Source organism: Streptococcus halichoeri (assembly GCF_019774635.1).
Classification (GTDB): Bacteria; Bacillota; Bacilli; order Lactobacillales; family Streptococcaceae; genus Streptococcus; species Streptococcus halichoeri.
This window is the reverse complement of record NZ_CP081502.1, coordinates 1,441,262-1,498,932: the sequence shown is the minus strand read 5'-3', so window position 1 is coordinate 1,498,932 and position 57,671 is coordinate 1,441,262. Positions and strand designations below refer to the sequence as shown.

Genomic DNA, 57,671 nt, shown 5'->3' with positions numbered 1-57,671 from the left:
CTGAATGGGCAGATAAGAAAGCATTATTAAAGAGATGGGAAGGACTAAATCAATACACACTGAATCGATGGTTAAGTGAAATGCGAGATCAGAAACAGTTTAGAGAATATGTGATTAACCCTACGCATAAATTAGTTTTTTATCAATTTGGAAGGATTTAAAGAGTTTGTAAGATGGAAGCAAGGGGCGGTCAGATGAAGAAAATCGTGGTATAATAGGTATTGTCAATTATTTTATTAAACATAATATAGTTTCGATTTTCTTTTAAGTTATTACAAAGAAGTTTTGATTAGAGTGGAAGAGGAATTGATTGAAACGTGTGAGGAAAAATTTGGTTTTAAATGGACGAAGCATGTAACACCGCACTCTTTTAGACACATGCACATTACTTATCTTCAAAGTGCTGGTATGGAATTGGCTATGAGGGACATTATGGAGCGTGTAGGTCATGCTAATTATGAAACTACATTCGGTTATACTCATAGACAAACTAACTCTCAAGAAAAAGCAGTGAATGCATTAAATAATTTTATTGAAAAAAATCAAATTTCTTTTTCCGCTTTAAAGTCTTGGTCTTGTAAGTATTCTCAATCACTAAATGATTGGATTGAAAATCACTATGAAAGCAAAAAAACGAATTTAAGTTTAGCAGAATTCCGAGATATAATTGGAATAAAAGAAAGCTATCTTCCAAGATATATCAATGTCAATATCCTACCCAAAATATTAAAAGATATTAAGAAATATCATTCAAATTTTGAGATTAAATGTATTCGTGAAGGAAAGCAAAAAATTATTGGGTATGAAATGGTTTGGTGAAATTAGTCTAAATTTGGTGACTTTTTGGTGACCTGATAGAATTTAGACAGTTTCACCTCCGTCAAAACCTTGCTATGAAAGGAATTTTAACTCTATGGCTACTATTCAGTGGTTGAATGACCTGAATATTAACTCCTAAAAAAACATGAAGTTGAAAATCGATGAAAACTGAATTATGATTAGCGAAAAGTCCTTATAAATTAAGGGTTTTTCTTTTTTTGAAGTGGAGTAAATATATCTGGAAAAAATTAATGAAATTTATACTTATTTTTATGTATTGAGCAATAATAAGCAATGAGCTTCGAAATTTGCCCCCAAATTTGCCCAATCAAAATTTAATGAATTGTTGAATAGTACCCAAGTAAAAAATTATTAAATAGTTATATACCAACATATTTGGTATAATGGTACTATCTAAAAAAAGATTAATAAGAGGTTAAACATAAAATGTTTCAATTTCAATTTAAAATAATAGTTAAAACTTATTTTTTTTCAGCATTCTTAAAAAGTAACTCCAATTAAGTTGGAGGTTGTTTAAATGTCTGAAAATATTTTTAATGATCGTCCTCACAAAAACGAGAAAGCTGATTCGATTGCTTACGTTAAAACTCTAATTGAGAAGGCACGAGATGAAGAGCGTACAGATGATATTCCAAAGCTCGAAAAGCTGATTCAAATGCTCAACACAACAAAGTATGGTCTAGTTTGGGAAGAACATGCTGAAAAAGTTGAAGAAGAAATGAAAACTAAAATCCCTGTTTTTGTAGAAGATGAAAACAAGAAAATCAATGGTAATCCTGGGTCAGAAGATTATAATTTTTTATTAGAAGGTGATAACTTACACAGCTTACATCTGCTGGAGAAAACACATCTCGGCAAGATTGATGTGATTTATATTGACCCACCTTATAATACTGGGACAAAAGAGGGTGCATTTAGATACAATGATAAACTAGTATTAAATGATGATACGTATATTCACTCAAAATGGCTAAGTTTTATGCATAGTAGACTTAAAATTGCTGAAAGGTTACTGTCAAATAATGGTGTTTTATTTTTGCATATTGATGAGAATGAGTTTGCTCAAATAAAGTTATTACTTGATGAAATTTTTGGAGAAGGTGCTTTTGTAGAAAACTTGATTTGGAATAAACGAGTTCCAAAAAATGATAAAGGTATTGGAGCAATTCATGAATATGTCCTGATATATACGAAAAATTCTAAAAATGAATTTATGGTAGAGAAAGAAGGATTGGAAAATATTTTTTCATTAGTTGATGAAGCTAAAAAAGCTGGTAAAACGCCGTTGGAAGCACAAAATCTTCTTAAGGGATTTTACCGAGAAAATGAGTTACCAAGAGCTATCACTTTATACAATAATATAGATAATAATTTCAGGATTTATGGAAAAATAAATATGTCATGGCCTAACGCAAATACTTTTGGGCCTAGATATGATGTTTTACATCCTAAAACTGCAAAGCCTGTAAAAGTTCCAGCTAGAGGGTGGCGCTGGCGTTATGAAACATTAGAGGATGCTTTGAAAGGCGAATTTCAAGAATTAGAAGATGGAAGCTATTTGCAGGGTAGAATTTGGTATGCCAAAGATGAAAACACTCAAATTTCTAGTGTGAATTATCTTGAAGAAACTAATAGGATGCTTTTGAGATCAATAGTTTCATTAAAATCAGATGGATCACTCGAACTAGAAAAACTGGGATTTAAGAAAAATGATTTTACATATGCTAAACCTGTAACTTTAGCAAAAGAGTTACTTCAATCAATTACGTTTAATAATTTGGATGCCACTATTCTTGATTTCTTTGCAGGTTCTGGAACAACAGGGCAGGCAGTTACAGAGCTCAATGCAGAAGATGGCGGTACTCGTAAATTTATTCTTGCTACTAACAATGAAAATAACATAGCCGAAGAAGTAACCTACGAGCGTATGAAACGTATTTCTACCGGTACTGAAAAGTATGAAGCGCATTCTCTCAATCTAAAATACTTTAAAACTGACTTTGTTATTAAAAAAGAATTTCCGGATGTTTATCTTGAATATGAATTGTTGAAATATGTGACACCACTTGTAGAATTGGAATTTGCAGTTGATATTACGAATCCTAAAGTTCAAATTGTTTTAAACGAAGAACAACTTGAATCATTGATTAATAATAAACAACTTATTAGTAACTCAACGATTTTTATGCATCCTGATGTTTTTAGAGATGATAAGCAAAATCAAATCTTACAAGATCTACAAATTAGAGTAAAAGAAATCCCAAATTATTTCTTTGGAATGGAGTTATGGACAAAATGATAGAATTGAAAGACTTTCAACAAGATGTAGTCGATAAACTATTGACTTTTATTGCACCAGAATATGATGTTAATAACATTACTATTAAAGCGCCAACTGGAGCGGGTAAAACAATTATACTTCTATCATGGATTGATGAATATATTCGTTCAACTGGGGATAATGTCGCATTTGTTTGGTTTACACCAGGTGCTGGGGATCTCGAAGAACAATCACAAGATAAAGCAAATAGCTTTTCAAGTATTAAGCCTCAATCTGTAGATGATGCTTTACTTAATGGTTTTGAAAGAGGTTCAGCAACTTTTATTAATTATGAACGTGTAGTCGGTAAAAAATCAAAAGCAATGCTTACTGATAGTGAACGAGCTAATCTAGTTGATAAAATTGAAAAAGCTTTTCAAGAGGACTGTCACTTTATCTTGATTATTGATGAAGCACATCGCAATGATACTAAAAAAGCACGTGATATTATCTCACAATTTAAGGCATCTAAAACAGTTCGTGTGTCAGCAACGATTGATGATCCAAATACACCCGATATAATTGAGTTCTATGAAGTATTAGAAGAATCAGTAATCGCATCTGGTTTGATTACAAAAGCGGTAGTGGTCAACGAAGAAATTGATATAAGTTTTGATGGAACAGATGAGTTTGCAATTTTATTTAATTCAGCCGAAAAGAAACGCCAACAAATTGTTGATAGCTATATTGAAAATGGAATAACGGGTATTAATCCACTCGTATTGATCCAACTTCCTGATGAATCAACACCCGATTTATCTTTACGTATTGAAAAGCATCTTCAAGAAACGATGCATAAAACGTATGAAGATGGTAAACTTGGTATTTGGCTTTCTGAACAAAAACGTAATGTCATTGATGTGAACAAACTTGATAATAAAGTAGAATACCTTATTATCAAGCAAGCTATTGCAACAGGATGGGATGCTCCACGTGCTAAAATCTTAGTCAAAATTCGTGAAAATATGGGAGAACAGTTCACAGTTCAAACACTTGGACGAATCCGCCGAATGCCACAACCTTGGATAGGTCACTATAACGTTGATGTTCTTGATAATGCATACCTTTATACTTTTGATACAGATTTCTTAAATGGGGTATTTGCACAAGGTGCAGCAGTTGCACCAACTCCATTATTAAACCTCAAAGATAGAGCTAAAATTTTAAAGCTAACTTCTGAACGAGTAATTAACTATGATGAAGTTCTAAACGAAAAAATGATTCTAAATAATATATATGAGGGCTTAAAGAAACGTTTCAATTTTACGGATGATTTAGAAGAAAATTACTTAATTTTAAAAAATCAAGGATACATTTTAGGGAACGAAATTAAAACTATTTTCAAACAAGGTAGATTTGATGTTTTAGCAAACGCAGATAGATTACAAGACCGTGAACGTTATGTTAAAGCAGACTATCAAGATAACCGTATTGATTTGCTTCATGCTTTTCACGAACTTGATCGTGTTATTCATTTACCAGTGTCTAAAGTTGAAGCAATGCTTAAGCGATTCTTCTTATGGCGTGGTTATTCTCTTGTAACTTCCATTCTAAAATTAGATGCGAACGAATGGACAGCATTTATTTTGAATAACTGGCGTGCTTTACGTGAAGAATTCAGAAAAATAGATGTAGAACAAGCTGTTCAAGGAAGTCTTGATTTAGATAATATTCAGCAAAATGATTTTACAATTCCATTAACTGAGCGTTATACCTATAACCCTAAACTTGCAGATGCAAAAATCGTTGAAACAAGTGCTTATGAAAAATATACAACTGCATCTATTGCCGTTCGTCCAAGTATTGTTGAACGCTTGATAGAACGATGGTTAGAATCACATTCTGATATTGTTGATTTTGTATATAAAAATGGAGATAATGGCTCACAATATTTCTCATTAGTTTACACAACAAATGGTGGAGTATCACATTTTTATCCTGACTTTATTGTTCAAATGAAAAATGGCGATGTTGTTATTATCGAAACAAAAGGTGGAGAAAATAATCAAGGACAAGATAAGAATATTGACCCTTATGCCCCTGCAAAATATGAAGCGTTGAAAAAATATGCTTCAAAACACAATGTAAAATGGGCATTTGTTCGTGATATGAATGAGGAACTTTACTATTTGAATAGTGGCGAATGGATTGATGATATGGCTTCTGATGAATGGCAAGCTATTTCAAGATTGTTTGGTATGATAAATGACTAAAATAATACGTTCTCTTACAAATTTATGGAGAAAGATTACCAAATTGCTTCACGATGAACATCATGGTTATCTCAAAATTAGACCATCAAATAAAAAAGAACACTTTCCTAAAATTCAATATGAGGCTTCTGAAACTGATTTATTTGATGATTCAAGTGAAACTCTTAAAAAACAAACCGATGAGATAACTAGAATTGCGATGGAAACGCAGATTCTTATTTCTGAAATGCCTAATGAGTTTGGTAAAGCACTCAAATTTTTAAGAAAGAAAGGCAAACTAACCCAAAAACAGTTATCTGAAAAATCAGAGGTATCCGAAGCTACTATCAGAAGAATAGAAAACAATTTTGATTATCAGCCCAGTAAGATTTATATTGCTAAACTTTGCATAGGTCTAGAATTGAATCCTATTATATGTCAGTCGATGTTTGATTTAACTGAACATAAACTAAATAATTCTGTTGAAAATATAAAGATAAAAATTGTTTTGTACGACTCTTACTTGAAAAATATTTATGATGCTAAACTTTTGCTAAATAAAATGAATATAAAAACAGAAAAAACAGAAGAATAAAATTTCGACCGCTCATGATATGGGCGGTTTTTATGATGCTTATAGTACAAGGGTATTCCAAAAATTTATGAATAAATTACCCTAATTTCTATGTTTTTTTAAAAGAATATCATTCAAAACCGCTCATGTCATGGACTGTGGCAATCATTCATTTTTTGAGAAAATAGATTCATCAAAGAGGTCATGAACTTTGATTGAATAATCTCAATACTAGTTAGAGATACCTCATAAGAATACGGTCTTTAATAATGCTGATATGACTAACCGTAGATAGTTGTATTTGAGGAAATCAAAATGGAAAATTTCTTACCAATCAATAACCCAAAATTGTCAGAAGCTACTATCTCGAATGTTACATTTCCAAAAAATGTAAAAATTCAACTTGCCAGTGCATCTCAGAAATTTACAAAAAATGGAGAAACTATCCAAGGTTCTATAGGAAAAATCTCCTGCAATGTTGTGGATGCCGTATTAGCTAAAGTTGTTGAAAAATCTGGTTCAGACATCTCATCGTTAAAACCATTTATCCTTGAACTTGTGGGAAATGAAGAAGATTTACGTGAAATAGCAATCAGTGAACTTGTAGGCTCTGAAATCAATATTGAAAAAGGTAAAGTCATGTTGAAATGGGTCAGCAATCGTAATAGCTCAGGTTGGAGAGATTTGAAAGTTGTTTTAGATATTTCTGAAACAGAAGGTACAGAGGAATAATATGATGAATAGAAAAGAATTAAATATTTGGGCATATTTCAATGAAATTGAATATTGCCTACAAGACGAGAACTATAACAAGGAACGTGCTTTATATTTAATCTCAATCGCGCGACATTCTAACTGGAAAGATGAAAGGAGACTTTGAAGACATTGAAGATTAATAAAATTATCGAATGGATTGCTCGATTGCCCCCAATGTGGGGAGGAGGTTCGAGCAAATTAACTGTTGACATGAATCAAGCTCAAATTTTATATCAAAAGCATCGAATTTATCTGATTACTTTAACAATTTGGTTTGCTCTTACTATACTGCTAGTGATTTGGTGCAATATAAAAAATGTTATACTTAGTATCTCAAAAGGAAGAATAATTTTTAATGTGCTTCCTTTTATGATTATGATGATACTTCTTATTTTAGGAATATTTGTGATTGCATTATGGAATTTATTGCATTCTCGATATTCTCCTATTCAAAAATGGAAATTAGAAACGCTTTTGAGAAATTTTACAGAGGAAGCTAATTTATTAGCACAACATGATGATTCATTTAATTTTACTAAATCAGTTAAATGGAGTTATTCAGCGTCAGAACAAAAAATTATAATAAATCTAAAAACAGGTGGACATATTAATTTTGAGATGGAAAAAGATATTGGACGTAGATTACTAGGATTTTTAATAAAAGAGACCAATTATGTATGGATTCTTGAAGACAGCAGTGTAACAACCGGCTCAATAAAAATTATATTTTCACATGATGCTGATGAAAGACTAGTGATTGATGATTTGAGCAAGCTTAAAAAATCGAATATGGTTAATATTCCGCTAACAAAACAACTTTCATGGGATATTAGAAAGCAACCGCAAATAGGTATCTTCGGTAAAACTGCGAGTGGAAAAACGAGTCTCATAAAATCAATTATTATTTCTTTTTTGGCGAATAATAAAAATAACAAACTTATGCTCATAGATGGAAAAGCTGGATTTCTTTCACAATCAGGAATATTTACAAAAATACCCACTGCTATCAAAGCTGAGGAAACTTTGACATTACTAGATGATGCTATTGCAATCATGAATCAACGATATGCTGAAATGAATTGTGATTTGGCAGATGAGAGTGATGTAACCTATATTGAGAAATTTCCAGATAAAGGAACAATTCTAATAGCTTGCGATGAACTCCTTGCTCTTGCATCTGCAACACAGGCATCTGATAAATTGAAAAAGCCTGCTGATAGATTGATGCCCCAAATTTCAGATAGGATTCTAACACTTATTGTCAAATCAAGACAAGCGTCTATGACAATTTTACTATCAGGGCAAGCATTTCCTGCAAGCCTTTTAGGAGATTCAACAGTTCGTAGTAATTTAGGTATGATTGTAAATCTCGGACGTACTTCACAAATTCAAGCACAGGAACTGTTTTCTATGAATTTAAAAGATTTACCTCAAGCAGATTCATCGAATTATGAGGGTATTATTTGGCTCGATGCTCTTAATTGGGAAACACCAAGAGTGTTTCACTCTCCCTATTATAACGATGAGAAATTACCTTTTAAAGCAACATTACTAAAATTAACTAAGACGCAGGGCGGTGGCTCGCCACAAGCCCTGTGACTCAGTTACTCTTGCGTGTACTACTTGACATACACGACATACACGCAAGATAGGCTGATGAAATACGAGTGAATAAGATGAATGAATATAATGCAAAAATAATAATGTTTGAAGACCACGCTGAAATTATCAGATATGGCACAAATATAACAAGAGCACCATCTGAGCAAATTAATAGAAATACAAGAACTCATAATGATGTAGATGATGAAGAGTTGCAAAAGCAACGTGTTTTGGAGCAAGCTTTTCGGACAAAGCGAAAAGTAAAATATTATTGTCAGACCAATGATTTCAACTTATTTTGGACTTTAACACTAGATGATGCCAAAGTAAACGCTAGGAATTACACCTACTCAAGACAAAGGCTTCAAGCATGGTTAAAATATCAAAGAGAAAAATATGGAAAATTTGATTATCTTTTTGTTCCTGAGCTTCATAAATCAGGACGAATACATTTTCGTGGTGTAACAGGTAACTTATCTCCACCACTTGTAGAAGCTCGTTATCCCAAAAGCAATCGACTTATCAAGAAAAAAGGGATACAGATATACAATGCTGAAAACTGGAATAACGGTTTTAGCACCGTTTCTAAAATTCAGAACAGAGAAAAATCCGCAAGCTATATCACAAAATATATAACGAAAGAGTTAATCGAAATGCCTAGTGCGTTTCATCAACCGAGATATTTTGTAAGTCGTGGACTGAAGCAGCCTGAAATCTATTATAAGGAGCTTTCAGATGAAGACTTATCAAACTTTATTCCATCTTTTGTTGTAGGTGGTAAAAATAGCTTGAACAATCAATTTGAAGCAGATGTTTCCATTTATCAAGTGGATATTACAGCAGATGGAAAAATGATTCAAAATAGCCCACCTGAAACAGCATGGAAATTAAGAAACACAAAAAGCCCTGACGGCAATCAGGACTTCCAAAAATAATTTGTAAAGCCATTATACCATATTTGGTTGATGGCAGATTGAGGTACGATATGAAAATAAAAAGTGTGCCTATTGAAAGTGATGCTGTATGGACGAATAAAAAAGGTATCTTGATGCGTTATGAGAACCTTAATATTTACACCTTGAATCGTTGGCTATCTGAAATGCGAGATAATAGACATTTTAGACAAGGTGTAATCAATCCAACGCACAAGTTGGTTTTTATTAATTTAGAAATTTTTGAGGACTTTCTTTATTGGAAACAGCATGGTTATTCAAGATTTAAGGCAAAATAACACAAAAAATGGTAAAATGGAAGATGCTAATCAAATTCTATTTTATCATTTTTCATATCGTCACTTTGAGAGGATAAAATATGTATTTTGAAGAAAGAAAAAATAAAGATGGGAAGTTATTTTATGTAGCTGCTGAACGATATGTTGACCCACTAACTGGCAAGAAAAAGCGTGCATCAGTGGTATATCACAAGAATACAGCACGAGCAAGACGACAAGCTGAACATGAGTTAATTGATAGAATTGATGATATTATTTCAAAAAAACAAGGATTTTTCAAAGGTTCGTCAATGACTACCTTTAGTGAGTTAAAGACAAGCTGGTTTGAAGTTTGGCAAACCACCGTTAAAATTCAAACTGTAAAACGTGAAAAACTTGTTATCAGTAGACTTTCAGAACTGATATCTGATGATATTTTACTCGAGAATATTACACCTTTACTCATTCAAAACTGTTTAAATGAGTACAGAGAGAAATATCAATCTACACACTCAACGATGCAACATATCAAATGTACGTTAAATAAAATATTTGACTATGGTGTCTTGCATAATGCGATTCCGTTTTCTCCATCAAAGGTTGTTAAATTAAATGCTACTGTTGAAGAAAAGCGTGCGAAAAAACAGCGACTTGAAAAGAAATTTTTAGATGAGCATGAAGTGAGAGCTTTCTTGTCAGAGTTAAAAATGAGACGAAATCAAAACTACTACGACCTTGCCTTATTCCTTATTGGCACTGGCTGTCGTATTGGAGAAGCATCTGCTTTGACTGCATCTGATGTTGACTTTAAAAATCATTTGGTTACCATTGATAAGTCGTTGCAAGCACATGATTTAAAAGTTGACGAGTTTTATCTTGATACAACTAAGACAGAAACAAGCGAACGTGTAGAACAGCTTCCTGAATTTGTGATGCAAGCTCTAAAACGAGTGATTGAACGCAATAAACAGCTTGATGAACACATGGATAATTTCCCATCACAAGCATTTAGAAAATTTGATTTTCTCTTTAGAACTGAATATGGCACACCGATTACCTCACACAGCTTTAGAGAAGTTCTGGGACGAGTAAATAAAGTTTTGCAAAAAGACTGTAAAGAAAAATATGGTTTTGAGTGGACAAAAAACGCTATTCCACATAGCTTTAGGCATATCCATATCTCTGTTTTACGCAATGACCCAACAGTTCCATTAAAAGAGGTTCAAGCTCGTGTAGGACACGTTCAAGAAGCAACAACAAATGGCTATACTCACTTGATGAGTGCATCGCAACAGAAATCAGTTGAAGCAATTAGTCGCTTTATTGATAAAATGGCAGTAAATGAAAGTGAAATGTGTTGATTCAACAAATTTGCCCAAAAACTGCCCAAAAATAAAAAAATTAGATTATCAAAGCTCACAAAGCCTTGATACACAAGGAGTTATAAATATGAGTACAATACAATGGTACCCAGGCCACATGTCCAAGGCTAGAAGGCAGGTCCAGGAAAATTTAAAATATGTTGATTTTGTGACTATCGTGGTGGATGCTCGTTTACCCTGGTCTAGCCAAAATCCTATGTTGACTAAAATTGTGGGTGACAAGCCCAAGCTCTTGATTTTAAATAAGGCTGATTTGGCTGATTCTGTGCGAACCAAAGAATGGTGTCACTATTTTGCAGAACAAGGCTTTATGACCTTAGCCATTAATTCTAAAGAGCAATCCACCGTCAAGAAGGTTACTGATGCTGCTAAGCTGCTTATGACAGACAAGCTTGTTAAATTGCGCGAGCGGGGTATTCAAAAAGAAACCTTACGAACCATGATTATCGGCATTCCAAACGCTGGTAAATCAACGCTCATGAATCGCCTAGCTGGCAAGAAAATTGCTGTAACGGGTAATAAACCGGGCGTTACCAAAGGTCAACAATGGCTTAAGTCAAATAAGGAATTAGAAATTTTGGATACGCCTGGTATTCTTTGGCCTAAATTCGAAGAAGAGAGTGTGGGCCTAAAGCTGGCTTTGACTGGTGCGATTAAGGATCAATTGTTGCCGATGGACGAGGTGACTATCTTTGGGCTTGAGTATTTTCAGCAGCATTATCCAGAGCGTTTATCGAGACGCTTTAAAGGAATCAATCTGGCCTTAGAAGCGCCAGAAATGATTATGACAATGACTGAAAAATTAGGTTTTCGTGATGATTATGATCGCTTCTACCAGTTATTTGTCAAGGAAGTGCGTGATGGTAAGTTAGGAACTTATACGCTGGATGTCTTAGGAGATGTTGATGGCAACGATTAAGGAAATTGAGCAAAGGCTAGCGACCATTGAGACTTTAGATGATTCGCACTGGGCTGATTTTCTGCAGGATAAGCGTGTCGGCGTGAAAAGGGCTATTCGAAAACGGCAAAAAGCCATTGCTGCTAAGCAGGCTGAGGCTGCTCGCTTGGAGTTGATGCTGCGCCATGAGCGTGCACTCTACCAGCAAGGTGTTGAGTGGATTGCAGGTATTGATGAAGTCGGACGGGGCCCCTTGGCTGGTCCGGTTGTGGCAGCGGCAGTTATCTTGCCCAAAGACTGTTCTATTCAAGGACTCAATGATTCTAAGCAAATTCCAAAGCATAAGCATCGTGCTTTTTATCAAGCTATCATGGACCAGGCTTTAGCTGTCGGTTTAGGTCTAAAAGACAATCAGACGATCGATCGGGTCAATATTTATGAAGCAACAAAATTAGCCATGCTAGATGCTGTTGCTCACTTATCCATCCAACCGCAGCATCTTTTGATTGATGCTATGACTTTAGATCTTCCCATACCACAAACTAAACTTATCAAGGGTGATGCTAATTCCTTATCTATAGCGGCAGCTTCAATAGTTGCCAAGGTCGTCAGGGACGAAATAATGGTAAACTACAATGCTATCTACCCGGGCTATGCCTTTGATCAAAATGCCGGTTATGGCACCAGGGCTCACTTGGAGGGGCTTGCGCAACTTGGCCTTACTCCGATTCACCGCCAGAGCTTTGAACCAATTAAGTCGCTGCTTAAGCATGCTACAAAAGGAGAAAGCGATGACTGAAAAAGAGAAGATGTTAGCTGGAGATTTATACGATGCTAGCGATCCCCAATTGCAGGCTGAGCGCCAACAGGCACGCCAGCTGATGCAGCAATTTAATCAGGAACAAGAGGGAGCTAAGCGCAGCGCATTGTTAAAATCATGGTTTGGGGCAACGGGTCAAGTAGTAGATATAGAACCTCCTTTGGCTTGTGATTATGGTAGTAATATTTATATTGGCAACCATTTCTATGCTAATGTCAACCAAACGTTTTTAGATGTTTGTGAGATTCGTATTGGTGATCATTGTCTGTTTGGCCCTAACTGTCAGCTCTTAACCCCACTTCATCCCCTTGATCCGATTGAGCGGCGGTCTGGTGTAGAGTATGGGACTCCTATCTCAATTGGCAATAATGTCTGGTTAGGTGGTGGGGTGACAATCTTACCAGGAGTTACTTTAGGCGATAATGTTGTCGTTGGAGCTGGCAGTGTGGTGACCAAATCCTTTTCAGAAAATCTAGTGATTGCTGGTAATCCAGCACGAGTCATTAAAAGTATCGGGAATAAGAAATCTCAGTAATAGAGAGACTTAGGACAAGCACCCTGAGTTTCTTTTGGTCTAACCTATTGAAAGTTTCGCTTAAAATATTGTCGCGCAAGCGGACTTTAAATAGAGGTTACTTAGTCAACCTTTATGGTTTTATTAAATAATGTAGTGACAACACTATTGTTTTTGGGGAAGAAGTGACCATATTCAAATTGAAAAAATGTTTTATTTGTTTTGACTGATTTGCTTCAGTCTTTTTTGCTTTTTTTGAAAACAAACATGCTTATAAAAATTGCTGGAGTACATTGATAGATTCTCTATTGCTTAAAGCTGCAAAGTTGCTTTTATGAGTGGAACAGCTTTGTTACCTTTTGTTTTTTTCTTTTTTGCCTTAGTGACTAGCCATCGCTATGAACTCTTATTTCTTGCGGTGCCCTGCTTAATCGCTATTTATATTTTTTCCTATCATTTCACAATTGTGGGGTTAGGGGAGACTTTTGCTCATAATTTAGGGATAGCTTATCAACGAGTGATTCTTTTTGGGCTTATTTTAGTAGCTATTGTGACGGCCACAATTGTGATTATTGTAGGTAGCATTCCTTTTTTGGGATTAATTGTTCCCAATGTTATTCGTTTAAGTAAAGGAGATTATTTGGCTAGTCATTTAGGCTTAACTGCCTTGTTAGGAGCTGTTACACTGATGTTTTGTGATTTTGTTGGTCGCTTGATTATTTTCCCCTATGACATTCCTATTGGTTTGACCTTGGGAGTTTTAGGCAGTCTCTTTTTCTTGCGCCTGATGACTCAAAGCGAGGTTAGTAGGGGATGAAATTGCAGCTTGAAAAGCAAAAAATACTTGGTCTTGGCATAATCTTACTTACGCTAACCTTAGTTTTCTTTTTGTATGGTCTTCCGCTAGGAGCCAATCGTTTTTTACTGCTTTATTACTTAAAAACACGCTATCTTAAATTTGTAGCACTCCTTTTAATTGGCATTTGTATCGGCACGTCCTCTTTGATTTTTCAAACGATTACTGCTAATAGACTTTTAACCCCGGCTATTGTTGGTTTGGATAGTTTATTTATTTTTATTCAGACGTTGCAAATGGCAATCCTAGGTAGCCAAAAACTCTTAACCACTGGGCCCTTATCACTTTTTGTATGCTCCTTAGTGGCGATGTTGTTCTTTGCCTGTGTCCTATTTGGTTCTTTTTTCAAGGAGCAACACCTTTCCCTATATTTTGTTTTGCTTGTTGGTCTTATTTTTAATACCTTATTTACATCACTGGCAAAATTTATCCAGGTCATTATGGATCCAAATGAGTTTTTGGTTTTGCAAAGTCACTTGTTTACGAGTTTTAATGCTCTTAATGCTTCTATAATGGGACTGGCTTGGGTATTGGTTGGTATAAGTTTTTTGCTCAATTATCGTCTCTTTGCTCAATTAGATGTCTTGTTATTAGGAAGCGAGCAGGCTAAATCCTTAGGAGTTGCTTATGATCGCTTGGTGAGACAAGCATTCTTATGGGTTGCGCTTTTGGTGGCAATCGCTACCGCTTTGGTAGGGCCGATCACTTTTTTAGATTTGGTAGTTGTTCATCTCACCTATCAAATGTTTCCTAACTACCGCCATACTATCCGGGTACCAATGGCAATCCTTATTTGTATCATAGCTTTGCTGATCGGACAAATAAGTGTTCAATACGTCTTAAAGCTTGCAGTACCCCTACCTGTTTTACTTAATTTCCTAGGTGGGAGTTACTTCATTATCTGTCTTATTAAGGAGAATAAGCGGTGATTGAAACCTTTAATTTAACCAAATCTTACGGAACAAAAACAGTACTCAAAAATATTACAACTGTCATTCCAAAAGGCCAAGTGACTGCTATTGTGGGACCAAATGGCTCGGGCCAAAGCACTTTTTTAGCCTGTATAAGCCGCTTGCAAAAGGCTGAGCAAGGAGAGATTTATCTGGATGGAAAATCTCTCGCTGAGTTTTCTGCGCAAGCATTTGCTAAAAAACTCGCCATTTTACGGCAAGCCAATCATCTCAATCTCACAATAACTGTTGAAGAATCAGTAGTTTTTGGACGTTTTCCACATTCTCGAGGAAAATTAAGCACAGCTGATCAAGCGAAGATTAATCAAAGTTTGACTGATATGTCCTTAGCAGATTTAAAAACGACTTATATTTCGCATTTAAGTGGAGGACAATTGCAAAGAGCTCTGATTGCCATGACCATGGCTCAAGACACAGATTATCTCTTGTTGGATGAGCCCTTAAATAATTTAGATTTAAAGCATGCCATCGATATTATGACAATACTACAAGGATATGCCCAAAAAAATGGCAAAACAGTAGTAGTTGTTATTCATGACATCAATTTTCCCTCAATCTACGCCGACACTATCATCGCTTTTAAAGAAGGTTTGATCCATGCACAAGGTCAAACAAAAGACATTATGACGGAGACGACTCTATCAGAATTATTCGAATTGCCAATCCGAATTGAAACAATAAATGGCAAACGCGTCAGCATTTTTCATTAAAGAGCACTTAGGGCAGGTTTGTTCAGCACCACAGACTAATTGCCAAGTGCAAACTACAGATATTGGAGTATTTCCTATGAGCAAAAAAAGTTTTCTTGCTTTTGTCGCATTTTTAGCATTGCTATTTTCCTACCAGACTAGTTTAGCGAGTGAAAAGAGCAAAACAGTTACCATTCAAAATAATTATACGGCCTATCTGAAAAAGGAAAAACTAGGGTAGCCTGATAATCAAAAAGCCATTACAGAGCAACTGAAGGTTCCCTATAAACCCAAAAAGGTTATCGTTTTTGATATGGGAGCTTTAGATACGTTGACTACACTAGGTGTGGAAAAATCAGTTGCTGGTATTCCTAAGGGCCAAAACGCCGTTAATCTTTTGCCTGATAATCTAAAGAAAATCTATCAAAAAGATGCCTTTCAAAATGTTGGTAGTCTATTTGAACCTAATTTTGAAACGATTGCAAGTATTCAACCAGAAATTATCTTCCTTGGCGCACGGATGGCTTCAGTCGATAATTTGACAAAATTAAAAGAAGCTGCTCCTAAAGCGGCAATTGTCTATGGTGGTATTGATGCTAAAAAGCCATTTGATCAAGCAGTTGAAGAGCGTTTGGAGATGTTTGGTCGGATTTATGGGAAAAAGAAGAAGGCAAAAGCTTACCAAAAGAAACTGACACTTTCCTTAAAACGTCTTAAGAAAAGTGTAAAGGTTAAGAAAAACCCAACGGCCTTGTTTGTTATGGCAAATAGCGCAGAGCTCTTGACACAGTCGCCTGCTGGCCGTTTTGGCTGGATTTACCAGGTAGCTGGTTTTGTTCCTGTCAATAAAGAAGAAAAGCTAAGCTAAGCACCCATGGCTCACCCGTTTCATATGAATATATTTCTGAAAAGAATCCTGATTATTTATTTGTGCTTGATCGCGGAGCGACCCTCGGGCAAGCAGCCTCGGCAAAGAAATTGTTAGCAAATGATGTTATCAAAGAAAGCAAAGCCGTTAAACTAAAGCATGTTCATGAAGTTGATGGACGCGATTGGTATATTAATGCAGGTGGTATTCGAGTAACGTTACGGATGATTGCAGACCTTCAAGATTTCCTTGATAAAAAATTAAAGCTAAGAAACTGAACTTTCGGTTTCTTTTTTCGAATAAGTAAGTTGGAGGAAGATTGATGAATAATTTTGAACTCTTTAAATTAAAGGCTGCTGGATTGAAAAATCAGCAGATTTTAAACATCATTGCTTATCGAAAAAAACATAAAACACCTTTATCTGTTCGTAATATGGCTGTGGTTGCCCAATGTCAAGATCCTATCATCTTTATTGAAAACTATAAAGGGCTTGAACTGACAAGCTTACGCCGGTCCTTTTTGAAATATCCAAGTTTTTCTATCCTTGATGATTGTTATCCTCTAGCCTTGCGTGAAATTTATCAACCTCCGGTTTTACTCTTTTATCAAGGGAATCTTCAATTATTGGAAAAACCTAAATTAGGAGTTGTAGGGTCACGTAAAGCTTCAGAAGAAGGCATTAAGGCTACTGCTAAATTAGTTGGTGAGGTGGCTAACCGTTTAGTTATTGTAAGTGGACTTGCACGAGGTATTGATACGCAGGCTCATTTAGCTAGCATTCGACATAAAGGACAAACAATTGGCGTCATTGGTTGCGGCTTTGATCATTATTATCCAAAAGAAAACCGTCGCTTGCAATCTTATCTTGCATCCCATCACTTAGTTTTGACGGAATATGCACCAGATGAGCCGCCGCTGGCTTATCATTTTCCAGAGCGTAACCGGATTATTGCCGGTCTATCTAGAGGTGTATTAGTAGTAGAAGCCAAGTATCGGTCAGGCAGTCTCATCACGTGCCAGCAAGCCTTGGATGAAGGACGAGATGTATTTGCGGTTCCGGGTAATATTTTAACCGGTTATTCCGAAGGATGCCATCAGCTAATAAAAGATGGGGCAAAGTGCGTAACGACGGGCTTAGACATACTTTCTGAGGTCTTTTAGTTAGCAACTTTCTTCCTATATGATATTTTTTTATTGACAGTTATGAAAAAATGGTTTATTATTCTAGAAGCTTTAAGCAAAATGTAATAGGAAGTGTATCTGATTGGTTACAACAAAAACAAGGAAGACTAAAACAACCGCAAAAAAAGCAACCGCAAAGAAGAAAAGTACCACTACAAAGAAAAATTTAGTTATCGTTGAATCGCCTGCTAAGGCAAAAACAATTGAAAAGTATTTAGGACGACAGTATAAGGTTGTAGCTTCTGTTGGACATATTCGTGATCTAAAAAAATCATCAATGTCAATTGACTTTGAGGATAATTATAAGCCAGAATATATCAACATTCGAGGTAAAGGACCACTAATCAATTCTTTAAAAAAAGAAGCTAAAAATGCTAAAAAAGTATATCTTGCCAGTGACCCGGACCGAGAAGGTGAAGCGATTTCTTGGCACCTATCACATATTTTGGGATTAGCAGAAGATGATGATAATCGGGTTGTTTTCAATGAGATTACAAAAGATGCAGTAAAAAATGCTTTTAAAGAGCCACGCAAAATTGATATGGATTTAGTGGATTCGCAACAAGCCAGGCGCGTGCTGGATCGAATTGTTGGTTACTCCATATCACCAATCCTATGGAAAAAAGTAAAAAAAGGCTTATCAGCTGGTCGTGTCCAATCCGTAGCTCTCAAGCTCATTATAGATCGTGAAAATGAGATTAAAGCCTTTAAACCAGAAGAATATTGGACAATTGATGGTCAGTTTAAAAAAGGCAATAAGAAGTTTCAAGCTAATTTCTATGGAGTTGACGGAAAAAAACAAAAATTAACCTCCAATGATGAGGTTAAAGCTATTTTAAGTCGGCTGCATTCAGACATATTTGATGTCACTTCTGTTGAGAAAAAAGAACGTCGGCGCAATGCACCCCTGCCTTATACAACTTCGTCACTACAACAGGATGCTGCTAACAAAATTAATTTTCGAACACGAAAAACGATGATGGTTGCTCAGCAATTATACGAAGGTATCAGCTTAGGAAACAATGGGACACAAGGTTTGATAACCTATATGCGTACCGATTCTACTCGGATTAGCCCAGTCGCCCAAAATGAGGCTGCCGCCTTTATTAATGAGCGGTTTGGTGAACAATACTCTAGGCATAGCAATCGCGTTAAAAATTCTAACAGTGCTCAAGATGCCCATGAAGCGATTCGTCCCTCAAGTGTTAAGCTTACACCAGATGCTATTGCTAGGTATTTAAACAAAGATCAACTAAAGCTCTATACCCTTATTTGGAATCGCTTTGTTGCAAGTCAGATGACAGCAGCTGTTTTTGATACAGTCAAAGTTACCCTCGAGCAAAATAAAGTTATGTTTGTGGCTAATGGCAGCCAAATTAAATTTAACGGTTATATGGCCGTTTACAATGATTCCGATAAAAACAAGGTTCTGCCTGAAATGGCTGTTGGCGATGAGGTCAAAAAAATTCTGACCACACCAGAGCAGCACTTTACTCAGCCACCAGCACGCTTTTCTGAAGCAAGTCTCATAAAAACACTAGAAGAAAATGGTGTCGGACGGCCGTCTACTTATGCACCGACACTAGAAGTTATTCAAAAACGTTACTATGTGAAGTTGGCTGCTAAGCGGTTTGAACCCACGGAGTTGGGTGAAATTGTGAATAAACTGATCACCGAATTTTTTCCAAATATTGTTGATGTCACTTTTACAGCAGAGATGGAAGCCCAACTTGATCAGGTAGAACTTGGTAAAGTGAAGTGGCAAGAAATTATTGATCAATTCTATCAACCATTTACCAAGGAATTGTCCGTAGCCGAAGAAGAAATGGAAAAAATAACCATCAAAGATGAGCCAGCAGGTTTTGACTGTGATGTCTGTGGTCATCCAATGGTTATTAAACTTGGTCGTTATGGTAAATTTTATGCTTGTAGTAATTTTCCCGAGTGCCATAATACCAAAGCCATTACAAAGGAAATCGGGGTAACCTGTCCGCTATGCCATAAGGGACAAGTTATTGAGCGTAAGACAAAACGAAATCGTATTTTTTATGGTTGTGATCGCTATCCAGAATGTGAATTCACCTCATGGGATCTTCCAGTAGGGCGCAACTGTCCAAAATCTGGAGACTATTTAGTGGAAAAGAAAATTCGCGGTGGCGGCAAGCAGGTTGTTTGTAGTAATGAAGCTTGTGATTATCAGGAGGCTAAGATTAAGTAAAACCTCTCACCTCATTACAGCAACATGGAGTAAAAACATTACAAGCAAACGATTTATCTGCAAAGTCGCCATCATCCAAGTCACCCAGATTGAAGAAGGACTTTTTAAGGGTAATTCTTCAATCTTTTTGATTAGTAAACTGAAGATCTAATAGCAGCAGTCTTAGCTTTTGAAAGTTGCCAGCTGTCAACTATTCACATGCAAAAAAGTAGTCATTGTTCCCTTTAAGATTAGTTGAGAAGTAAACCCATTTTGTCCGCCTGAGTAAGCTCAAACTAACTTGCTTAGTGAGTCAATGAAATGAATTGATTGGATCGTTCTTGGCCAGTTTTAGAAAATGCTCCGCAGAGGTTAATAAATCTATCTTATCTAAAGTAGACCACTGAAAAAGTCTGTTATAAAGGACTTCAAAGGTTTTGTCTGTTATAACGGCCTTTCACGATTTTATCTGTTATAATAGACTTTTCTTGATTTGTCTGTTATAATGGACTTTGTGAGGTAGAGATTATGTTTATTGCTCTTATTGCAGATATTGTCGCTTCGAAGCAGTTGGCCAACCGACAGCAGTTTCAAGCAGCTCTTATCCAAACCTTAGAAAGACTTAATAAGGATTACACCCAGTGGTTGGTGTCACCTTTTACTGTGACATTAGGGGATGAATTTCAGGCTCTTTTTGTGCGAGAAGTTCCCATTTTTGAGATTATTGACCAATTAAACCGATATTTAGCCCCCGTTACCATACGTTATGGCATTGGCGTTGGCGACATTTTAACCACCATTAATAGTAGCATCAGTCTGGGTGCCGATGGTCCAGCATACTGGCACGCGCGACGCGCCATTCAATATATCCACCAAAAAAACGACTATGGCAACACACAAGTACGTATCAGTGGAGAGGAAAAGGACGTTTATGAGACCATCAACACCTTGCTTGCAGCTGGTGAGGCCATTAAGTCCAACTGGCGATCTAGTCAAGAAGAACTCTTAGTGCAACTGCTGGAGCATAAGGACTATAGTGAACATTTTAATCAACAGGATTTAGGTCGAGCCTTACATTTACAGCCTAGCGCCTTATCCAAACGCCTAAAAAGTAGTAATTTAAAAGTCTATCTTAGAACTCGCCATCAAGCCCAAAACCTAATTCCAAAAGGAGTGGACCCATAATGATTAGTATTTCGCAGTATTTGGGGACACATCCCCTGCTAACATGTTATTTCATTTGTCATTTTCTTTCTGATTTTCAATGGCAAAGCCAACACCTTGCTGATAAAAAGGGCACTCAGTTAGCGGCTCTGGGTAAGCACATCCTTATTGTCGCCTTACCATTGGTAGCTCTAAGCCTCTGGCAGCCCCAGACTTGGCTGATCACTCTGCTTATTATAATAAGTCATGGTCTCATTGATTTTAGTAAGCCAAGAGTGATGCAGTGGGCAAAGCTCTCACCAAGGCTAGCTTTTACCATTGATCAGGGCTTACATTTAGCGATTATTATCTTCCTAAGCTCTTATTTGCGGGAAATAAGTAGTCGCCCTATGATTTTCCAATTGTATTTGCTTAACCTGATTTTGTTTCTGGTGCTTATCACCAAGCCGACCAATATTGCTTTTAAGATCTGGTTTGATAAGTATCAACCCCTTCATTACACTAGGGAAGAAACGATTGCTGGGGCTGGTGCGACGATTGGTAATCTTGAGCGAATGATGATTGGAATCTGCCTATTTTTAGGGCAATATGCCACTATAGGGCTGGTTTTTACGGCAAAATCAATTGCCAGATACAATAAAATTTCAGAGAACCCTTCCTTTGCAGAATATTATTTAATTGGTTCTTTGTTTAGTATGCTAGGCGTCTTTTTTGCAGCCTGTGTAACTTTGATATAACATAACTATATTTATGTAAAAAAACATCTGTGCACAGCCTTCGCAAATTTCTGCTATAATAACACTATCTAAAATAGAAAGATTTGAGGGAGTTAGATTTTATCTGTTGTTTGACAGTTGTTTAACTCCCAAAGAGGTATTAGTTCATGTCTCAATCTTACATTAATGTTATTGGTGCCGGTTTGGCTGGTTCTGAAGCAGCCTACCAAATCGCCAAACGTGGCATTCCAGTTAAACTTTATGAAATGCGCGGAGTCAAAGCAACTCCTCAGCATAAAACAACGCAGTTTGCAGAATTGGTCTGCTCTAATTCTTTTCGTGGTGATTCTTTGACCAATGCTGTTGGCCTGCTCAAAGAAGAAATGCGTCGTCTTGATTCCATTATTATGCGAAATGGTGAGGCTCACCGCGTACCTGCTGGAGGCGCTATGGCTGTTGACCGAGAAGGTTACTCCCAAGGTGTAACAGCAGAATTGACGAATCATCCCTTAATCACGATTGTGCGTGAGGAAATAACTGAAATTCCAGATGATGCTATTACTGTGATTGCTACTGGTCCATTAACTAGCGATAGCTTAGCAGCCAAGATCCACGCACTTAATGGCAATGAGGGTTTTTATTTCTACGATGCGGCAGCGCCGATTGTTGATAAAAGTACCATTGATATGGATAAAGTTTACCTTAAGTCTCGTTACGATAAGGGCGAAGCGGCTTATTTAAACTGTCCTATGACCAAGGAAGAATTTATGGCTTTTCATGATGCCTTGACGTCAGCTGAGGAAGCCCCGCTGAATGCTTTTGAAAAGGAAAAATATTTTGAAGGTTGCATGCCCATTGAAGTAATGGCTAAACGTGGGATTAAAACGATGCTTTATGGTCCAATGAAGCCGGTTGGTTTAGAGTATCCAGATGATTATCGTGGGCCTCGTGATGGTGACTTTAAAACACCCTATGCGGTAGTCCAATTACGCCAAGATAATGCTGCAGGTTCTCTATATAATATGGTTGGTTTTCAGACCCATCTAAAATGGGGTGAACAAAAACGAGTGTTTCGTATGATTCCCGGACTAGAAAATGCAGAGTTTGTGCGTTATGGTGTTATGCATCGCAATTCTTATATGGATTCGCCAAATTTATTGACACCAACGTTTGCTAGTCGGCAAAATCCTAACCTGTTCTTTGCCGGGCAAATGACAGGGGTAGAAGGTTATGTCGAGTCAGCAGCCAGTGGTTTAGTAGCTGGTATCAATGCAGCGCGTCGTTTTAAGCATGAAAGCGAGATTGTTTTTCCTGAAACAACAGCAATTGGAGCTTTGCCGCACTATATTACGCATACTGATAGTAAGCATTTCCAGCCAATGAATGTTAATTTTGGCATCATTAAAGCGCTGGAAGGACCACGCATTCGTGATAAGAAGGAACGCTATGAGGCTATTGCTGAGCGTGCTTTGAATGATTTAGAAGCCTATCGGGCTTATTAATATAAGAAGAAAGGTTCTGAATAAGAACCTTTCTTCTTATAGTTGTTAACTATATAATAAAATTAAAAATAGCTATTTTTGGACTTGCCTGGTTTTTGGTACACTAATATTAGTTGATCAATGAATAGTATATAAGGTAGGAATCGTTATGAAACTAAAAAAAAGAGTAGCACTAACAGGATGTCTACTGGCATCCGTTTTAGTATTAGGAGCATGTGGTCACAAAAAGCAGGACCAAAGTAAAATTGTCCGTGTGGGGACCATGGCTAAAAGTAAGTCAGAAAAAGCGAGATGGGATAAGGTCGAAGCCATTCTCAAGAAAAAAGGAATTACCTTAAAGTTTACTGAATTCACCGACTATACTCAACCCAATAAAGCTTTAGGCAGTAAGGAAATCGATATAAATGCCTTTCAACACTATAATTACTTAAATAACTGGAATAAGGCTCATAAAACCAATTTTGTACCAGTAGCAGAAACCTATTTCACCTCTTTTAGATTGTATTCAGGAACAAAGAATGGTAAGGACAAATATACGTCGGTATCACAAATTCCAAATAAGGCGACCATTGCGATTCCAAATGATACGGTCAATGAGAGTCGTTCACTCTACCTTTTGCAATCAGCTGGTCTGCTAACTTTAAGTGTCTCAGGTGACACTCTGGCTTCGATTTCAGATATTACGACTAATAAAAAAGACATCGTCTTAAAAGAAGTTGATGCAGCACAGACAGCTAGGACGTTACATTCAGCCTATGCTGCTATTATTAATAATGACTTTGTCACAGAAGCCGGTATTAATCCTCGCTCAGCTATTTTTGTGGAGCCTAAGAGTGCTAACGCCAAGCAATGGTATAATCTCTTAGTCGCCCAAAAAGGCTGGCAAGATTCTGACAAGGCAAAAGCCATTAAAGAAGTGGTTAAAGCCTATCATACCGATGCAGTAAAAAAAGTAATTAAAAAAACGTCTAAAGGCTTGGATCAACCTGTTTGGTAAAAGGGTTAGGTCATCTAAAAAGCATATTCATGGTTCATCCACGAACAATGGCAATAACAAAGCAACCTCTAAAAAAGATTGGCCTTGGCCTTACTCTTTTAGAGGTTGCTTTGTTGCTTATGTAAATAGAGTTGACTTTTTTATAGCATTTACTGTCTACTTACGTTTAAAAGGAAGGGGAATATCTTTTAACTGATTAAAGGTATCAGCTATTTTTTGATTGCGTTCAATATTTTTTAAGGTTTCTTGGTCAAACAAAGCTTGGCTTTTTTGGCGGCCTTCACTTGTAATGTAATACAGTTTGACTAAGGAGCCAAGTGCCTGCTTGCCCTGTTTAGGGGACATAGCAACGACTTCCTCTAACTCAGCGTTTCGATAGTGTTTCGCTGGTTTTGCTGGTATTGCGGCTACAACAAACCCTAAACTTTCAAGGTGTTGTTTGGCTTGACCTAAGGGGAGGTTAATAACGTTATCTAAGTTTCGCATACCTCGTTGCTTTTCCAGACGTTGGTCCATATACTTTTCAACAATGGGACGCGTGTTATCTATCCCTTTTCCTATTAATTCTGTTGTATCGGGAATTAAAGTAAATACCTTGCTGACTGCACCCAAGAGGCGCAAGCGTTTTTTTGATTTGGCCATGATAATCTCCTCAATTGACTATTCTTTTTATTATTATATCAGAAGATTAACCAAAGCTAGAATGATAACCTTACAAATTTGTAAGTCTATCACCCTTGTTCTGTAAGATTGCTGCAGCGATTTTCCTATAAAATAGAAAGTGTCAAAGGAAGCCTGTTAGTGGCATACCATTTGTCTTATAAAAATCGTATAATATGATATTAGGAGAAGTTATGATGTTATTAGAAATTGAGCACTTAAAAAAAGTTTACCGAACTCGCTTTTCCAAAGAAGAGACCCATGCTCTTAAGGATATTGATTTTAAAGTTGAAAAAGGGGAATTTATTGCTATCATGGGGGAATCTGGCTCTGGAAAGACCACGCTCTTAAATATTTTAGCTACTTTAGAAAAACCCAGTCAAGGTTCGGTGCTCTTAAATAACCAAGATATTACTAAAATTAAAGAAGGGGATTTAGCTAAGTTTCGCTTGCAGAATCTAGGCTTTGTTTTCCAAGATTTTAATCTGCTAGATACCTTATCGGTGAAAGATAATATTTTTTTACCGCTTGTTTTGGATCGTAAATCCTATCAGGAAATGAACAGTAAGCTAGGTCGTTTAGCTAATAAATTAAGGATTGAAGATCTGCTGGGAAAGCGTCCGTTTGAAATTTCAGGCGGTCAAAAACAACGGGTTGCTATTGCAAGAAGTTTGATGAATGAGCCCCAGATCCTATTGGCTGATGAGCCAACAGCTGCTCTAGACTATCGTCATTCAGAAGAATTGCTAACGCTATTTGAAGACATTAACCTTGATGGACAAACGATTTTGATGGTTACCCACTCAGCCAATGCTGCTAGCCATGCTAAACGGGTATTGTTTATTAAAGACGGGCGTATTTTTCATCAAATGTATCGTGGCAATAAAACCAATGCAGACTTTAGTAAAGACATTTCCTTGACAATGGCAAGTCTATTAGGAGGAGGTCAGTAAGATGTTTTACCCAAAATTTGCTTGGCACAATTTAAGGCATTCAAAAGCAGTTGTAGCCCCCTTTCTCTTAGCTAGTGTCATCTTGTTTCTTTTAAATGGCATTGTGATTATTTTGATGCTAAGTCCCGTCATGAAAACACTAGCATCAGGCGGCGTTGTATTATTTTTGGCATTAGTCGTTCTGGGCCTATTTTCAACAATTATGGAAATCTATTCCTACCAATTCCTGCTTAAGCAGCGCCAGCAAGAATTTGGTTTATATAATATTTTAGGTATGACCAAGGGTCAGATTTCGATTGTGTCGTCCCTTGAACTCTTTTTTCTCTTTACCATTGTAGTTGTCGGCGGCTCCCTCTTAACTTTTGTCTTTTCTCATTTCTTTTATTTAGTCTTTGCTAATTTAACACATTATCATCAGTTACAATTAGAGATTAACCCGGCGGCCTTTGTCTACACGGCAATAATTGGTTTAGTACAATTTGCTCTTCTCTTTTTAGTGGGACTATTTAGCATTTATAAATCGTCATCACTTGGTTTGTTCCACAATCAAAGTCAAGGAGAGAAGGAACCTAAAGGCAACGTTTTATTGGCTTGTTTATCCTTATTGGCCATCGGTGGAGGTTATGGTTTATCCATTACCTCGCATAAGGTAGTAGCACTGGTCGTTCTTTATCGTTTCTTTATTGCTGTCCTTTTGGTGATCATTGGCACTTATTTGTTTTATATCTCTTTTATAACCTGGTATTTGAAACGCAAAAAAAATAATAAATCCTATTACTATCAGCCTCAGCATTTCATTGCAACCTCCCAAATGATTTTTCGGATGAAACAAAATGCGGTAGGACTAGCCAATATCACCCTGCTTGCGGTGATGGCCTTTGTTTCGGTAGCAACAACGGTAGCCCTGTATACTAATAGCCAACAAATGGTCTCAGATCTCTTTTATAAAAATACTAAGTTTATGCTGATAGCTGATAAGCCAGAGCAAGCCCAAAGGGATTTTCAGCAGTTTGTGCTAGAACCCTTACATCTTGCTTCGTCTCAGGCTCTGACCTACCGACAAATCATGCTTGGTTTACCCCTTGATGAAAAGGCAAAGGTTACTGTTACCGCCCAAGATATTCTAAAGCCATCAGTCAAAAAACTTGCCTATACTTATATTATCACTGAAAAGACCTATCAAGCTTTAGGGAATAAGACTCTTCACTTACAAGAAAATCAGATTGCTCTTTATCGGCAAAAAAACATCACCAATATTCAAGAGATTAACTTCCTTGGAAAAACGTTACAGGTAAGTAAACACATCTCCAAAAATTCCCTACCTGATGCTACTAATACCTATAATCCAGCTGTCATGGTGGTAAAAAACCAGCAAGTCTTGAACGATTTACTTCAGCGTTATAATAATATAACACCTCTTAAAACAAGTGAATCCTTTGAGGCGCAGCTCAACCTTACTCAAAAAGACTTAAAAACCTTGGGAGATAAAGAAGGAATGGTTACAGATGGTAAGCACACGATAGCTGTCTATGAAACAAAAACAGGTTTCTTAAATGATATATATGCTTTCTTTGGTGGTTTTCTCTTCACCGGTTTCTTATTGGGAACGGCCTTTATCCTTGGAGCAGCCTTAATCATTTATTATAAACAGTATTCAGAAGGCTTACAGGATAAAAAATCCTATAAAATCCTTCAAGAAGTCGGCATGAGCATGCAGCAAATCAAACAAACAATCAATTCCCAAATCATCATTGTTTTCTTTATGCCAATTGCTATGGCAAGCTTGCATTTCAGTGTTGCTCTTGTGATGCTAAAACAACTCTTGCTTATTTTTGGGGTACAAAATAATGGTTTGATTTATACAGTTAGTCTAGCAACCATTACTGTCATTGTTGTTCTTTATTATTTCATTTATAAGTTCACCAGCAAAACCTATTATAGAATTATAGAAAGGTAGAAAAGTAGCGATTTTTCGTTACTTTTTTGTTATGATACAAGTATGATACAAAAAGCTAAAATTTATCTTGTGGAGGATGATCCGACCATTCTTGCTCTTTTGACCAAGCATTTGTCTAAGACCTATACAGTTTGTCAGGTTTCTAATTATCGTGATGTCAAAGAAGAGGCCTTAGCTTATCATCCCGATCTGATATTGATGGATATTACTCTTCCTTTTTTTAATGGATTTTACTGGACAACTGAAATTCGCAAACACTTGACTGTGCCTATAATTTTTATTTCTAGTTCAAATGATGAGATGGATACTGTTATGGCACTTAACATGGGTGGGGATGATTATGTCACTAAGCCCTTTTCTCTAACAATACTGGATGCCAAGATTGCGGCTTTTTTGCGGCGCTTTCAGGTATTCACGCAGAAAGATCTGCAATTTAAAGATTATTCACTACATTTCGATGGAACTCTGAGTTATCAAGGTTCTAGTCTACGTCTATCTCCCACGGAACACAAAATTTTAGCGCTGCTATTTTCTAACCAAGAAAAGATTGTGACTAAAGAAGAGATATTGATGACCTTATGGGAAGATGAGCATTATATTGATCAAAATACACTCAATGTTAATATGACACGCTTACGTAAAAAACTACTGGAATTGGGTTTTGAAGCGATTCACACTGTAAGAGGAGTAGGATATTTGTTGCAATGATACGAGCTTTTTTGAAGGAATACCGCTTTTGGTATAGTCAATATTTACTTTTGATTGCCGGCAATACCTTGGTTTTTTATCTGTTTCACCTTCCCATGTATGATTTAGTAGTTGCAAGTATGGTGACCTTGTCTATTTTAGTGCTCTTTAGTATGGGGAAATATGGCCAGTTCAAAGCTAGAATAGAAGCCATTGAACTTTTACAGCCCGAGCAGCAAGCAACGACAACCTCTCTTTTCCCCTTGGATTTGGCTTATCGCTCGCGCTTTGACCAACAGTTTGCAAAGATGAGAAAAAATCTAGAAGAATCCACGGAGAGCAAGTCCAACATCGAAGCCATGATTAAAATGTGGGTGCACCAGATGAAGCTGCCCATTGCTGCTTTGTCGCTAATGGAACAATCTAGGGAAATAGATCAGCAAGAATTTCATTATCAACTCGCAAAAATGGATAATGCTCTTAATCAGCTCCTGAATTTTCTTAAATTTAAACAGCATCACGATGATTTTCGCTTTGAACAGTTTTATGTGAGCAGTTTAGTTAAGGCACTTTTTAAGGAAATGCGCTATACCTGCATTCAAAAAAATATTGCTGTAAGCATAGAAGGCGATTGGTATATCACCAGTGATCGCAAGTGGTTACAGTTTGCCTTGGGGCAATTGCTGGATAACGCCATCAAGTATTCAAAGCAAAACGGAAGTATAAAAGTCTCTATAAGTAGGTGCAGTATTGAAATATCAGATAAAGGTATCGGAATACTAAAAGAAGACCTGCCCAGACTTTTTGAAGATGGCTTTACTGGCTTTAACGGCCACGAACACCAAAAGGCATCTGGTCTAGGACTCTATATGACCAAACACATTTTAAACCAGCTGGAATTGAGGATAACTGTAGACAGTATTCCGGATCAAGGAACTGTTGTAACCATTTTTCCTAATCCATAACTCACAATAAAAAGAGGTAAGAAGGCAGAAAAAGAAACACGAAGTAGAAGTGTAAGATAGCTTAATTTATTCTTGCTTTTTTATCAATTACTTACTACAAAAATTAGTGAGGAACTAGAATAATTACATAACTATAATTATGTAAAAAATAAAAAGACTATTCTCACTCTTAAGATTTGATCTATTATGGGTAGCAAGGCCAGCTTAGCCTTGCTTTTTTGAGTACGACGGGCATGTCGTACATCTGAGGTGAAAGTCCTTCGTGGGCACCCGCTACCGGTGAACCCAATAGCGACTCCCAAGCCTGACTATCGTGAGATAGCGGGGAGAGGAAGGGATAGCGAAATCGTGGCTCTACGAATAGAAACGTGATATAAAGGCGTATATAGAGGATGAGGGGGCCCAAAACTCTAAAGTCCAAAAAGGTAGTCGTAACCTATAGGCGTAAATCACGAGAGTAAACGAGGAAAGATGTACGACTTATCCCGTGAGGTCTCATGAGCGTCAAAAAGACGTAGTAACAACGACTCATGAGAAGTCAGCCGAGGTCATAGTAGTGATGAAGTTTCTGTAATGGAAACGCAGCGAAGGACCGAACGATTAAATGATTCTCTATCTAAATAATTTTGTCTGCCCTATCACCTGGTCTGAAACGACGGCACTCGCGAAACGTATGTCGAAAGAGGCTGATCATAAATATAGGACGGCACCGGCAGAACGAAATCTGATACAGATAGATGTGGGAACACGCAGAGTTCTCGCAGAAGTTTAGTTGAACCGCCGTGTGCCGAACGGCACGCACGGTGGTGTGAGAGGGACTAGAAATTAGTCCCTACTCGATTGCACTGAGCTGTGGACATAGTTTTACTAAAAAACTCTCAAAATGACGATGAAACAGGTCTAAAGTCATCTTTTAGGGAACAGAGTTATCATTCAAAACAAATGTTAAAAAATTCACAAAAAACTATTGACAAACGTTCTTTGCAGGAATATAGTAGTTACTGAAAGTAGCTACTAAAATTTTATAAGAGGTGTAGAATGCTGGTTAATAAAATGAAGCAGTTCGGCTATACAGAAGCAGAAACCAATATCTACTTGAGCTTAGTGGAAAACGGCTCAATGACAGGTTATGAGGTTAGTAAAAAATCTGGTGTGCCTAGATCTAAGGTTTATAACATTTTAGAAACCTTAGTTAAAAAAGGTGTCGTTCTGGTTAATAAAAGTGAACCAAAAAACTACTCCGCCATTTCACCTGAAGAGTTTGTCAGCATGCTAAAGCAAACAACTTTAAGTGATATTCAATTTCTTGATGACCATCTATCACAGATTAAAGAAAAAGAAGATGACGCCTTACTATGGCAGTTAGATAACGAAGAAGCAATTCGCCATAAAATGCTTTATATGATTGAACATGCCAATGAAAGCCTCTACATCCAAATCTGGGATGATTGTCTATCACCACAAATCATCGATGCCCTATGTGCAGCCGAAAAGCGTTTAGAAGAATTCGTCTGTGTCCTTTTCAGTGAAGATGGCCATTACGATCTTCCTTTTAAGCGTTTTTACGCCCATGGTTTTGAAATTGAAAAGTTAGAGGATATGGGTGGCCGCTGGATTAACCTGATTTGTGATGATCGATTGGTCTTATTTGGAACATTAAATACTACCTGTGATGTGATTTGGACACATAATATGGCTATGCGCTTATTAGCCAAGGAATATGTCAAGCATGACGCCTATACTCTTAAAATCATTCGTGAGCATGATTTAGAATTACGCAAAGCCTATGGCAAGGCGTTTGAAAAAATTCGGAAAATATATTAATGGAGACTTACCATGACGTTTAAAAATCTTCTCTTACTACTGATTGTTGCCATGAATGCTTATTTTGCATTTATTTTAATCAAAGATCTTCTGACCCACCGCAAAGAAGTGATGGCAGAAGAAGCAAGCACAGCGGCTTTGCCATTTTCAAGTGCAATTATCTTTTTCTTATCAACTGTCGGAATTTCTGACTTTGCCATCAGTACTAGCTTATATCCTAAGCTAAACTGGACCAGTGTCAAAAAATTGCCAGGAACCTTAAATACACAGTGTACGATTCCTGTTGCGGTTATGGCATTAGCTTATATTACTAATATCAAGGTTAGCATTGTTACCCTAGTTGTTTGTATTGTCAGCCAAATGATTGGTTCTTATTTTGGTGCTAAATTTGCCGTGAAATTACCAGCTGAGAAATTAAAACTCTCTATTGGGATTGGGATGATTATTGCAGCACTGATTATTTTTGGTGGGAAATTCGGCTGGTTACCAGGTGGTGGTAATGCTAGTGCTTTAACTGGCGGCAAATTAGTGATTGCCGCAATTGCTTTAGCAATCTTTGGGGCTTTAAATAATATTGGTATTGGCTCTTATGCGTTAACAATGATAACAGTTTATCTACTCGGCTTAAATCCAGCTGTTTCCTTCCCAATTATGATGGGTGCGGCAACCTTCTCTGTACCTGTTGGTAGTGTACAGTTTATTAAATCAGGTGAATACAGTCGTAAAATTACTCTTTTCACATCAACCTTTGGTGTTTTAGGAGTATTGTGTGCAGTCTTTCTTGTCAGCAACTTGAACACCTCCATTTTACAATGGGTTGTAGCCTTCATTTTACTTTACAGTGCCTATGGAATGCTAAAGAAAAACTAACCAGAACAAGGAGATCCTATGCTTATTTTAACAAAATCCGATATTCAACAATGCTTCTCAATGGCTGATGCCATTAAAGCTGCAAAGCAATCTGTTCGCCTCTACTCAGCAGGTCAAAGCAAGGTACCTCTTCGTACCAATCTAGATGTGACTGACTACAATGGCCAAAGCCTTTATATGCCGGCTGTAACAGAAGGCGAAAAAAGCTCACTTGGGGTGAAGATTGTCTCTGTTTACCCAGATAACATTAACAAGGGCCTACCATCTGTCCCTGCGACCATGGTTTCCTTAAATCCTGAAACTGGAATTGTTTCGGCTATTTTAGACGGCACTTATTTAACACAGCTTCGCACCGCAGCTATTCAGGGAGCAGCTACTGAAGAACTAGCTAACCCAGATGCAAAAATTGCTGGTTTAATCGGAACAGGTGGACAAGGCTACCAACAAGCTATTGCCATGATGACTGCTCGTCATTTGGATGAATTACGTGTTTTTGATATTGATTTTGATCGGGCTCAAAGCTTTGCTAAAGAATTAGCTAAAGATGTTAATGAAACCTTTGCGACCAAAATTTATGCGGTTGCAACAGCCAAGGAAGCTGTTAGTGGCGCTGATCTTGTCACTACCGTCACCACATCGAAAGTTAACACGTTTGATGCTGCTGACATTAAAGAAGGTGCTCATGTCAATGGTATCGGAGCTTACACTCCTGAAATGCTTGAATTACCAAGCGATTTATTAGTTAAAGCAGACGCCGTTATCTTTGACACTAATGATGGTGTTCTAGCAGAAGCTGGTGACATTCAAGCGCCACTTAAGCAAGGCTTGCTGAAAGAAGAGGATTATACTGGAGAACTTGGTGATTTCTTACTTGGTAAAATCCCAGGCCGCCAAAATCCAAAAGATATTACTGTCTTTAAGAGTGTGGGATCAGCAGTCTTAGACACTGTAACTGCCCAAATGATTATTGAAAAAGCCCAAGCACTTGGTATTGGAACAAACTTTGATTTATAAGAGAACATAAAAAAGCTAAACAAGATTTTAGCTTTTTTAATGTTTTAAAGTTAGTTTGGAAGTTATTTACATAAATATATTTATGTTGTTTTTGGGGCTTACAATTTGTCTAAGGCATTTTTTTGTTCATCATTAACAATATGGGTATAGAGATCGGTAACCTGTGTTGAGGCATGACCAAGCTGATGACTCACTAATACCTGTGATTTGGTCGCATCATATAAGCGTGTCGCTAGAGTATGCCTTAATTTATGAGGGGTTACCCGGATTTTATAATCTGCAGAATATTTAGCAACCATTTTCTCAATACTTGAAGCGTCAATACGATTTGGAACGCCGCGATACTCTGTTAAGAAGAAGGCCAAATCTTGTTTTTGGGCTTTGTAACGGTTTTTACGAATTGCTAAGTAAGCTGCCAAGTAAGGCTGAGCAAAATTTGCCACATTAACGGCATCACGTTTCCCACCTTTTCGCGTTACTTCAACAATCATCCTATTTAAATTTAAATCTTTTACATCAAGGTTAACAGCCTCAGATAGACGAATGCCAGATGCTAGAAGCAGTGCCATAATGGCTAAATCACGTTCCTTATTTTTCCGGAAAGAGGACCTTGCTCGGCTGGATAGCTTGCTTTCATAGTCGTTTTCTACATAAGTGAGAAAGGCCATAGTTTCATCACCAAGAAAAAGTTTCTGTTTAATCGTCTCGGCACGCGCAGCCAAGGTTTCTTTTTTCTTTTTAGTTGCGACTTTTTTCATCACGTTTCGATAGAAGTAGGGCTCGCCATTGTCATTTTCAACCTCTTCAGTTAAATATTTAAAAAGGCTTGAAAGAGCTGCCAACGTCCGGTTAATCGTTGTTTGTGACAAACCAGATTTGGTGGAATAGGTATTAAGAGAAGGGCGTTCACGTAAATACAAAACGAACGATTCCATATCTTTTTTAGTTAGGTGTTCTAACGTTATCAATTCAATATCAGCAATCCGGGAGGCCTGTGAAATATCAGCCTCAATCAACCAATCAAAAAAGCGTTTGTATTCTTTGAGGTATTCGTATAGTGTTGTAAAACTATAGGGTACAGATAATTTAGAGTGATAATACTCTAAGACGTACCAAGGCATGAGTGCCTTATAATCATCAATTTTCTTTAGTAGTAACTCACGTCGCATAAGATTACACCTAACCGTTTCTTTTTGAAAGTTGTTTTTCAGCGGGGATTTGTATAATAGAAGTATATCACAAGCTCAAATATTTTTCAAGAAAATTAAAGTTTTTCGGAAAGATAATACACAAAATCACCTCTTTGCTGTTAGACTCTTCCTGGATTGGCATTACTATATTTTTACAAAATTATCTTACTAAATTAATTCCTGGCTTAACTTAATCGGCGAATCTATAATTTTAACAATCTGGCTGAGATGGTTTGCTCTTAAGGAATTAGAGCCTTACTGTGAGGAAAAACTCGCTTTTATTAACTATTCACTCTGGATATTTTCTTGGATAATTTTAGCTTGTTTATGCCTGATGCTTTATGGTTTATTCTTATGAATAATAACTTTGAGTGATGCTTGTTGACGATAAGCTTGTGCATTTTTGTCGATACTTTTTGGTGAGTGTGCTCGTTTTTTATCCTTTAAATCGGGCTTTTTGATGTTTGTAATACAAATGTAATATAAAAAATGCTTTTTGTTGTAAAAATATGCTGTTACTTTTCGAATAACAAAGTAAGAACCTATTCACTGAAAGATCACGATAAGGTTTTCACATTATTTAGAAGGTTAATAGCATAATATGAATGGAGCATCTCATAGAATGGAAATTTGTCTGGCCAGTGATGCGGAATTTCTTGAAATTCAAGAATCTTTTTCCTCATCTAATTTTTTACAATCCCTACCAATTTTTAATTTACAAACGGAACGCAACCGTTATCTGGCTGTTGAAAAGGTAATTATTCTGGAGCAAGGTCATGTTGTTGGTTTAGCGGTCATTAATTATGTACGACTATGGCGTTTTTTTAAAAAAGCCATAGTCGTACAAGGACCCGTTTTACAATTTGCTAATCACGAACAAACCGTAGCTTGTTTGCAGATTTTAGAAAAACATGTGCAAAAAAATGGTGCTCTTTGCCTTATGTGTCACCCATTTTTAGCAGCCTCTTCCAAGGGGGTTAAGCTAGAAGATCTGACACTTCAGCAAAATCAAGCAGTAGCTTCTGCTTTTGCTGCACAAAATTACACTCATTTTTTTAGTCCCGATTATTTGCTTGATGGTGCTAACCAAGAATTTATTAAAGACCTGAGAGATTTTGCTTCCTGCGCAGCAATTGAGGCTTCTTATGACGCTCCACTACGCCGCAATCTCAAAAAATATCGCGACTCTCATGTTAAAGTACGGCAACTCACTCTTGAGGAAATTCCTTTATTTTATCATATTTTGCAGGAGACTTCTAAGCGTAAGGGTTTTGATATCAAAGATATTGCTTTTTTCTATTCTCTTAAAAAATATTTCAACGATCAGGCTCTTTTCATGTATGCTTATTTAGACTGCCCAGCATATCAGGCATATCTAACAAAACATATTGAAGTGCTCACTCAAGATTTGAGTCAGTTAGAATTACAAGATGATTCCAAAAAACGAAATGTTGCAATCAAACAAAAACGGCAGCAGCTAAATAGTTATCAAAAACGCTATGATGATTTTTTAGCGCTAAAAAATCCAGGCACTGAACTGCCACTATCTTCTTACTTATTTATTGAATTTGGTGATCAGCTACTTTCTTATTTTGGTGGTAATTTGGACGACTATTTCATTTTTGGCGGTGCTACTTTGATTAATGCTGAAATGATTCAGTACGCTAAAAAGCGTCAGCTTAGTTACTTTAATTTTGGTGGAACGATTGAAACTGAGCAGAGTTCAGCGGGGCTTGGCAATTTTAAATTTAAAAAACAATTTGGAGGCCAGTTGGTTCAATATCTGGGGAGTTATACTAAGTATCTCAATATGAGCGGTAAGTTATTAGCGCGAATCTTAAAAAAATAGCACATCTAGCTTAACTTGCTCATGTGCTACTGCATGATCAATAAGCTAAGCTTGCGACGGCTACAAGCTTAGCTGTTTAAAATGATTATAAATTTCAATAAAAGAGTCCACTAAGTATACTGATAAGGCAATGGCTCCTGAAATAATCATTGATTCAAAAAAATTATGCCCAGCCATTTGAGTATTTCCCTGGATATAATAGTAAGCAATTTTATAGACACTGGCTCCTGGGACAATGGGAAAGTAGCTGGGAATATAAAAGATAGTTACAGGAGTTTTAAATATTCTTGCTGCTACTTGTGACAATGAGGCAATGACCAGGCTGCCACAGAGGGCCGCTAAGCCCTTACTTGTATAAGGTAAGCTGAACAAGTATACAGCATAGCCAGCTGCACCAATAAAACCGACATAATATTTAACATGACGAGGAATTTCTAAGATAATCCCTGAAGTAACGGTCACAACGTAGGCTGCAACGATTTGTGCACTTATAGTTATAGCCATGCAATAACCCCCTTGGCAATAGACAAGCCAATAGCAACTCCTAGTCCCAGGCTAACAGCAATGATTAATGCTTCGACTATTTTTGAGACCCCTGCCCCAAAATCACCCTTGATTGAGTCTCGAAAGCCATTGGTAAAGGCTGTGCCAGGAAAAAGTGGCATTAATACAGAAATAATGACAATATTAAACGATGGATTACTAGTGCTACCTTTAGCATGAATGAGTATTGGAATCACTGTGGCAACAATCATTGTTGTCATGACACCAAAAATAAAATCATTTAAGGCTAATAAGTCCCGTATACGGTAAGACATGAGCATCAAAAAGGCTGCTACTAGTGAGAGTAACATTTCTGATAAGCCACCTCCAAATAAAATTACAAAGGACAGAACTAAGAGAATAATGGAAAAGTCTGTAATTTTTAAGGAATAATTATGATGATCTATATTTTGTAACTTTTTGTAAGCTTCGTCTAGTTTTACTTTATCAGATGTCAAGTCTCGTGAAATCTGATTAACCATATGAATATGACGTAGATTGGTATTTCGTTTAGTAATACGCTTAATCACTGTGATAGGATTATCAAGATCGGGGCCATCTAGGGTAATAAAAAGGCCTGTTGTGTTAGCAAAAACTTCAGTCATTGGTTGTTGGCTCAATTCTAATATATGATCAACCGTATCTTCAACGCGATAACTTTCCGCGTTAGCCTCAAGCATAGTAATGCCAGCTAGAGCAGCTACATCAACAATGCGCTTCATATTTTTAAGTGTTTTTGTCATTTAGCTGTTACCTAAGTTGTGAAAATGTTAGTCTTACTTCTACTCAGAGCTAGTTGCGATATAAAAAGAAGAGAGTAAGTTGAGGACTATCAAATAGAGAAATAAGATTTCAATACTTACCAAAGAAGATTTTTTAGAGACAATTAAGGCTTTCTTCTCCTAGTATACCATGACTTTATGACTTATGGCTGAGTAATCAGCTATGTTTCTTGTTTTTAGCAAATAGACTAAAGAGGGAAAGCAAGCCACGATCTGGTTAGGTTTTAACTTTAAAGATCTGATACTTCCCCTTAAAACTCATCCTATAAAATAAGGACCCGGAATGATTCTGTCATAATGATGTGGCACCAAGCTATTTCCATTTTTACCCAAATTTTACTTAACCAGCAAAAAAAGATTGAAGAAAGAGTACAAAAAGAATCTTTCTTCAATCTAAGGTATTTTCTAAGGTATTCTATTTGACGTTTAATAAGTGAGTGTCTTTAATGTTCGTTTGGATCATTTCTAGCGTCTTCGTGTGTTTTATGAATAGTACCAGGGACGTGATCAGGGCCAGCATAAATAGAATAAATCTTAAGTGGCTTGTCACTGGTATTTGTAACATTATGCCACGTATCAGCAGGTACAAGAATCACATCATCATCAGTAACTTTTTGTTCAAACGTAAGATTGTCTTTAGCATCTCCCATTTGGCATAGGCCTTCCCCTTCTTCAACACGAAGGAATTGATCAATCCCATTGTGAACTTCTAAACCAATATCATCTCCTGGTTGAATTGTCATGAGTGTCACTTGAAGTTTTTCACCTGTCCAAATTGTGGTACGATAGTTTTCGTTTTCTTTTGTATAATCCTCAATATTGACGATATATTTTTCTTTTCCGTGATCCTTATAATCAAAAGTCATATGAAAGGCCTCCTTTTTTATTTAGAGCTATTCTAATTAACTCTAAATAAATGGTAACATAAAACCGTTTTCCCTTCAAGGAAAAAGCTTGTTCATTGGAGGGAATATTTTTAGAGAAAAGCTAATTTATTGCAAATAGCTACCTACTGCCGCCACAGCCAAAAAAGGTAGAGGGCTAAAGTTAGAACAATAAGTCCTCCAAAAATAAAGGGTCTAATGTTAACAATAGGTTTAGCTCTGCCTTTTCCCCATATAGAGTCTGATCGTTTTTGGGCGTCATTCCATACTAACTGAGGTGTAAGGCTTCTCAACACAAACACTAAAATAGGAACAAGGACCAAATCATCTACAACTCCGAAGAAAGGGATAAAGTCAGGAATAAAATCAATTGGTGATAGAACATAAATAATGATTAACAAAGCTACAAGCTTAGCTAATAAAGGTGTCCGTTTATCTCTTAAAGCGAAAAGTATGGCGGATAAATTTGTTTTTAAGTGTTTAATTCTAGTAATAAAGTTAAGTTTTTTTGTTTTGTGCTTTACCATCTGTTTCTTTCTTTGTGAAAAATATTTACTGATCTAAGCGATTGACTCTAGACAAATAACCGATTCATTTCTGCAATTCCTTCTTCGATAATTTCAATTTGGTGAATTGTTTCTGTATCTTTGACAACCTTTTCTCGTCCTAAAATAATACTATCATAAATAGCTTGATACATTTGAGTATAGCTACCTCGCTGGGATATAACTTTTTCTTCGTGATAATAACCTTGCTCATCTATATAGGTCAGAGTTCCATAATGTTCTGGTAAATCCATACCAAAGTCAGCACGGTCTGGCATGTAAAAATGTTTCAGATCTTCTTCTTGGCGATCTTTTGTTGCTTTAATGAACATACCTTTTTTGCCATACACTATAAAACTGGGACGCTCTTTGATTCGGAAATAGCTAGATTTGATAGAGACTTTTAAAGCGCCATAATAAAAATCCAAATCAAAATAGTCATTCATACGTTCTTTTCCAAGCAATTGACGAACGTCATAATGAATAGTGTCAGGCATGCCAAAGTAAGACAGAGCCTGATCGATTGTATGGCAGGCATGACCATATAAATAGCTAGTATCAATAGAAAAGGTATCTGTAGTTTCAGGCACCTCTGGTCTAAAATAATCAAAATGCATCTCAACTTCCAATAGTTCGCCAAGTTTACCGCTTTCAATTACTTTTTGGACTGTCAAGAAATCAGAATCGTAACGCCGATTTTGGTAAGCTTGCAAAAAGAGTCCTTTTTGCTTGGCTAAACTAAATAATTCTTTTGCTTGTTCTGAAGTTTCTGTAAATGGTTTTTCAACCAGAGTATGTTTTCCTGCCAAAAGACATTGCTTTGCTAGATCATAATGCGCAGCTGGTGGTACTGATAAAACCACTAACTGAATGTCTGAATCATTTAGTACGTCTTCTAGTGCATTTGTATAGTTTACACCTTCAATTGGTGCCCAAGGACTTAAAGAGGGGGAATAGATTGTTTTTATATGAATATCGCTAATTTGCTGAGCAAAGGGAATGTGATAGCGGTTAGCACTTTTGCCATTACCTATATAAGCAATAGTAAGCATAGTAGTTTCTCCTTTGGACGGATTAAAATTTTAGAATCAATAAATACGAGTGTTATTTTCTACAACTCGTACAAGCATACTGATACCTATGGACATCATACGATTTAATGTTATCATTGTCAAAAATTTCTCATTTTAAGCATTAGCTCTTGTTTTTTATTTTAGAGTTTGTTATCCTTTAGTAAAGTTATAACTTTACTAAAGGAGGGTTATATGTTTTCAGGAAATCAACTTAAAAAAATGCGGAAAGCTAAATCTTGGAGTCAAGCAGAGCTCGCTGAGCACCTTAATGTTCAAAAAATGACTATTTCTAATTGGGAAACTGGAAAAAATATTCCCAATCAAGCCCATTTAGATCAGCTTGGACAATTGTTTAAAGTTGCTAGGTTTGCTCTTGATGAGGATTATCAGCTTTTGACCACTTATCATCAGCTTACTATGGAAAATAAAGAGCGAGTAATTAATTATACAGACAGTTTATTGTCAAAGCAACTTCAGGTTGTTGCACTTGCGCAGCATAAGGATAAAAAGCGATTTGCCTACCGAGTATATGAAAGCTTATCCGCCGGTACAGGCTATTCTTATTTTGGGGATGGCAACTACGATGTGGTATTTTATGATGAGCAATTTGATTACGATTTTGCCTCATGGGTCTTTGGGGATTCCATGGAACCAACTTATCTCAATGGTGAAGTGGTTTTGATTAAGCAAGAAGGTTTTGATTATGATGGTGCTATTTATGCTGTAGAATGGGATGGTCAGACTTACATCAAGAAAGTTTATCGCGAAGAAAATGGCTTAAGACTTGTGTCACTCAACAAAAAATATTCCGATAAGTTTGCTCCTTTTGATGAGGATCCTCGTATTATTGGAAAAATTATTGCAAACTTTATGCCGTTAGAAGTTTAAAATTGTATGATTTATGGCGAGTTCAAAATGTCTTACTCTGATATTGCTTCTAGTGATACCAGAGTCTCTATGCCAGTATAAAATGCCTTAAGATAGATGTTGTATATGGTTGCGGTGCTTGATAATAAGAAGGAATTTATTAGTTGTTTTTACATCTTTACAATTAGTAATTAACATGTAGATACACTTGTAACATGAAATACTGTAACAAAAGTGGATAAAGCTGTCAAAATTTTCCTTGCCGTTAACCTTACTGCTTCCTCTTTGATATGACCTTGCCATACATGTGATAGGATATTTCTTCTTAATGGTCGCAGGAAAAGAATGTTATCATTCCCTCTTTGCTTATGGTAAACTGAAAAATCAAAATGAGAGAATCAAAAAGCTAGTCTGGTCACCACTGACAAGGCTAGCTATAAAGGTAAAATGGAATAGAATTATTTTCGTTTTTTCTTAGCTTTTTTCAATTTATTAGCTTGTCGCTTCATGGCTTGTTTCATAGCAAACTGTCCGAATTTTCCCTTCATGCCACCGCCGAACATTTGGCCCATATCCATATCCCCACCTAAGGCAGATAAGTCAGGCATGCCACCTTGCCCCATCATTCCTTCTAAAGCAGACATATCAGCTTTGCTCATATTTGGCATATTCTTGGGTAAATTGTTAGGATTAAGACCCATTTGCTTCATGGCTTTTTCCATATCGCCAGACATAACACCTTGCATCATTGATTTAGCTTGGTTGAAATCTTTGATAAATTTGTTGACTTCAACAAAGCTATTCCCTGATCCATTGGCAATCCGTCGCCGGCGACTTGGGGTGAGTAACTCAGGTTTTTCGCGCTCAGCTGGAGTCATTGATGATACAATAGCCCGCTTACGCGCAATTTGCTTAGGGTCTACTTTAATATTAGCTAGCGCAGGGTTAGCAGCCATACCGGGAATCATTTTTAGCAGATCTTCCATAGGTCCCATGTTTTGAACTTGATCCAGCTGCTCAATGAAATCATTGAAATCAAAGGTGTTCTCCCGCATTTTTTCAGCTAGCTGAAGGGAACGCTGCTCATCATAATCTTGGCTAGCTTTTTCAATTAAGGTTAAAAGATCGCCCATCCCCAAAATTCGGCTTGACATCCGATCAGGGTGGAAGGTTTCAATATCTATGATTTTTTCACCAGTACCAGTGAATTTGATCGGTTTACCAGTGATTTCTCGTATAGAAAGAGCTGCACCGCCGCGGGTATCACCGTCAATCTTAGTTAAGACCACTCCTGTAATGGTTAATTGTTTGTTAAACTCATCAGCAACATTCGCAGCTTCTTGACCAATCATGCTATCAACAACAAGAAGGATTTCATTTGGTTGAGCGAGATTTTTAACATCACGCAATTCTTGCATCAACGTTTCATCAATTTGCAGCCGTCCTGCCGTATCAATCAAAACATAGTCGTTGTGATTTGCTCGTGCTTGTTCCAAACCTTGACGCACAATGTCTACTGCAGAGTGCTCTGTTCCCATATCAAACACAGGAACATTAATTTGCTGACCAAGTGTTTTTAGTTGATCAATAGCAGCTGGGCGATAAATGTCTGCTGCTATCATCATTGGCCGTGCGCTTGCTTCTTTTATTAATTTGTTGGCTAATTTTCCGGCAAAGGTGGTTTTCCCGGCACCTTGCAAACCAACCATCATGATAATTGTTGGAATTTTTGGTGATTTTTCAATGTAAGCGGTTTCAGATCCTAGAAGTTCGGTTAGCTCTTCATTAACAATTTTGATGATTTGTTGGGTAGGATCAAGCGTATCAATGATTTCATGACCAATAGCTCGTTCACGTACCCGCTTGATAAAGGTTTTAACTACTGGTAAAGCAACATCGGCTTCCAATAGAGCTAATCGGATTTCCTTAGTGACAGCCTGCACTTCTTTTTCCGATAATTTCTTCTTTCCTCGAAGATCTTTAAAAACCCCTTGTAAACGTTGGGTTAAATTTTCAAATGCCATAAAATACTACCTCTTAATCTCTGTTATCAATACTGGTTAGTAGGGAAATGTTTTCTTGTAAAAAAGCATCATCGGGGTATCGCTCTAAAAGACTATCAAAAATTTGACTTCGTACAATATAATCAGAATACATGTGCAATTTCATTTCATAGGCTTCAAGGATTTTTTCAGTCCGTTTGATATTGTCGTAGACTGCTTGACGACTTACTCCGAATTCCTCAGCAATCTCAGCTAGACTGTAGTCATCTGCATAATAAAGTTCAATATAATTCATTTGCTTGTCAGTCAGTAAAGCTGCGTAAAATTCAAACAGAGCGTTCATCCGATTCGTTTTTTCGATTTCCATAGTTTTCATTTTACCATAATAAAAAGGAGAATAACAAGTAGCAAAACGATAATTAGCCCCATCAGTTAGAGGTTTAGCCGCTTCGCTCTTCTTTACTATTTTTGGAATTGAATCATTAACTACGATTGTGCTGTTGACAAAATAGTTAAGCATGAATTTGTTGTTTTTCACATAAGATATAAAAGCTTTGCTTGTATCTTGTATACTTTAAATATCTTAATTATTTTCCAAATAGAATTCAAAGCGATCACCGACATATTGGGAACGGACATATTCAAATGCGCTGCCATTGGTAAAATACGAAATTTGAGTTAAGGCTAAAATGGCATGACCTTTTGAGACTTCTAAATAAGAAGCCACGCGCTCGCTAGCGATTTTAGCATAAATGGTTTGTTTGCTCTTGCCGATTTCATAGCCATTTGCAGTAAGTGTTTTGAAAAAGTGCTCTGTAATATCTTGGCGCTTAACATTTTTGATATATTTTTCTGGAATCGAAGCGACTTCATAAACCAGCGGAATACTATCTGCATAGCGAATGCGCTCCATTCGGATCACATACTCATCAGTCGTCAACTGTAATTCCTTTAATTCTGTTTCACTAGCTCTTTGGCGTTGGAATGATAAGAGTTTTGAGGATGGTGTCTTTCCTTGTGAATTGACAATTTCGGTGAAACTGGTTGTTCCGCGCATCTTATCTCTGACCCGATGGCTTGCCACATAAGTGCCACTACCAATGCGCCGTTCCAAAATGCCCTCTTCAACTAAAAGCGTAATGGCTTGTCGTAGTGTCATTCGACTAACCTGAAATGCATCTGCCAGATCACGTTCACTGGGCAATCGGTGACCAATCGGCCAAATGCCCTTGTCAATATCCTTTTTGAGTGTATCGTGGATTTTAATATAAGCGGGTAACATAAGGCAACATCTCCTCAAACTCCATTTTCTCAGATAATCTATTTTATCATATTTAATAGCAAAGCAGAATATGAAATTCTTTTCCCTTTTCTTAGCTAACTTAGAGCAGATTGCTTGCTGAAATAGCTGAGCGATTCTAAATGAGCCATTACAGGAAAAAGAGCTGGGCATTCTAATGTCAAATTAACATTTTTATGCTACAATGAAGTGACAACCATCTGGCTGAAAGCCTGATGTAAATGAAAGGATTATAATGACTGAAATCTCACTGTTGAATGATGTGCAAAAAATCATTGTTCTTGATTATGGTAGTCAATATAACCAATTGATTGCGCGTCGTATTCGAGAATTTGGTGTCTTTTCGGAATTGAAAAGCCATACCATTTCTGCGCAAGAATTACGCGATATTAATCCAATTGGTATTGTTCTCTCTGGCGGCCCTAACTCTGTGTATGCTGAGGATGCTTTTAGCATTGACCCCGAAATCTTTGAGCTAGGTATTCCTATTTTAGGAATTTGTTATGGTATGCAACTCATTACGCATAAACTTGGAGGGAAGGTTGTTCCAGCTGGTCAGGCTGGCCATCGGGAATATGGCCAATCAACGCTTCGTTTGCGCAAGCCATCAAAATTATTTACTGATACACCTGAAGAACAACTTGTTTTGATGAGTCATGGCGATGCAGTCACTGAGATTCCAGAGGGCTTTCAACTCATCGGAGATTCAGATGATTGTCCTTATGCTGCCATGGAAGATCCAACTAAAAACTTTTACGGCATTCAATTTCATCCTGAAGTTCGTCATTCAGTCTATGGTAATGCCATTTTGAAAAATTTTGCCTTTATTATTTGTGGTGCTCGTGGTGATTGGACCATGGATAACTTTATTGAAATGCAAATTGAGAATATCCGTAAGCAAGTTGGTGATCACAAAGTTTTACTTGGTTTATCAGGTGGGGTTGATTCCTCAGTTGTTGGTGTTCTCTTGCAAAAAGCTATTGGCGATCAGTTGACTTGTATTTTTGTGGATCATGGACTTCTTCGTAAAGATGAGGGCGATCAGGTAATGGGGATGCTTGGTGGCAAGTTTGGCCTCAATATTATTCGTGTTGATGCTGCAAAACGTTTCTTAGGCTTGCTTGCAAATGTTGAGGATCCCGAGAAGAAGCGTAAAATTATCGGGAATGAATTTGTCTACGTTTTTGATGATGAAGCAAGCAAACTTAAAGGTGTTGATTTCCTGGCACAAGGAACACTCTATACGGATATTATTGAATCAGGTACAGAAACAGCGCAAACTATTAAGTCTCATCACAATGTCGGTGGTCTGCCTGAAGATATGCAATTTGAACTTATCGAACCTTTGAATACTCTTTTTAAAGATGAAGTTCGTGCGCTTGGAGTTGCTCTTGGCATGCCAGAAAATATTGTCTGGCGTCAACCCTTCCCAGGACCAGGTCTGGCTATCCGAGTAATGGGAGCCATCACCGAAGAAAAATTAGAAACTGTTCGAGAATCAGATGCTATCTTACGGGAGGAAATTGCTAAAGCCGGACTAGAACGCGATGTCTGGCAATATTTCACCGTTAATACAGGGGTACGTTCCGTTGGCGTAATGGGAGATGGTCGAACGTATGATTATACCATTGCCATTCGTGCTATCACTTCAATTGATGGCATGACTGCTGACTTTGCTCAGTTGCCATGGACGGTTCTTAAGAAAATCTCAACACGGATTGTTAATGAGGTTGACCATGTGAACCGTATTGTCTATGATATTACTAGCAAACCACCCGCAACTGTAGAGTGGGAATAATACCCAATATATCACAAATAAAAGTAGGTTTCCATTAGCAGGAACTCTACTTTTATTTGCTTTTTTATTTGAGCTTGAACTTTTATCCCAGGCTGGCTAGCTCTTTTATGGACGCATTATCCATTGTGTGCAAAATAGTGACCCACTTATTTCTGTAGTGGGTGGCTGAGGATAAACACTAGAGCAAACCAAGTTGGCTTGCTCCTAATTCTTCGCTTTTATCCCCACTACAGTAGGCTGTTATTCCTGAATTATCTTGATTCCTTCAAGTAATTCAATTGTTCTCATTTCATCTATTCTAGTATCTCTATAATCAGAAGCTATAAAAGAATCTTGCCAAAATGCGCATAATTCATGATTCTTGTTTACTATTTCTACGACATTTGGATATTTTCCTTGGGCAAAATTTTTGTGTATTTGGAACTATTAATACTTTTATAATCCTTGATCTAAGGCTGTGTATCTTGTTAGCTATAGTAACAGCACTGATATTAAGCTGATTTCAGAACTGTAGCGACATGCAAATTCGCTGAAAATATACGTTATAACTATATTGGGAAAATCCATGTCATCATTTTGTGTTAGCTGGTTTTGCTTCATGTCCACATGATGGACCGGTGAGCGCATTGCTATAGTATTTGAAGGATTAATGTTATAATATTCTGACATATCATAATAATTCTAGCGAGGGAACTATGCATCTCATTTTTGAAATAACAGTTATTCTCTTTTCCAGTATGCTAGCGATTTTAGTATCAAAGCGGATAGGAATACCTGCTGTTGTTGGGCAGCTTCTGGTTGGTATCATTGTGGGTCCAACGCTCCTCGATTTAGTACATCAAAGTCAAATCATCCACTTTCTATCTGAAATTGGTGTTATTTTATTAATGTTTTTAGCAGGGCTTGAGGCTAATCTTGCATTGCTAAAAAAATATCTCAAGCCAAGTCTTCTTGTTGCCATAACCGGAGTCGTTTTTCCTTTAGTTATTTTCTATTTTACGACCAAAGCTACCGGCTATAGTACTCAAACGGCGCTATTTTATGGCATTGTTTTTGCTGCAACCAGTGTTTCGATTACAGTAGAAGTTTTGCAAGAGTACCACAAGCTAAAAACAAGAACTGGTGCTGTTATTTTAGGTGCGGCTGTTGCTGATGATATTTTGGCTGTTCTTCTCTTGAGCTTTTTCGTTTCAAGTCGTGGTGCGTCTCCACACCTCATTATGCAGCTGGTTGCTCAGTTTCTTTTCTTGGTTTTCTTATTGCTAGCAGTGAAATACTTTATTCCTATGCTCTATAGGCTGGTAGATAAGCTGCGCTTTTTTGAGATGGAATCCTACCTTGCTCTTTTGATTTGTTTTGCCTTTGCCCTGATGGCTGACGCTGTAGGAATGAGCGCTGTCATTGGCTCCTTCTTCGCTGGCTTAGCAATTGGCCAAACTAAGCAGGTTATGGTAATCGAAGAAGCTATCTCGCATTTGGGGTATTCCTTTTTTATCCCTATTTTCTTTACCTCGATAGCTCTGCCGCTTCGTTTTGATGGTGTTTTGGGGCATATTTGGATTATTATCTTGTTTACAATTTTAGCGGTGCTATCTAAGCTACTGCCGGCTTATTTTGTTGGTCGGGGTTTTAAATTTAATCATAGTGACTCCTTAACAATTGGTGGAGGTATGGTCAGTCGGGGTGAGATGGCCTTGATTATTGTACAAATTGGCTTAACGGCTAAAATCATTTCTAACGCTGTGTATTCGTCCTTAGTTATTGTGGTCATTCTATCAACCATCATTGCCCCCTTTATTTTAAAATTCTCTTTTGAGGAGGGAAAACCATTTAAGAAATGAGCTGATAAGAAGGTGGGCAGGGGTGATTAACATCGGGGAGCTCAAGTGCACTTTGCTAGTTTCTGAATTTTTCATTGGTCTAGACGGATACGGTTAGCTCTAATATAATCACCTATTTTTCTGATAAAAACTAGATTTTGATCAAAGCCTTTGGTACGCTTGGTATATGAAAATGATGGGATGGCTTTTTAGTCGCCAATAATCTATTAGTATTTAATGAAAGTTTCTGTATATTGACAATTACCTCATTTTTCGTTATGATAAGTACTGTTATTTTAAGGAGAGAGATGTTATGAATCATAATAATACTAAAACCTTCTTTGGTCATCCAAGAGGGTTAGCTACGCTTTTCTTCACTGAGATGTGGGAAAGGTTTTCATACTATGGGATGCGGGCTATTTTGCTATACTACATGTATTATAGTGTGTCTCAAGGTGGACTTGGCATGGATAAAACCACTGCTGCTTCTATCATGGCCATTTACGGTTCTCTGGTTTATTTATCGTCTGTTATTGGTGGATTTATTAGCGACCGCATCTTGGGAAGTCGTCGGACTGTTCTATATGGTGGAATCTTAATTATGTTTGGGCATATCGCCTTAGCAACACCATTTGGTCAGACGGCTCTCTTCATTTCTATTGGTCTGATTATCTTTGGCACAGGCTTATTAAAACCTAATGTTTCAGAGATGGTTGGTGGACTCTATGCTGAAAATGACGCTCGGCGTGATGCAGGGTTTAGCATTTTTGTATTTGGTATTAATTTAGGGGCCTTCATTGCTCCTGCGTTAGTTGGCTACTTGGGGCAAGAAGTTAATTTTCACCTTGGTTTTTCCTTGGCAGCCATAGGTATGTTCTTTGGTTTACTGCAATATGTCATTGATGGTAAAAAATACCTCACAAAAGACAGCCTTCGTCCCAACGATCCCTTAAGTAGGGCTGAAAAGGTGACTCTGTTTAAAAAAGTGGGTGTCATTCTTGGGCTTGTAGGGCTTGGCCTTATTATCCTTGGTGTGATGGATATGCTAACTATTGAGGTTATTATTAATATCTTCAGTGTTATTGCGGTTGCTATACCGATTGTTTACTTCATCAACATTTTAAGCAGTGACAAGATTACATCAGTAGAGCGTTCGCGGGTCTGGTCTTATATCCCACTTTTTATTGCTTCCATTCTTTTTTGGTCAATTGAAGAGCAAGGCTCTGTGGTTTTGGCCTTGTTTGCTGATGAACAGACGCGTCTTTACTTAAACTTTTTTGGTTACCATCTGAACTTTCCTTCAAGTTACTTTCAAAGTATGAATCCCTTGTTTATTATGCTTTATGTTCCCTTCTTTGCCTGGCTTTGGGCTAAATGGGGTGAAAAGCAGCCCTCATCTCCTAAGAAGTTTGCATATGGGCTATTCTTTGCTGGTGCTTCCTTTCTTTGGATGATGCTTCCTGGTATGTTGTTTGGTGTTGATGCTAAGGTTAGTCCACTATGGCTGACAGTTAGTTGGGCGATTGTTATTGTGGGTGAAATGTTGATCTCACCTGTTGGTTTGTCTGCAACAAGCAAATTAGCTCCCAAAGCTTTCCAGGCCCAAATGATGTCTATTTGGTTTTTGAGTAATGCGGCTGCGCAAGCCATTAATGCACAAATTGTTAAACTCTATACACCTGGCACTGAAGTGCTTTACTATGCTATTATGGGTGGTATTACAGTTGCCTTTGGTTTTATTCTCTTATTTTATGTGCCACGCATTGAAAAGTTAATGGCAGGTATCAAGTAAGGCCCCATAAGCTTTTAAATAATGACTAAACTCAAAGCAAAAGCCGGCTCTATCATTTCTGTAGTGGGTAATACCACCACAGGGGTTATAGGGCCTTTTTTGTGTAAACAAAAAGCCCCATACCCATAGGACTTCTAATGAACAGTGTTCAAACTCATATTAGGAAGTGTCATCCGAAATACCTTAAGCATAACACAGACTATGCAGACGATTAGGTTCCTATATCGTTGCTTTGCTTGTTTGATAGGTTTTTAACGATTTCTTTTTAAAAGGAATCGTATACTGCATACAGTCAATTTTTTGACAGCAAAAAACCTATCCTTATTTGATCTTTAATGGATGTAAAGAATTTGGTGTAAGAGTTTGATCAAGTAAGTCAGATAGGTTTGATGACATGAATTATAGTGAAGCCAAAAAATAGGAAACTAGTTATGCCTTTTGGGGCTTATCCAGCAAAGAAAACCAGCTAAACAAGCAATAATTCCTACTAAAATAAGTTCTAAGGAATGATAGCAATTATTACCAGCGTAGGGTAGCTGTGGTTTCTGCGATACTTGCTTATTTTGGAAGGCGTGATTAAGTGGCAAACTAACTTGAGTAGACAGGTTAAGAGGAGCTGTATTTCTCTGACTTCTCTCCCTTGCTGTATGTTGGTGGCTAAAGAGAGGGGCTTGCTTTGCTCCTTTTAGATCTTTTGGAGTGGTCGCTCGTTCATAAGAACTTGGTAGACGCCCATTTGTACACTCTGATAAAGCTGTCTTTTGCTTGCGGAAAAGTTGTGCACTGTCTGCCATCACTACCACCTTGTCTCTTGCGAGGTATAAGTTAGGCAAAATCGGCTGAGAGTTCTTTAAGAAAAGACTTTCTAATGCTTGTGCTGCTTTCGGGTGAGGGTGAGCCAAGCTAGAAGCAATACCAGACTGCCCCTGCCCTGTGGCTTGGACGCTTTGGCCATTTACTAGTAAACAACTACTGCAAATTAAAATGTATAATAACCTATAGCAATTATGGCATCTACGATTAGTCATCTATTTCTCTTTCACTTGTTTAGATGAGCATAATAAAATAATTAAGCACACCTAACAAGATTACTATAATAAAATGTTGGTAAGCTGTCAAGCGTGAATCGCCCTTTTCTCAGTGTTTAAATAAATTCCTCTTGTGATGCTATGCCATTAGAGCAGCAAAAAAGCTAGGTGGTAAGTGTGATGACTGGGTAAGCATCCCCATAAGAAAAAGCCCCTACCAGAAACAGCGTCTAGTGTGGGCTTTAATCCATTTATGCTCTGCGATATTCCAGTGCTAACAAGGATGATCCCTAATGTTTTCCTAAGCATAGTGTAGAGAACTGCCTTTAGAGAGTAATTGCCATTAAATCATTGAAGGATTCTATCATCGTTGGATGGGTAAAGATATTATCACGAAAGTAGGTATAAGGTATCTGCTGATCAATGGCCATCTTAATTACATTAATTAATTCTTCTGCGTTTTCACCATAGAGACTAGCCCCTAAAATCTGGTGGTTTTGTTTGTTAATGACAACCTTAAACAAACCACGCGCATCATTGTTAATTTTGTGTCGTGGCATCTGCTTAACTGCTACCTTGTTTTCAACGACGTCATAACCGGCTTGCACCGCTTCTTGATACGTTAGCCCAACCCGGCCAAGTACTGGTGTCATAAAGACAGCATAGGGAACAGCACCGCGATTGGCCAAGGACCGCTCCTTAGCACCAAAGATCTTATCTGCTAAAATCCGTGAATCATCCAAGGAGATATAGGTAAACTGTGGGCCGCCTTTGACATCACCAACCGCATACACCCCAGGGACTGTCGTTTCTAGATAATCATCAACCGCAATTTCCCCATGCTGACCAAGCTTAATGCCGGTATTTTCAAGTCCCAGCTGATCTGTATTTGGTCTTCGACCAGTTGCTACTAAAATCGCATCCGCAGCAAAGTCGCCTTGTGACGTTGCAACCTGGGCATAACCAGAAAAATCCGTTATTTCTGTAGTTTGCACGCCATAATGAATGGCAATACCCGCATCAGTCAAATCTTGCTCAACTTGCGCAACAATCTCTGCATCCTCGCGTGGCATCAAGTGTTCCCCGTTTTCAAGGATGGTTACCTGACTGCCAAATGTGGCAAAGAAAGAGGCAAATTCTAAGGAAATATAACCGCCACCAATAATGACAAGACGCTGTGGAAGGCTCTCAAGCGTCATGATCGATGTGGAATCGTGGGCAAAAGCTGATTCTTTAAGCCCAGGAATGTCTGGAATATTTGGTTTTGCCCCTGTATTAATGATGATGAACGGAGCGGTCAGCATTTCAAGAAGCTTATCACCTTGATAAACTGCAATCGTCTTGTCGTTTTGAAAGCGTGCCCAGCCATCAATCACATCAATCTGATCATCATCAGCCAAGAGGTGATAATTTTTTTGATTTAGGGCTGCGACAACTTCTTGTTTGCGCTGCAAAGCTTGCTTGAAATTTAAGCCTTCACGGCTTGCTTCGACCAAGACTTTGGTGGGAATGCAGGCAATATTAATGCAGGTTCCACCATACATTTGTGGGCTTTTTTCAATCACTGCTACTTTCTTACCCTTTTTGCTGGCTTGCTTAGCAAAGGTTTTACCGGCTTTGCCAAATCCAATAACAATCACATCATAGGTTTTCATTGACTGACTCCCTCTCTAATATCTCTGTTAAGATATGTTTAATACAATACTTAGCATAAAACACTTCCAGTTGCTGGTACTCAGCTTGTGCAAAGCTTCCCATTACAGCCCCCATATGGCGGGCCACAAGACAGTCGCTATCAGGCTGACCGGTGAAAATCCGTGAGTCTAAAGACACCTGGCGAAACAGGCGAAAAATAACTGAAAGCCTAAGCTCACCACTGTCTTTGACAGCCGAGTAACCACCATACTTGCCTTTTTTGGCACTAACATAGCCTTCTTTCACCAAGACACGCATGACCTGTCGCAACTGTACAGGATTGACACACAGTCGCTTAGCGATTTCTTGCGAGGAAAACGATTCTCCCCTATGCTTGAATAAAAACGTCAAAACGTGGCAGGCAATATTAAAATAAAGGTTCATCCTTTTCCCAATCCAAGTGTAATTTTTACAGTTACTATTATAAAAAGAGCACTCCCTTTCTGTCAAAGAAAATGCTTGGAAGTGTTTTACTAGACGGAAATGCTCTTTATTTAGCTGTTAATCCCATTGAAAGGTTATTACCTGCTTATCAGCATCAACTAGGGCTTCTATCCCAAAAGGAATGATACAGCGGGGTGTGGCATGACCGACATTGATATTAGCCAGTATAGGTAGGCCTTTTGGGCCTAATTCTTCTAGCAAGATTGTTTTATAGTCCTGATAATACGTCTCGTTCTGCGGCTTTCCTACTAATAGACCAGAGATGACATCAAAGAGCCCGTGGTCTTTTAGTGTCACAATTATCCTTCTAAATAAACGGGGATTTGGCTTTTCTTCGCTGGTTTCAAGTAACAAAATTTTACCCTGCCATTCTTTCAAAGAAGGAAATAAGTGATACTGCTGGCAGACTTGCACTGTATCTGGATGCTTAGTTCTATCAAAGAGACTATATAAGGACTCAAGACAGCCACCTAAAATTTTACCTTGGAAAATAGGTGGCCCAGATAAGTGTTCAAATCCCTGATTGGGATGGCTTTGCATGGCAAGACCAAGGCCTGCTTCTGAGAAATCCGTGCGTTCAGTGTACCACAGCTCACTAGGCGTGATTTGCGTAATTCGGCCTGATTCTACTAGCTCTGCAAAATAGTTTTTTGTGTAGGGCAGCATCTCAGCAGACAACTCACAGATGTCCGGTAAGAAGGCTTGCCCATAAAAAGTATGAAGCCCAAGCTTATAAAGCATCAAATGGTTCATAGTTGTATCAGAAAATCCAAGAAAAGGCTTTTGGGTAGCTACTTTAGCCAACTGGTTATTTTCAAATAAATAAGGTAAGAGGCGATAGGTATCATCTCCTCCGATCGCACATAAAATCAAATCAATACTATCATCTGCAAAAGCAGCTAGTAAATCTGCTGCGCGTTTTTCAGGGTGCGCCTTAAGATCTTTGCAACCATTTAGAGCATTTGGTAAAAAAACAACCTCAAGGCCCATGGCTTTTAGGCGGTGAAGACCGAGATGTCGCTCATGAGCGACGAAATCCTCACCCAAAATTCCCAAAGAAAGTGAAACAATACCAATTTTTTTAATGACCATCTTAAACCTCCTCTGCCATTTGAGCGCTGAATGCTTTGAGCAACAAGCCTTTTCAAACAACGTATTGCCCCAAACAGTTGAGCAGCAAGCTATTTCTATTTACTATATCCTATTACCAACAACTAGTCAATGACTAGGAGGACTTGGCCTTGCCACCATTTTGTCCCTGCTCTTGTTTTAGCCCTATCATGCCATTAATGTGCTAATAGAGCAGCTGATAGGGTTGCCTGGGCTTTTGAAATAAGGTTGAAATTATCTGAATCTTAACAATCATAAGATTTCTAACATTTGAGTGCTATAGATTGACTATCTCTCTTTCTACCGTATAATAGTTTTTGGGACATTTCCCTTAGAAGGAGCGACTATGTTTGCCTTAGGTACCATTATTGATACGAGTGCCATTATTTTGGCTGGTGTGATTGGGAAATTTTTGGGCGATCGTTTGAATCAGCGGCATCAAGAAAGTTTGACTATGGCATCTGGAGTTAGTGTGCTCTTTATCGGCATTTCGGGTGCTATGTCGGGCATGTTGAAATTATCTCATGATAATTTAGCCAGCACTCAAAGTATGATGGTTGTTGGCTGTTTAGCTCTTGGAGCCTTGGTTGGTGAGGTCATTGATATTGAAGGATCTTTTGAGCGTTTTGGTCACTGGCTAAAGGTCCGTTCGGGTAATACTAAGGATTCTGATTTTGTCAATGCTTTTGTAGTTGCAACTTTGACCGTTTGTGTAGGGGCAATGGCGATTCTTGGTCCCATCCAAGATGGTATTTCCGGCGACTACTCTCTTTTGGTTACAAAGAGTGTGCTTGATTTTATCATTATTATTATCATGTCAACCTCCCTGGGGCGAGGGGCTGTGTTTTCTGCGATTCCTGTTTTTATCATGCAGGGACTTATTACTTGCTTGGCCCGACTTTTGAAGCCTTATATGACCGTTACGGCTTTGGCAAATATTTCGCTTATTGGCTCGATTTTAATTTTTTGTGTAGGACTTAACCTGGTTTGGGGAAAACGGCTGCGCGTGGCTAATATGTTGCCTGCTTTACTCTTTGCTCTTGCCTTAGCTTATATTTAACATGATTAGAAAATCAAAAACAATCCCCTTATTGCTACTTCTGCAGTAAGGGGATTTTGGGTTTTAAAGACTTGATTTATCTATTTAGCTGGGGCAAGATGGTAAGACGCAATGAGCACCGAGCTGATAGCTAGGAGTGAGCTTCTTTTGTCCCTTTGGCAGCTTGTTCAGCAATTTCTTCTGGGGTGCGAATGTTTTGCCGTTTACTGTCTGCCTTGAGATAGAGGTAATAACTCCCATTTGTTTTGATAATGTAGCCATCTTTAACATCAGTAATGACATCTGTTTGTTTAAAGGCATAGTTGGGGTCGTTGATGATTAAGTCTTCACTGATTAAAGCGTCATAAGGAACTTTTCCATTGTAATAATGGTAGTGATCACCATGTGAGGTAACATAGCCCTTATCGGTTAATTTAACGACAATTTGTTCAGCAGAGATGCCTTCTTCTTTGTTGATTGCATCTGGTGTCTTATCGGCATCAGCTTTTTGAGGGCTTGGCTGCGACTTTTTGGGGGCTTGGATGTAGTCAACCTGGTTATCTGTGTGATTTTTAGCTTGATAGTACTTAAAAGCAAAGCCTGAGCCGATAATAACCAGCAGCACAGCAAGGCTTGCTAGGATGACTTTTTTCTTCATTTGGTGCTCCTTCTTATTTTAGTTCCTGATATAAAATAGCCAGGTTATCTTCTAAATTAGCCAGATAGGATTTGTTATTTTGCGGGTCCACTTCTAAAGGACTCAAGGTTTTTAGCTTAGCCCCTGTAGAATGAGCCACTGTTTTAGCCATTTTTTGAGAAACATTTTGTTCGACAAAAATGGTTTTAACGTGATAGGTTTTGATGAAATCTCGAATTTCCTTAAGTTGGCGAGCTGTTGGTTCCTGCTCAGGACTGATACCTGAGATCCCCAGTTGTTCCAAATTGAAGCGCTTGGCTAAATAGGAAAAGGCTGTATGTTGGGTGACAAAGGTTTTGTAATCAACTTTGGCAAACTTAGTTTTATAGTCAGCAGTGAGTGCCTGAGCTTGCGCCTTGAATTTGTTAGCGTTAGCTTGGTAGCTTGCTTGATGTTTGGGATCCCATTTGCTTAATTGATCGGCAATGGCCTGAGCTTCGTCTGATGCTAAAATGGGATCTGTCCAGGTGTGAGGGTCATAAAGGGTCGCAGGATCAATGCCCTTTCCGGCTTCGATGTCTTCAAGTCCTTGGACTTTAGCGAGTTTGAGGGGAGTGGCGGCTTCGAAAATTTTTACTTTCGAATGATGGGCGCTGGCATCAAGTGATCCGGCCCATGACTCAAGGATGTGTGAATGGTAAATAAAGGCATCTGCTTTATAGATAGCAGCAATCTCACTGGCAGAAGGTTCGAAATTATGGATTCCACGGTTGGAATGAACCATCTGAATCTGATTAAGATCACCAGAGACATATTTGGTCATAGCATAGATGGGATAAAAACTGGTAACAATGCGCAATCCCTGCTTTGGTTGACTTTGTGGCTTTTGACAGCCTCCTAAGATGAGGAGGGATAAACATAGGATTAAGACAAGCCGCCAATTGACTTTATAGTGTTTCACTTTAAAACTCCTTTTTAAGAAATGATTGAAATGACTATTGAGCTGACTATTTAGATTAACCAGTGAAGTATATCTTGAATTTCAATATTTGTCAACCTTGCTGTTAGCCTAAGGACTGCCTATTGACTTTAATTTTTTAAAGGTTTTTGTGCTTAGCGGAAAAGGTAAGTGACGTCAAACATTTCACTTGTTGGCTTCTTGCGCCTATTTATTAGCTGCTGTTAACAAGATATTAGAAGTTGAAAAGCTCATCCTCAACTACAGTTTTGTTTGTTGTTAGTTTGGTATGGAGTGGTGTTATTCGTGTAATTCCAGAGGCAGGCCGTCTGGATCAAAGAAAAAAGTCATCTTCTCGCCGGTGAAGTCATCCGTGCGAATAGGTTCAACAGGAATGCCTTTAGCGGTTAATTCGGCCACATAGGCTTCAATATTTTGAACATGAAAGGCTAAATGGCGCAAGCCACAGGCCTCTTTATCGTACTCTGGCTGCCCTATTCGTTTTGGTGGGGCCTGATAGGCGGGGTCACTTTTTTTATTACCAAAAATCTCTAACTCAAGCGCGCCGCATCTCAAATCGAGTTTATAGTCATGGCGCTCTGGGCGATGGTTTTCTCGAATGATGTCAAAGCCTAGTTGCTCGACATAAAAAGCTTTTGAGCGCTCATAATCAGAGACAATGATAGCAATATGGTGAACAGCTGATAAATGCATAGTTTTCTCCCAACTAAAGAAAACAGGAGATGCTCCTGTTTTTTGATTTGATTAGCTTACTCAATAGCAACTTGGTTGTAAGAGTAAGAAAAAGCTTTGACAACAGCCTGTGGAGCCTTTTCAAAGGAATACTCTGCTTTTAAGATCCCTTTAACAATAATCCGCTCGCTCGCTTCAATATCGGTACAAGTCACTAAAGTGATTTCTTTTAAGCCAGGGGTATCATTGATGACATCAACCCGGTCGGGGGTGACGGTATCAACGCTGGTAATATCATAGCGGTAGACATTTTCTTTGTCGGTAATGTAGATAGGCATGCCAACCTTAGCTCTTTCGAGTGGGGAAAAAAGCATGTTGGAGGAGCCAACCATGCCAAAGATATGGTGACTGGCTAGAGCGTAGTTGTTGTCTCCGCCCAT

50 protein-coding genes and 3 pseudogenes (2 of these 53 running past the window's edge) are annotated in these 57,671 nt (G+C 37.7%); 36 read left to right on the top strand and 17 right to left on the bottom strand.

The genetic code is table 11. From position 1 onward, the window contains the following. The 23 genes and pseudogenes from K5J94_RS07115 to K5J94_RS07005 all read left to right on the top strand — a co-directional run. Nucleotides 1–198, top strand: a pseudogene (locus K5J94_RS07115) (DNA-binding protein); it begins 37 nt to the left of the window's first position. Between the two features lie 96 nt (nt 199–294). Next, entirely contained in the window at nt 295–819 is a 525-nt protein-coding gene (locus K5J94_RS07110; RefSeq protein WP_231700348.1) for a replication initiation protein, read from the top strand. Nucleotides 820–1,357: 538 nt separating this feature from the next. Then, on the top strand, nt 1,358–3,139 hold the full coding sequence (locus tag K5J94_RS07105) for a site-specific DNA-methyltransferase (protein ID WP_221912751.1): 1,782 nt from the start codon (nt 1,358–1,360) through the stop codon (nt 3,137–3,139). After that, nucleotides 3,136–5,373 carry a DEAD/DEAH box helicase gene (locus tag K5J94_RS07100; RefSeq protein WP_221913806.1) on the top strand — a complete coding sequence of 746 codons (2,238 nt, stop codon included), beginning with the start codon at nt 3,136–3,138 and terminating at the stop codon, nt 5,371–5,373. Before K5J94_RS07105 ends, K5J94_RS07100 begins: the two co-directional genes overlap by 4 nt. Then, the gene (locus K5J94_RS07095) at nt 5,366–5,947 is read left to right on the top strand and encodes a helix-turn-helix domain-containing protein (protein WP_221912750.1); all 582 of its coding nucleotides are present in this window, start codon (nt 5,366–5,368) and stop codon (nt 5,945–5,947) included. Before K5J94_RS07100 ends, K5J94_RS07095 begins: the two co-directional genes overlap by 8 nt. 294 nt (nt 5,948–6,241) lie before the next feature. Continuing rightward, the gene (locus K5J94_RS07090; RefSeq protein WP_221912749.1) at nt 6,242–6,658 is read left to right on the top strand and encodes a hypothetical protein; all 417 of its coding nucleotides are present in this window, start codon (nt 6,242–6,244) and stop codon (nt 6,656–6,658) included. Nucleotides 6,659–6,811: 153 nt separating this feature from the next. After that, nucleotides 6,812–8,281, top strand: a complete 1,470-nt coding sequence (locus tag K5J94_RS07085) for an FtsK/SpoIIIE domain-containing protein (RefSeq protein WP_231700347.1) — start codon at nt 6,812–6,814, stop codon at nt 8,279–8,281. A 77-nt stretch (nt 8,282–8,358) separates the two neighbouring features. After that, nucleotides 8,359–9,219, top strand: a complete 861-nt coding sequence (locus tag K5J94_RS07080) for a rolling circle replication-associated protein (RefSeq protein WP_221912748.1) — start codon at nt 8,359–8,361, stop codon at nt 9,217–9,219. A 50-nt stretch (nt 9,220–9,269) separates the two neighbouring features. Beyond that, nucleotides 9,270–9,515, top strand: a complete 246-nt coding sequence (locus K5J94_RS07075; protein ID WP_221912747.1) for a DNA-binding protein — start codon at nt 9,270–9,272, stop codon at nt 9,513–9,515. 80 nt (nt 9,516–9,595) lie between these two features. After that, nucleotides 9,596–10,855 (top strand): tyrosine-type recombinase/integrase, encoded by a 1,260-nt coding sequence (locus tag K5J94_RS07070; protein ID WP_221912746.1) that lies wholly within the window; start codon nt 9,596–9,598, stop codon nt 10,853–10,855. Between the two features lie 88 nt (nt 10,856–10,943). Beyond that, nucleotides 10,944–11,795, top strand: a complete 852-nt coding sequence (gene ylqF, locus K5J94_RS07065; RefSeq protein ID WP_221912744.1) for a ribosome biogenesis GTPase YlqF — start codon at nt 10,944–10,946, stop codon at nt 11,793–11,795. Then, a complete protein-coding gene (locus K5J94_RS07060; protein WP_221912743.1) occupies nt 11,782–12,573 on the top strand; it encodes a ribonuclease HII in 792 nt (263 codons plus the stop codon). The genes ylqF and K5J94_RS07060 overlap by 14 nt, the downstream gene beginning before the upstream one ends. Further along, on the top strand, nt 12,566–13,129 hold the full coding sequence (locus tag K5J94_RS07055) for a sugar O-acetyltransferase (RefSeq protein ID WP_221912734.1): 564 nt from the start codon (nt 12,566–12,568) through the stop codon (nt 13,127–13,129). The genes K5J94_RS07060 and K5J94_RS07055 overlap by 8 nt, the downstream gene beginning before the upstream one ends. Before the next feature lie 352 nt (nt 13,130–13,481). Next, nucleotides 13,482–13,925: pseudogene (locus tag K5J94_RS07050) on the top strand (iron chelate uptake ABC transporter family permease subunit); the annotation flags it as partial. Further along, on the top strand, nt 13,922–14,893 hold the full coding sequence (locus tag K5J94_RS07045; RefSeq protein ID WP_221912732.1) for an iron chelate uptake ABC transporter family permease subunit: 972 nt from the start codon (nt 13,922–13,924) through the stop codon (nt 14,891–14,893). The pseudogene K5J94_RS07050 and the gene K5J94_RS07045, both read left to right, overlap by 4 nt. Continuing rightward, a complete protein-coding gene (locus tag K5J94_RS07040) occupies nt 14,890–15,645 on the top strand; it encodes an iron ABC transporter ATP-binding protein (protein WP_221912730.1) in 756 nt (251 codons plus the stop codon). The genes K5J94_RS07045 and K5J94_RS07040 overlap by 4 nt, the downstream gene beginning before the upstream one ends. A gap of 76 nt (nt 15,646–15,721) precedes the next feature. Continuing rightward, nucleotides 15,722–16,770: pseudogene (locus K5J94_RS07035) on the top strand (siderophore ABC transporter substrate-binding protein). Nucleotides 16,771–16,814: 44 nt separating this feature from the next. Next, on the top strand, nt 16,815–17,654 hold the full coding sequence (gene dprA, locus K5J94_RS07030; RefSeq protein WP_159560050.1) for a DNA-processing protein DprA: 840 nt from the start codon (nt 16,815–16,817) through the stop codon (nt 17,652–17,654). 103 nt (nt 17,655–17,757) lie between these two features. Beyond that, nucleotides 17,758–19,893, top strand: coding sequence for a type I DNA topoisomerase (gene topA / locus K5J94_RS07025; protein WP_159565056.1), 2,136 nt, complete (start codon nt 17,758–17,760; stop codon nt 19,891–19,893). A 504-nt stretch (nt 19,894–20,397) separates the two neighbouring features. Further along, nucleotides 20,398–21,057, top strand: coding sequence for a SatD family protein (locus K5J94_RS07020; protein WP_159565074.1), 660 nt, complete (start codon nt 20,398–20,400; stop codon nt 21,055–21,057). Next, on the top strand, nt 21,057–21,773 hold the full coding sequence (locus tag K5J94_RS07015; RefSeq protein ID WP_221912728.1) for a DUF3307 domain-containing protein: 717 nt from the start codon (nt 21,057–21,059) through the stop codon (nt 21,771–21,773). The genes K5J94_RS07020 and K5J94_RS07015 overlap by 1 nt, the downstream gene beginning before the upstream one ends. A gap of 146 nt (nt 21,774–21,919) precedes the next feature. After that, nucleotides 21,920–23,254: a methylenetetrahydrofolate--tRNA-(uracil(54)-C(5))-methyltransferase (FADH(2)-oxidizing) TrmFO gene (gene trmFO / locus K5J94_RS07010; RefSeq protein ID WP_159548204.1), complete on the top strand. Its 1,335-nt coding sequence runs from the start codon at nt 21,920–21,922 to the stop codon at nt 23,252–23,254. A 148-nt stretch (nt 23,255–23,402) separates the two neighbouring features. Then, the gene (locus K5J94_RS07005; protein ID WP_221912726.1) at nt 23,403–24,251 is read left to right on the top strand and encodes a MetQ/NlpA family ABC transporter substrate-binding protein; all 849 of its coding nucleotides are present in this window, start codon (nt 23,403–23,405) and stop codon (nt 24,249–24,251) included. A 156-nt stretch (nt 24,252–24,407) separates the two neighbouring features. On the opposite strand, the gene K5J94_RS07000 is transcribed toward K5J94_RS07005, so the two are convergent. Next, a complete protein-coding gene (locus K5J94_RS07000) occupies nt 24,408–24,893 on the bottom strand; it encodes a PASTA domain-containing protein (RefSeq protein WP_159564821.1) in 486 nt (161 codons plus the stop codon). Between the two features lie 215 nt (nt 24,894–25,108). On the opposite strand from K5J94_RS07000, the gene K5J94_RS06995 reads away from it, so the two are divergent. From K5J94_RS06995 to K5J94_RS06965, 7 genes are all read left to right on the top strand, one after another. Then, nucleotides 25,109–25,864 carry an ABC transporter ATP-binding protein gene (locus K5J94_RS06995; RefSeq protein WP_221913803.1) on the top strand — a complete coding sequence of 252 codons (756 nt, stop codon included), beginning with the start codon at nt 25,109–25,111 and terminating at the stop codon, nt 25,862–25,864. Nucleotide 25,865: 1 nt separating this feature from the next. After that, nucleotides 25,866–27,821, top strand: a complete 1,956-nt coding sequence (locus K5J94_RS06990) for an FtsX-like permease family protein (RefSeq protein WP_221912724.1) — start codon at nt 25,866–25,868, stop codon at nt 27,819–27,821. Between the two features lie 42 nt (nt 27,822–27,863). Beyond that, nucleotides 27,864–28,529 carry a response regulator transcription factor gene (locus K5J94_RS06985; RefSeq protein WP_159548200.1) on the top strand — a complete coding sequence of 222 codons (666 nt, stop codon included), beginning with the start codon at nt 27,864–27,866 and terminating at the stop codon, nt 28,527–28,529. Next, nucleotides 28,526–29,473: a sensor histidine kinase gene (locus tag K5J94_RS06980; RefSeq protein ID WP_221912721.1), complete on the top strand. Its 948-nt coding sequence runs from the start codon at nt 28,526–28,528 to the stop codon at nt 29,471–29,473. Before K5J94_RS06985 ends, K5J94_RS06980 begins: the two co-directional genes overlap by 4 nt. Nucleotides 29,474–30,511: 1,038 nt before the next feature. Next, nucleotides 30,512–31,297, top strand: coding sequence for a TrmB family transcriptional regulator (locus K5J94_RS06975; protein ID WP_159561182.1), 786 nt, complete (start codon nt 30,512–30,514; stop codon nt 31,295–31,297). A gap of 12 nt (nt 31,298–31,309) precedes the next feature. Then, entirely contained in the window at nt 31,310–32,167 is an 858-nt protein-coding gene (locus K5J94_RS06970) for a sulfite exporter TauE/SafE family protein (RefSeq protein WP_159564815.1), read from the top strand. 18 nt (nt 32,168–32,185) lie between these two features. Then, nucleotides 32,186–33,181 carry an ornithine cyclodeaminase family protein gene (locus K5J94_RS06965; protein ID WP_159545551.1) on the top strand — a complete coding sequence of 332 codons (996 nt, stop codon included), beginning with the start codon at nt 32,186–32,188 and terminating at the stop codon, nt 33,179–33,181. A gap of 98 nt (nt 33,182–33,279) precedes the next feature. Here K5J94_RS06965 and xerS read toward each other — a convergent pair whose 3' ends face one another. Beyond that, the gene (xerS, locus tag K5J94_RS06960) at nt 33,280–34,350 is read right to left on the bottom strand and encodes a tyrosine recombinase XerS (RefSeq protein WP_159545549.1); all 1,071 of its coding nucleotides are present in this window, start codon (nt 34,348–34,350) and stop codon (nt 33,280–33,282) included. Between the two features lie 622 nt (nt 34,351–34,972). Between xerS and K5J94_RS06955 the strand changes: the two genes are divergently transcribed. Next, entirely contained in the window at nt 34,973–36,220 is a 1,248-nt protein-coding gene (locus K5J94_RS06955; protein ID WP_231700346.1) for a peptidoglycan bridge formation glycyltransferase FemA/FemB family protein, read from the top strand. 60 nt (nt 36,221–36,280) lie between these two features. Here the strand turns inward: K5J94_RS06955 and K5J94_RS06950 are convergent, their stop codons facing one another. From K5J94_RS06950 to K5J94_RS06930, 5 genes are all read right to left on the bottom strand, one after another. Continuing rightward, entirely contained in the window at nt 36,281–36,724 is a 444-nt protein-coding gene (locus K5J94_RS06950) for a threonine/serine exporter family protein (protein ID WP_408022827.1), read from the bottom strand. After that, entirely contained in the window at nt 36,715–37,506 is a 792-nt protein-coding gene (locus tag K5J94_RS06945; protein WP_159564813.1) for a threonine/serine exporter family protein, read from the bottom strand. The genes K5J94_RS06950 and K5J94_RS06945 overlap by 10 nt, the downstream gene beginning before the upstream one ends. A 482-nt stretch (nt 37,507–37,988) precedes the next feature. Next, a complete protein-coding gene (locus K5J94_RS06940; protein WP_221912720.1) occupies nt 37,989–38,411 on the bottom strand; it encodes a cupin domain-containing protein in 423 nt (140 codons plus the stop codon). A gap of 143 nt (nt 38,412–38,554) precedes the next feature. Beyond that, on the bottom strand, nt 38,555–38,956 hold the full coding sequence (locus tag K5J94_RS06935; RefSeq protein WP_159564811.1) for a YkvA family protein: 402 nt from the start codon (nt 38,954–38,956) through the stop codon (nt 38,555–38,557). Between the two features lie 47 nt (nt 38,957–39,003). Continuing rightward, on the bottom strand, nt 39,004–40,026 hold the full coding sequence (locus K5J94_RS06930) for a Gfo/Idh/MocA family oxidoreductase (protein ID WP_221912718.1): 1,023 nt from the start codon (nt 40,024–40,026) through the stop codon (nt 39,004–39,006). 213 nt (nt 40,027–40,239) lie between these two features. Here K5J94_RS06930 and K5J94_RS06925 point away from each other — a divergent pair, with 213 nt between their 5' ends. Beyond that, the gene (locus tag K5J94_RS06925; protein WP_221912717.1) at nt 40,240–40,935 is read left to right on the top strand and encodes a LexA family transcriptional regulator; all 696 of its coding nucleotides are present in this window, start codon (nt 40,240–40,242) and stop codon (nt 40,933–40,935) included. 437 nt (nt 40,936–41,372) lie between these two features. Here the strand turns inward: K5J94_RS06925 and ffh are convergent, their stop codons facing one another. The 3 genes from ffh to K5J94_RS06910 form a co-directional block, all read right to left on the bottom strand. Further along, nucleotides 41,373–42,938 (bottom strand): signal recognition particle protein, encoded by a 1,566-nt coding sequence (ffh, locus tag K5J94_RS06920; protein WP_221912716.1) that lies wholly within the window; start codon nt 42,936–42,938, stop codon nt 41,373–41,375. Between the two features lie 13 nt (nt 42,939–42,951). Continuing rightward, entirely contained in the window at nt 42,952–43,284 is a 333-nt protein-coding gene (locus K5J94_RS06915) for a putative DNA-binding protein (protein WP_159548186.1), read from the bottom strand. A gap of 216 nt (nt 43,285–43,500) precedes the next feature. Further along, nucleotides 43,501–44,199 carry a GntR family transcriptional regulator gene (locus K5J94_RS06910; RefSeq protein WP_159561465.1) on the bottom strand — a complete coding sequence of 233 codons (699 nt, stop codon included), beginning with the start codon at nt 44,197–44,199 and terminating at the stop codon, nt 43,501–43,503. 253 nt (nt 44,200–44,452) lie between these two features. Here K5J94_RS06910 and guaA point away from each other — a divergent pair, with 253 nt between their 5' ends. The 3 genes from guaA (at nt 44,453) to K5J94_RS06895 (ending at nt 49,627) form a co-directional block, all read left to right on the top strand. After that, a complete protein-coding gene (guaA, locus tag K5J94_RS06905; protein ID WP_221912714.1) occupies nt 44,453–46,015 on the top strand; it encodes a glutamine-hydrolyzing GMP synthase in 1,563 nt (520 codons plus the stop codon). A 695-nt stretch (nt 46,016–46,710) separates the two neighbouring features. Then, nucleotides 46,711–47,856, top strand: a complete 1,146-nt coding sequence (locus K5J94_RS06900; RefSeq protein WP_221912713.1) for a cation:proton antiporter — start codon at nt 46,711–46,713, stop codon at nt 47,854–47,856. Nucleotides 47,857–48,148: 292 nt separating this feature from the next. Then, on the top strand, nt 48,149–49,627 hold the full coding sequence (locus K5J94_RS06895) for a peptide MFS transporter (protein ID WP_221912712.1): 1,479 nt from the start codon (nt 48,149–48,151) through the stop codon (nt 49,625–49,627). Between the two features lie 1,354 nt (nt 49,628–50,981). On the opposite strand, the gene merA is transcribed toward K5J94_RS06895, so the two are convergent. The 3 genes from merA to K5J94_RS06880 all read right to left on the bottom strand — a co-directional run bounded on the left by merA (nt 50,982) and on the right by K5J94_RS06880 (nt 53,886). After that, nucleotides 50,982–52,310 (bottom strand): hypothiocyanous acid reductase MerA, encoded by a 1,329-nt coding sequence (gene merA, locus K5J94_RS06890; RefSeq protein ID WP_221912706.1) that lies wholly within the window; start codon nt 52,308–52,310, stop codon nt 50,982–50,984. After that, nucleotides 52,297–52,734, bottom strand: coding sequence for an RrF2 family transcriptional regulator (locus tag K5J94_RS06885; RefSeq protein WP_159548176.1), 438 nt, complete (start codon nt 52,732–52,734; stop codon nt 52,297–52,299). Before K5J94_RS06885 ends, merA begins: the two co-directional genes overlap by 14 nt. A gap of 117 nt (nt 52,735–52,851) precedes the next feature. Continuing rightward, on the bottom strand, nt 52,852–53,886 hold the full coding sequence (locus K5J94_RS06880; RefSeq protein ID WP_221912701.1) for a S66 family peptidase: 1,035 nt from the start codon (nt 53,884–53,886) through the stop codon (nt 52,852–52,854). Nucleotides 53,887–54,250: 364 nt separating this feature from the next. On the opposite strand from K5J94_RS06880, the gene K5J94_RS06875 reads away from it, so the two are divergent. Continuing rightward, entirely contained in the window at nt 54,251–54,964 is a 714-nt protein-coding gene (locus tag K5J94_RS06875) for a DUF554 domain-containing protein (protein ID WP_159548172.1), read from the top strand. A 130-nt stretch (nt 54,965–55,094) separates the two neighbouring features. Here K5J94_RS06875 and K5J94_RS06870 read toward each other — a convergent pair whose 3' ends face one another. From K5J94_RS06870 to K5J94_RS06855, 4 genes are all read right to left on the bottom strand, one after another. After that, complete coding sequence (locus K5J94_RS06870) at nt 55,095–55,601, bottom strand: pneumococcal-type histidine triad protein (protein WP_159548170.1); 507 nt, start codon at nt 55,599–55,601, stop codon at nt 55,095–55,097. 13 nt (nt 55,602–55,614) lie between these two features. Beyond that, entirely contained in the window at nt 55,615–56,541 is a 927-nt protein-coding gene (locus K5J94_RS06865; RefSeq protein WP_221912698.1) for a metal ABC transporter solute-binding protein, Zn/Mn family, read from the bottom strand. A gap of 297 nt (nt 56,542–56,838) precedes the next feature. Further along, nucleotides 56,839–57,252 carry an SMU1112c/YaeR family gloxylase I-like metalloprotein gene (gene gloA2, locus K5J94_RS06860; protein ID WP_159548165.1) on the bottom strand — a complete coding sequence of 138 codons (414 nt, stop codon included), beginning with the start codon at nt 57,250–57,252 and terminating at the stop codon, nt 56,839–56,841. Nucleotides 57,253–57,308: 56 nt separating this feature from the next. Beyond that, nucleotides 57,309–57,671, bottom strand: the 3' end of a protein-coding gene (locus K5J94_RS06855) for a class A sortase (protein ID WP_159545213.1). Its footprint extends 402 nt past the window's final position; only the last 363 of its 765 coding nucleotides appear in the window; its start codon lies beyond the right edge, outside the window; its stop codon occupies nt 57,309–57,311.

Bases quoted from the DNA above. Each gene is read 5' to 3' on its own strand.
- K5J94_RS07080 (WP_221912748.1), top strand. From the start codon at position 8,359: ATGAATGAATATAATGCAAAAATAATAATGTTTGAAGACCACGCTGAA.
- K5J94_RS07055 (WP_221912734.1), top strand. From the start codon at position 12,566: ATGACTGAAAAAGAGAAGATGTTAGCTGGAGATTTATACGATGCTAGC.
- K5J94_RS06925 (WP_221912717.1), top strand. From the start codon at position 40,240: ATGTTTTCAGGAAATCAACTTAAAAAAATGCGGAAAGCTAAATCTTGG.
- dprA (WP_159560050.1), top strand. From the start codon at position 16,815: ATGAATAATTTTGAACTCTTTAAATTAAAGGCTGCTGGATTGAAAAAT.
- K5J94_RS07100 (WP_221913806.1), top strand. From the start codon at position 3,136: ATGATAGAATTGAAAGACTTTCAACAAGATGTAGTCGATAAACTATTG.
- merA (WP_221912706.1), bottom strand. From the start codon at position 52,310: ATGAAAACCTATGATGTGATTGTTATTGGATTTGGCAAAGCCGGTAAA.
- K5J94_RS07105 (WP_221912751.1), top strand. From the start codon at position 1,358: ATGTCTGAAAATATTTTTAATGATCGTCCTCACAAAAACGAGAAAGCT.
- ylqF (WP_221912744.1), top strand. From the start codon at position 10,944: ATGAGTACAATACAATGGTACCCAGGCCACATGTCCAAGGCTAGAAGG.
- K5J94_RS06935 (WP_159564811.1), bottom strand. From the start codon at position 38,956: ATGGTAAAGCACAAAACAAAAAAACTTAACTTTATTACTAGAATTAAA.
- K5J94_RS07070 (WP_221912746.1), top strand. From the start codon at position 9,596: ATGTATTTTGAAGAAAGAAAAAATAAAGATGGGAAGTTATTTTATGTA.
- K5J94_RS06995 (WP_221913803.1), top strand. From the start codon at position 25,109: ATGTTATTAGAAATTGAGCACTTAAAAAAAGTTTACCGAACTCGCTTT.
- K5J94_RS06910 (WP_159561465.1), bottom strand. From the start codon at position 44,199: ATGTTACCCGCTTATATTAAAATCCACGATACACTCAAAAAGGATATT.
- K5J94_RS06955 (WP_231700346.1), top strand. From the start codon at position 34,973: ATGAATGGAGCATCTCATAGAATGGAAATTTGTCTGGCCAGTGATGCG.
- gloA2 (WP_159548165.1), bottom strand. From the start codon at position 57,252: ATGCATTTATCAGCTGTTCACCATATTGCTATCATTGTCTCTGATTAT.
- K5J94_RS06885 (WP_159548176.1), bottom strand. From the start codon at position 52,734: ATGAACCTTTATTTTAATATTGCCTGCCACGTTTTGACGTTTTTATTC.
- trmFO (WP_159548204.1), top strand. From the start codon at position 21,920: ATGTCTCAATCTTACATTAATGTTATTGGTGCCGGTTTGGCTGGTTCT.
- ffh (WP_221912716.1), bottom strand. From the start codon at position 42,938: ATGGCATTTGAAAATTTAACCCAACGTTTACAAGGGGTTTTTAAAGAT.
- K5J94_RS06945 (WP_159564813.1), bottom strand. From the start codon at position 37,506: ATGACAAAAACACTTAAAAATATGAAGCGCATTGTTGATGTAGCTGCT.
- K5J94_RS06875 (WP_159548172.1), top strand. From the start codon at position 54,251: ATGTTTGCCTTAGGTACCATTATTGATACGAGTGCCATTATTTTGGCT.
- K5J94_RS06965 (WP_159545551.1), top strand. From the start codon at position 32,186: ATGCTTATTTTAACAAAATCCGATATTCAACAATGCTTCTCAATGGCT.
- K5J94_RS07005 (WP_221912726.1), top strand. From the start codon at position 23,403: ATGAAACTAAAAAAAAGAGTAGCACTAACAGGATGTCTACTGGCATCC.
- K5J94_RS07045 (WP_221912732.1), top strand. From the start codon at position 13,922: ATGAAATTGCAGCTTGAAAAGCAAAAAATACTTGGTCTTGGCATAATC.
- K5J94_RS06970 (WP_159564815.1), top strand. From the start codon at position 31,310: ATGACGTTTAAAAATCTTCTCTTACTACTGATTGTTGCCATGAATGCT.
- K5J94_RS07000 (WP_159564821.1), bottom strand. From the start codon at position 24,893: ATGGCCAAATCAAAAAAACGCTTGCGCCTCTTGGGTGCAGTCAGCAAG.
- K5J94_RS06895 (WP_221912712.1), top strand. From the start codon at position 48,149: ATGAATCATAATAATACTAAAACCTTCTTTGGTCATCCAAGAGGGTTA.
- K5J94_RS06975 (WP_159561182.1), top strand. From the start codon at position 30,512: ATGCTGGTTAATAAAATGAAGCAGTTCGGCTATACAGAAGCAGAAACC.
- K5J94_RS06940 (WP_221912720.1), bottom strand. From the start codon at position 38,411: ATGACTTTTGATTATAAGGATCACGGAAAAGAAAAATATATCGTCAAT.
- K5J94_RS06950 (WP_408022827.1), bottom strand. From the start codon at position 36,724: ATGGCTATAACTATAAGTGCACAAATCGTTGCAGCCTACGTTGTGACC.
- K5J94_RS06990 (WP_221912724.1), top strand. From the start codon at position 25,866: ATGTTTTACCCAAAATTTGCTTGGCACAATTTAAGGCATTCAAAAGCA.
- K5J94_RS06915 (WP_159548186.1), bottom strand. From the start codon at position 43,284: ATGGAAATCGAAAAAACGAATCGGATGAACGCTCTGTTTGAATTTTAC.
- K5J94_RS06980 (WP_221912721.1), top strand. From the start codon at position 28,526: ATGATACGAGCTTTTTTGAAGGAATACCGCTTTTGGTATAGTCAATAT.
- K5J94_RS07075 (WP_221912747.1), top strand. From the start codon at position 9,270: ATGAAAATAAAAAGTGTGCCTATTGAAAGTGATGCTGTATGGACGAAT.
- K5J94_RS06985 (WP_159548200.1), top strand. From the start codon at position 27,864: ATGATACAAAAAGCTAAAATTTATCTTGTGGAGGATGATCCGACCATT.
- K5J94_RS06880 (WP_221912701.1), bottom strand. From the start codon at position 53,886: ATGGTCATTAAAAAAATTGGTATTGTTTCACTTTCTTTGGGAATTTTG.
- K5J94_RS07090 (WP_221912749.1), top strand. From the start codon at position 6,242: ATGGAAAATTTCTTACCAATCAATAACCCAAAATTGTCAGAAGCTACT.
- K5J94_RS07015 (WP_221912728.1), top strand. From the start codon at position 21,057: ATGATTAGTATTTCGCAGTATTTGGGGACACATCCCCTGCTAACATGT.
- K5J94_RS07060 (WP_221912743.1), top strand. From the start codon at position 11,782: ATGGCAACGATTAAGGAAATTGAGCAAAGGCTAGCGACCATTGAGACT.
- K5J94_RS06870 (WP_159548170.1), bottom strand. From the start codon at position 55,601: ATGAAGAAAAAAGTCATCCTAGCAAGCCTTGCTGTGCTGCTGGTTATT.
- K5J94_RS06900 (WP_221912713.1), top strand. From the start codon at position 46,711: ATGCATCTCATTTTTGAAATAACAGTTATTCTCTTTTCCAGTATGCTA.
- xerS (WP_159545549.1), bottom strand. From the start codon at position 34,350: ATGCGACGTGAGTTACTACTAAAGAAAATTGATGATTATAAGGCACTC.
- guaA (WP_221912714.1), top strand. From the start codon at position 44,453: ATGACTGAAATCTCACTGTTGAATGATGTGCAAAAAATCATTGTTCTT.
- K5J94_RS07095 (WP_221912750.1), top strand. From the start codon at position 5,366: ATGACTAAAATAATACGTTCTCTTACAAATTTATGGAGAAAGATTACC.
- K5J94_RS06930 (WP_221912718.1), bottom strand. From the start codon at position 40,026: ATGCTTACTATTGCTTATATAGGTAATGGCAAAAGTGCTAACCGCTAT.